The following is a 56368-nucleotide window of genomic DNA, read 5'->3' as shown; positions in this document are numbered from 1 at the left end:
CTAGCGTCGAAGAAATCGATACGCTGAACATCCTGCACGCCACCATGCTGGCGATGAAACGGGCGGTCGAAGGCCTCTCAGTCGTGCCGACACTCGTGAAAATCGACGGCAATCGCTGCCCGACGCTGAGCATTCGCAGCGAGGCGGTAATCGGCGGCGATGCCCTGGTCAAGAGCATTTCGGCGGCGTCGATTCTCGCCAAAGTCACGCGCGACCGGATGCTGCTCGAGTTGCATCAAACCTATCCGGTCTATGGTTTTAACGCGCATGCCGGCTACGGCACGCCACAGCATCTCGCGGCGCTGCGCGAACATGGACCCTGCGAGCATCATCGGCGCTCGTTCGCACCGGTGCGTGAAGCGTATCAGCGTTTTGGCACGGCTTCGAAGCAGCTGCCGACCGGCAACGTGATCATCGTGTCCGGCGCACTCACCGGAGCCATGCTCGACGACGACGCCTTCGGCGAGCGCAGCGGCGCCTGAGCGCCATGTGCGGCCCAGCGCATCGCCCACTCTTTCATCATTCTCACTGTCTTCGCTGCCTGTGAAAGCCATCACCTCGCGGGACAATCCGCTCTACAAGCGCCTCAAGGCGCTGGCCGGCTCGACGCATCAGCAACGTCGTAGCGGTCACGCATTGCTCGAAGGGTTCCATCTCGCGAGCGCGTATCTCGATGTCGCCGGGCAGCCGGAAATGTGCATTGTCACGGAGGGCGCGCTGCGTCACAACGAAGCGCAGGCCATTGTGTCGCGCATCGACGAGCACCGTATCGTTACGCTGCCTGATGCATTGTTCGGCCAATTGTCGAACGTCGTGCACGGTGTCGGGATTCTGCTGCTGGTCGAAAAGCTCGACACGCCGCTGCCGGAGAAGGTCGCGCAAACCTGCCTCGTGCTCGATGGCGTGCAGGACGCCGGCAACGTCGGCTCGATTCTGCGCAGCGCGGCGGCCGCCGGTATTCAGCAGGTGTTTTGCGCACCGGGCACCGCCTACGCATGGTCGTCGAAGGTGCTGCGCTCGGGCATGGGCGCGCATTTTCTGCTGCAGATCCACGAAGATGTCGAAGCGCAGGTATTGACCGAGCGCCTCGCGGTGCCGGTCGTCATTACGGATTCGCATGGTGCCGAGGCGATCTACGACTGCGACCTGAGCGGACCGCTCGCGTGGGTGTTCGGCAACGAAGGGGCGGGCGTATCGCAGACCTGGCGCGATGCGGTTTCCTTGCGGGTGACGATTCCTCAGCCGGGCGGCATGGAATCGCTAAATGTGGCGGCCGCGGCGGCGGTTTGTGTCTTCGAACAGTGCCGCCAGCAGCGGCGCGCGTGACCTTGCACTGACTTCAGGTCTGAGGCGGCCTCCACGGTTACCTCAGCGCCACGCGCGTAGGTAAGACAGGCCGCGCTCAGGGGCTACGCTCAATAAGCCGGCCGATCCAGCTTGATCTCCTGCAGAATCGTCGTCGCGATCTCTTCGATCGACTTATGCGTCGACGACAGCCACTTGACCCCTTCACGCCGCATCATCGCTTCGGCTTCGTTGATTTCGTAGCGGCAATTTTCCGGCGCGGCGTACTTGCTGCCTGGCCTGCGCTCGTTACGGATCTCCGACAGCCGCTGCGGATCGATCGACAAACCAAACATTTTCTGCCGATGCGCCAATAGCGGCGTAGGCAGCTTGCCGCGCTCGAAGTCTTCCGGAATCAGCGGATAGTTGGCCGCTTTCACCCCGTACTGCATGGCCAGATACAGGCTCGTCGGGGTCTTGCCGCTGCGCGACACGCCGACCAGAATCACGTCGGCATCGGCCAGATTGCGGTTCGATTGACCGTCGTCGTGGGCGAGCGAGAAGTTGATCGCCTCGATCCGGTTCTTGTATTCCTCGGTATCGGCGTTCTGGTGGCCACGGCCCATCGCGTGGCTCGACTTGAGCTCCAGTTCCTGTTCGAGCGGCTCGACGAAGGTCTGGAACATATCCAGCACGAGCGCATTCGAGCCTTTGACGATCTGATTCGAGGCGCTGTCCACCAGCGTCGTGAAGACGATTGGACGGCGGCCGTCTTGCTGGATCGCTTCGTTGATCTTTTCTAGCGTGGCGTAGGCTTTGTCTGTCGAGTCGACGAAGGGCACGCGAACCAGGCGGAATTTCTGGTCGAACTGGGAGAGGATCGAATGCGCGAAGGTTTCGGCAGTGATCCCGGTACCGTCGGAGACGATGAATACGGTGGGCGGCATCAGGGGGACTGGGGAACGTGAGCGGGAAAAAGCGCTCGAATGAAACATCGCTGCATTGACATCGCTGCACGGTGGCTAACCGTGAATGACAGCGGCGTCATGTCAGCGCACCGTGGGCACCGCAACTGCGCCCGGATGGCGGTGGGGCCTCGCAAAAGCCCGTCAGCCGGTCCGGGGCGCAATTCGAGGCGCAATTCTCGTCCGACTGTCACATTTTGAGAGTCGGCACGGTAGAATAGCGGCAACCTGTTGGATAAGCAATTGCAGGCGATTGGCGTCTAACTTACCGCGAACGGTCGGTCAACGCCGCGCTTTCAGCCGGCAACTTGCGGCGAATGGGTGGGATCGATCGGTAATTTCGTCCAACCGCTTTCTACGTCGCGCTTCTGGCGATTCTGGTGTTTCCGGCCATTTGCAGCGATTGCTTCTCCAACAGGTTGTGCAAGACGCGAGGTCACGCTTCCAATGGGCGTCTCGCGTCCAAGCCCACTTGCACAGCCGTGAATTTCTTTCACACTTAGGGGCTTGTATGACTAACGCAGTTACCGTCGCAAAGGAAGAGGCGTATGTAGTTCCGTTCGAGCAGTTGCGGATGACCGATGTGGAGATTGTCGGCGGCAAGAACGCGTCGCTTGGCGAGATGATCAGTCAGCTCGCCGAAGCCGGCGTGCGCGTGCCGACTGGCTTCGCTACCACGGCGCTGGCTTTCCGTGACTTCTTGCATCACAACGATCTGACTGAACGCATTGCCAAACGTCTCGAAACGCTTGATATCGACGACGTGAAGGCGCTCGCCGAAGCGGGCAAGGAGATCCGTCAATGGATCGTCGACGCCCCGATGCAGCCGCGTCTCGAAGCGGATATCCGCGCAGGTTTCGAGACCCTGCAAAACAGCTCGCCTGAAGAGTTGTCGTTTGCCGTGCGTTCATCGGCAACGGCAGAAGACCTGCCGGACGCATCGTTTGCCGGTCAGCAGGAAAGCTATCTCAACGTGGTCGGCATCGACGAGGTGCTCGATCGCATGAAGCACGTGTTCGCGTCGCTGTATAACGACCGGGCTATCTCCTATCGCGTCCACAAGGGCTTCACCCACGCTGAAGTCGCGTTGTCGGCAGGCGTGCAGCGCATGGTGCGCTCGGACGTCGGTGCGGCAGGCGTGATGTTCACGCTGGACACGGAATCGGGCTTCAAGGACGCCGTTTTCATCACGTCGAGCTACGGCCTGGGCGAAACGGTCGTGCAGGGCGCGGTGAATCCGGACGAGTTCTACGTCTTCAAGACCACGCTCGCACAAGGCAAGTACCCGATCATCCGCCGCTCGATCGGCTCGAAGCTGATCAAGATGGAATTCACCAAGGCCGGCGAGCAAGGCCGCGTGAAGACCGTCGACGTCGCGCACGAGCAGCGCAACCGCTTCTCGATCACCGACGAAGACGTGATCGAACTCGCGAAATACGCTGTCATCATTGAAAAGCACTACGAGCGTCCGATGGACATCGAGTGGGGCAAGGACGGCCGCGACGGCAAGATCTTCATTCTGCAGGCGCGTCCGGAAACGGTGAAGAGCCAGGCTGCAGGGAAGGCCGAGCAACGCTTCAAGCTGAAGGGCCAATCGAACGTGCTGACGACCGGCCGCGCAATCGGCCAGAAGATCGGTGCGGGTCCGGTGCGCGTGATCCACGATCCGTCGGAGATGGACCGTGTGCAGCCGGGCGACGTGCTGGTGGCCGACATGACCGACCCGAACTGGGAACCGGTGATGAAGCGCGCATCCGCCATTGTCACGAACCGTGGCGGCCGTACCTGCCACGCGGCGATCATCGCGCGTGAGTTGGGCGTGCCGGCGGTGGTCGGCTGCGGCGACGCGACCGACGTGCTGAAGGACGGCGCGCTGGTGACCGTGTCCTGCGCGGAAGGCGACGAAGGCAAGATCTACGACGGTCTGCTCGAAACCGAAATCACCGAAGTGCAGCGCGGCGAACTGCCGCCGATTCCGGTGAAGATCATGATGAACGTCGGCAACCCGCAGTTGGCCTTCGACTTCTCGCAACTGCCGAACGCAGGCGTGGGTCTGGCGCGGCTTGAATTCATCATCAACAACAACATCGGCGTTCACCCGAAGGCGATTCTCGAGTATCCGAACATCGATCAGGACCTGAAGAAGGCCGTGGAAAGCGTGGCGCGTGGCCATGCATCGCCGCGCGCGTTCTATGTCGACAAGCTGACCGAAGGTGTCGCCACGATCGCGGCGGCGTTTTATCCGAAGCCTGTGATCGTGCGTCTGTCGGACTTCAAGTCGAACGAGTACAAGAAGCTGATCGGCGGTTCGCGTTACGAGCCGGACGAAGAAAACCCGATGCTGGGCTTCCGTGGCGCATCGCGCTACATCGCTGACGACTTCGCCGAAGCGTTCCAGATGGAATGCATCGCGCTGAAGAAAGTGCGTGAAGATATGGGCCTCGATAACGTCGAGATCATGGTGCCGTTCGTGCGTACGCTGAAGCAGGCGGAGCGCGTGGTCGGGCTGCTGGAGAAGTTCGGCCTGAAGCGCGGTGAGAAGGGCTTGCGCCTGATCATGATGTGCGAAGTGCCGTCGAACGCGATTCTCGCCGAGGAATTCCTGCAATTCTTCGACGGCTTCTCGATCGGTTCGAACGACCTGACGCAACTCACGCTCGGCCTCGACCGCGACTCGGGCATGGAACTGCTGGCAGTCGATTTCGACGAGCGCGATCCGGCCGTCAAGTTCTTGTTGAAGCGCGCGATCGACACGTGTCTGCGACTGAACAAGTACGTCGGTATCTGCGGCCAGGGCCCGTCGGATCATCCTGACTTCGCACAATGGCTGACCGATGAAGGCATCAAGTCGATCTCGCTGAACCCGGACTCGATCATCGAGACGTGGCAGAAGTTGGCGAAGTCGTCGGCGCAGTAAGCGCAGTAAAAAAGCGCAATAAACAAGCCCCGGGCAGGTGCCCGATAGGCAGCTTGCATAAAGGGTGGTGCGCTACATCAAAAGCACGTAAAAGCGTGCTGCACCGCCCAATAAAATGCACGCGCTTCGTGCTATAAACACCCCGGTAGATCCGGGGTGTTTTGCTTTCTGGAGGTCGACGTGGCGCCAGGTGGATTGTTCTGGTGGATCGGGGCGGGTGTGCTAGTCGTGCTGGAGTTGATCAGCGGCACTTTCTATTTGCTGATGATCGCGGTGGGCTGCGTTGCGGCTGCCATTGCGCATCTGGCGGGCGCGACCGCCGACCTGCAGTTCGCGATTGCAGCTGTCGTGGCGCTGGCGGCGGTCCTGTTGCTGAGGCGTTCGCGCTTCGGCCGCAGAGCGCGCAAAGAAGCGTCGAAGAACCCGGACGTCAATCTGGACATTGGCCAGACCTTGAGCGTGCCGGCGTGGCACGAGCGCCGGGCGCGCGCCAATTACCGCGGCGCTGCGTGGGACGTCGAACTGGCCGCCGGCGAGCCCGAAGATGCGCAGTTCTATGAAATCGCCGAGATGCGTGGCAGTTGCCTCGTCGTCGTGGCCAGCCGGCAAGCGAAAGCCAAGGCAACCGTGGCTTGAGCGTGCACCAATGCGTGCACAGAACTACGCACAACTATTCGAACTACGGACCGGAGGGCAGTAATGGATTCAACCATCGTCGGGGCGGTGTTGCTGATTATCGTGATCGTGCTGGCGGCACAGACGCTCAAGATCGTGCCGCAGCAGCATGCGTGGGTGCTGGAGCGGCTCGGCCGCTATCACCGTACGCTGACACCGGGCTTGAGCTTCGCGTTTCCGTTCGTCGACCGGATCGCATACAAGCACATCCTCAAGGAAATCCCGCTCGAAGTGCCGAGCCAGGTGTGTATTACGCGCGACAACACGCAATTGCAGGTGGATGGCGTGCTGTATTTCCAGGTCACCGATCCCATGAAGGCGTCGTACGGCTCGAGCAACTTCGTGTTCGCTATTACGCAGCTATCGCAGACCACGCTGCGCTCGGTGATCGGTAAACTCGAACTCGACAAGACTTTCGAAGAACGTGACTTCATCAACCACAGCATCGTGTCGTCGCTCGATGAGGCGGCGTCGAACTGGGGCGTGAAGGTGCTGCGCTACGAGATCAAGGACCTGACGCCGCCCAAGGAAATTCTTCACGCGATGCAGGCGCAGATCACCGCCGAGCGCGAGAAGCGCGCGCTGATCGCGGCATCCGAAGGGCGTAAGCAGGAGCAGATCAATATCGCTTCCGGTGGCCGTGAGGCGGCAATCCAGAAGTCAGAAGGCGAGCGGCAGGCGGCCATCAACCAGGCGCAGGGGCAGGCGTCGGCGATTCTGGCGGTGGCTGAGGCTAACTCGCAGGCGATTCAGAAGATCGCTGCGGCAATCCAGTCGAACGGCGGGATGGAAGCAGTGAACCTGAAAGTGGCCGAGCAGTACGTGAACGCGTTCGGTAACCTGGCGAAGCAGGGTACCACGCTGATCGTGCCGGGCAACCTGGCGGATATGAGTTCGATGATCGCGTCGGCGCTGACGATCGTGAACAAGGGGAAGGGCGCGACTGAGGTGCGCTGATTGATTTTTGCTTTCTTGCCGAAAAAATGGCCCGCTGATTTTGCGGGCCATTTTTTGTTGAGTATTCGTTGAATCGCAGCTTTTGGCAGTAAGCCGGCTGGGCAGCAAAGCGCGGCAAATCCGCGCATCACGCGGCGCGAATCGGGCCAACTCGCAGGCCAACTCGCAGGCCAAACTCGCCGCTCAAGCCGGTGATTGCGATCACGACGGCGAACGCATCAGGCGCGCCTTCTCGCGTTCCCAGTCGCGCTTCTTTTCGGTCTCGCGCTTATCGTGCTGCTTCTTACCCTTGGCCAGCCCGATTTCGCATTTGACCCGGCCGCCCTTGTAGTGGAAGTTCAGCGGCACGAGCGTGTAGCCGCGCTGCTCGACTTTGCCGATCAGTTTGCTGATTTCCTCGCTATGCAGCAGCAGCTTGCGCGTGCGCACCGGGTCCGGGTGGATGTGGGTCGAGGCCTCGGGCAGCGGGCTGATGTGCGTGCCGATCAGGAACAGTTCGTTATTCTTGATGACCACGTAGCCTTCCTTGATCTGGCCGCGGCCGGCGCGCAGGGCTTTGACCTCCCATCCTTCGAGCACGAGCCCCGCTTCGTAGCGTTCTTCGACCGAGTAGTCGTAGAAGGCTTTTCTGTTGTCAATGATGCTCATGAATGGAAAGTGCCCAACTCGTTTAAAATCACGATTTTAGCAAAGCGGGGCAAGGAAAGCCCGCGGCGCTTGTCCACCCTTGCCACGCGCTGTTCAATTTATGGCAGATGTCCAGAAAACCGTGTTGATCCGCCATTCGGCGGAACAGATGTTCGACCTCGTGACCGACGTTGCCGATTACCCCAACTTCCTGCCTTGGTGCGGGGGAGTCGAAATCCGCCGCCAGGACGAAACCGGCATGGAGGCGAAGATCGATATCAACTTCAAGGGCATCAAACAGCACTTCGCCACGCATAACAGCATGGAGCGGCCCACGCGCATCGACATGGAATTCGCGGACGGCCCATTTCGCAAATTCACCGGCTTCTGGCGGTTCACGCCTTTGCGTGCGGATGCCTGCAAGATCGAATTTGCGTTGCACTACGAATTCACCAACATCATTCTCGAGAAGATCATTGGGCCGGTGTTCAGTCACATCGCCAACACCTTCGTCGAATCGTTCGTGAAGCGCGCCGACCAGCGCTACGGTAAGGCATGAGCGCGCGCTTGTCGATTGAAGTCTGCTACGCGCTTGCTGATGAGCAGACGCTGATCGTGGTCGATCTGCCGGAAGGCGCCACGCTGCAGCAGGCGCTCGAAGCGAGCGGCATCTTGCGGCGTTATCCGCAGATCGATCTGGGCGCGCAGAAGGTCGGCGTGTTCGGCAAGCTGAAGCCGTTGGATACGGTACTCGCCGACCATGATCGCGTCGAGATTTACCGGCCGCTGCTGGTGGATCCGAAGCTGTCGCGCCAACGGCGTGTTGAGAAGACCCGCAAAGCGGGCTCGATCGAAGGGCGCCGCTGGCAGAACAAGGATTCGCGCTAGGTCGTCTTGTGGCTCTGGCCGTGGCTCTGGCTCTGGCTCTGGCTCTGGCTCTGGCTCTGGCTGTGGCTGTAGCCGTGGCCGTGGCCGTGACCGTGGCAGCGCCAAGGGTGCCTCGTCTCAATGCACCGAAGGCTGCGCCTTTTCCTCGATCGACGCCGCGCCGGACGTATCGTCGTCCGCATGCTGGCGCACCGACCAGCACACCCCCGCCACCAGCAGCAGGATCGCCGCAGTTTCCAGCGGGCGCGGCAGGCGCTGGTCGTAGATGAACGCGTAGAGCAGCGCGAATAGCGTCTCGAACACGATCATCTGGCCGGACAGGGTGAGCGGCAGCCGCTTCGACGCGGCATTCCACAACCCGTTGCCGAGCCATGACGCGCCGACGGCGAGGCCCAGATTCAGCATCCAGAAGGTGTGCCAGCGCTCGTCGCTGAGTGGCCCCTGCAGGCTGCCGGACGGCATGACGGCGACTGCCAGCCACAACCCTGCGCCGAGCGCGCCGGTCACCACACCCCACAGCACCGACCACTCATTGCCGCTGAAATGCGTCTGACGCTGCAGATAGCGGGCGTTTTCGACCGCGAACCAGGTCCAGCAGGCGAGCGCGCCGACCGCGCAGGCGAGGCCGAGGAGCTTCGTCGCGATACTCACTGGCGTGCTGTCCGCTACCGTGAAGACGTCGATGTTGATGCAGGCGATGCCGGCCACCACCAGCGAAAGCGGCCATGCGAGGCGGGCGAGCGGCACGGCGCCATGATCGCGCCGGCCGAGCAGCGTCACCGTGACCGGCAGCACGCCGACGATCAGCGATGCCGGCGCGATGCCGATCATATGGACCGCTGCGGTCAGCAGCAGGTAGTACAGCAGGTTGCCGGCCAGCGCCAGTTTGACCAGTGCGCCGAGATCTTCGCGGGTCAGGCGTTTGACGAGCGAGCGCGCGATCGGCAGCGCGGCGGCCAGCGAAACGATGCCGTACATCGTGTAGCGGCCCGCGCTCAGCAGCAGCGGTGAAAAATCGGGCAGCACGCGCGGCACCAGAAACACCATGCCCCATAAAGCCCCGGCCATTACTCCATATGCCACACCGCGCTGCATCGACTGCCCCTGCAAGAAAAACTGGAATGGTCGGCAGAATAGCCGTTTGGCGGGCGGGGCGTCTTGTTTGATTCTGCATTCCTGCGGTTTTATCCGGTGTGTTCAGGCGCTTTTTAACTGCCGCGCGGTGGCTCGGCGGCGTGGAAGCCCTCCGAATTGCCCTCGCTCGAACCGGGCGGCGCCTCCATGCACCCGAACGCGCATACGAAACCGGATCGAACCCGAGGCGAACGTGAAAGCGAAATCGAAGGGCCTGAAGTCACGAAAAAAATCCCCCGAAATTCGCTAAGCTGCTGTTAGTGCAGTGAAAACCGGGGAGGTATCGCGTATAATTCGCTTTTGCGCCTATAGGATTTGCCATGCGTCTGATCCAAACAGCACTCACGTTCGATGACGTGCTCCTCGTCCCGGCTTTCTCCGATGTTCTGCCGCGCGACACCAGCCTCAAGACCCGGCTGACCCGCAACATCTCCCTGAATATGCCGCTCGTGTCCGCCGCCATGGACACCGTCACCGAAGCCCGTCTCGCGATCGCGATGGCGCAAATGGGTGGCGTGGGTATCATCCACAAGAATTTCACGCCGGCCGAACAGGCGCGTGAAGTTGCCAAGGTCAAGCGCTTCGAATCGGGCGTCGTGCGCGATCCGATCACCGTGCCGCCGCAAATGAAGGTGCGCGACGTCATCGCGCTGTCGCGCCAGCATGGCATTTCGGGCTTCCCGGTTGTCGAAGGCGCGCAACTGGTCGGCATCGTCACGAACCGTGACTTGCGCTTCGAAGAGCGTCTGGACGAGCCCGTGCGCAACATCATGACCCCGCGCGAGCGCCTCGTCACCGTCAAGGAAGGCACGCCGCTCGCCGAAGCCAAGGCGCTGATGCACAGTCACCGCCTCGAGCGCGTATTGGTGATCAACGACGCATTCGAACTGCGCGGCCTGATGACCGTCAAGGACATCACCAAGCAAACCGAACACCCGGACGCGTGTAAAGATGAACACGGCAAGCTGCGCGCAGGCGCGGCAGTCGGCGTGGGCGAAGACAACGAAGAGCGCGTTGAGCTGCTGGTGCAGGCGGGCGTGGACGTGATCGTCGTCGACACGGCGCATGGCCACAGCAAGGGTGTGCTCGAGCGCGTCAAGTGGGTCAAGCAGACGTTCCCGCATGTCGAAGTGATCGGCGGCAACATCGCTACCGCCGCGGCGGCCAAGGCGCTCGTCGAATACGGCGCGGATGCCGTGAAGGTCGGTATCGGCCCGGGCTCGATCTGTACGACGCGGATCGTCGCCGGCGTGGGCGTGCCGCAGGTCACTGCGATCTCGGACGTATCGGAAGCGCTGAAGGGCTCGGGCGTGCCGGTCATCTCCGACGGCGGCGTGCGTTTCTCGGGCGACGTCAGCAAGGCGCTGGCAGCCGGCGCGAACTCCGTGATGATGGGCAGCATGTTCGCCGGCACCGAAGAAGCGCCGGGCGACGTGTTCCTGTTCCAGGGCCGCCAGTACAAGTCGTACCGTGGCATGGGTTCGGTCGGCGCGATGAAGGACGGCGCGGCAGACCGCTACTTCCAGGACAACTCCGCGAACATCGACAAGCTGGTGCCGGAAGGGATCGAAGGCCGCGTCGCCTACAAGGGTTCGGTCAACGCGATCCTGTACCAGCTGATCGGCGGCGTGCGCGCCAGCATGGGCTACTGCGGTTGCCGCACGATCACGGAGATGAACGACAAGGCCGAGTTCGTGCAGATCACGGGCGCGGGCTTGCGCGAGTCGCATGTGCATGATGTGCAGATCACCAAGGAAGCGCCCAACTACCACGTGGACTAAATGCCAATGAAGCCATTGCTGCGCGCTGTACTCATCCTTGATGCGTTGTTGCTGCTTGCGTTCGGCCTGCTGTTTCTGCTGACGCCCTGGACTTCGCTGTACAACGCGCTGCTTTTGGTGCAAACCCAGCCGGCTCTGGTCGGCCAGGGGTTTGGCGTGGCGCTGATCGGGCTCGCGTGGCTTGCTTTGCACGCGTCGATCGACGGCGCGCTTACGTCGACGGTGGCCAAGGTCGTCGGCCATGTGAACTGGCTGACCGGCGTGCTGATGCTGGTCTGGCTGCTTGGGCTGCATACGCCGGCGCTGACCGGTTTCGGGCAGATCATCGCGGTGCTGGCCGGTGTCGTACTGCTGGTGGTTGGCCTCGGTGGTGTGCGGCTGTCGGGCGCGGTGCGGCGGCGTGAAAAGGTGCGGCTGGTTGAAGCCACTGCTGCCGAGCGTGCCGAAAAGCAGGCCGCCAAAGATGCCGCGAAAGATGCTGCCAACAAGCGCGATTCCGGTCGGGTGACGGCGGGCTTTCCGGCCTATCGCACCGAACCGGTCGTCGAGCCCGTTATGCCGGTCACACGGCCCGTGAGTCCTGTTTCGGCAGCGCCGCTTCATCCGGTGGTCGACGAACCGGGGCTGACCGCGTCTGAACGCGCCGCACGGGCTGAGACTGCGGCCGCGCGCGACGACGCACGCAACGCCGCCGCGGATGCGCCAGGTGCGCCGCGTCCGCCGTTTCATGGCTGACTCATGGCTGATTCATGGCTGACTCAGGGCGGACGCCTCGAGCGCCAGAACGTTTGCCGAAGCTACCGGATTCCGTTCGTGCGCGCAGCAGGTGAGTGCCTGCTGCGCCCGCTGGCCCAGCGCGCTTCATCGTCACGCTTCATGCTCGATCGTCCCCACGCGGACTGCTTTGAATTCAACGCCGCGCTTCATGCGCGGCATCCCATATCCGTTCACTTTTGACTCCGTCCGCTGCCATGCATGACAAGATCCTGATCCTCGACTTCGGTTCGCAAGTCACCCAACTGATTGCACGTCGCGTTCGCGAAGCCAACGTGTATTCGGAAATTCATCCGTACGACGTCGATGCGTCGTTCATTCGCGATTTCGCGCCGAAGGGCGTGATCCTGTCCGGCGGCCCGAGCTCGGTCACCGAAACGGATACGCCGCGCGTGCCGCAAGCGGTGTTCGAACTCGGCGTGCCCGTGCTGGGTATTTGCTACGGCATGCAGGCGATGGCCGAGCAGCTCGGCGGCAAGGTCGACATCGGCCACCTGCGCGAGTTCGGCTACGCCGAAGTGCGTGCGCGCAACCATACGAGCCTGCTCGAAGGCATCAACGACTTCACCACGCCGGAAGGTCACGGCATGCTGAAGGTGTGGATGAGCCACGGCGACAAGGTGCTGGAAATGCCGCCGGGCTTCCAGCTGATGGCCTCGACGGAATCGTGCCCGATTGCCGCGATGGCTGACGAGGCGCGTCATTTCTACGGTCTGCAATGGCACCCGGAAGTCACGCACACCGTGCAGGGCCGCGCGATGCTCGAACGTTTCGTGCTGCAGATTTGCGGCGCGAATCCCGATTGGGAAATGGGCCACTACATCGACGAAGCCGTCGCGAAGATCCGCGAGCAGGTCGGTAACGAGCATGTGATTCTGGGCTTGTCGGGCGGCGTGGATTCGTCGGTGGCGGCGGCGCTGCTGCATCGCGCGATCGGCGATCAGCTGACCTGCGTGTTCGTCGATCACGGCCTCCTGCGTTTGAACGAAGCCGAGCAGGTGATGGCGACGTTCGCTGAGAACCTCGGCGTCAAGGTGATTCACGTCGACGCGAGCGAAGTGTTCCTGTCGAAGCTGGCCGGTGTGACCGACCCGGAAGCGAAGCGCAAGATCATCGGCGCGGAATTCGTCGAAGTGTTCCAGACCGAAGCCAACAAGCTGACCGATGCGAAGTGGCTCGCGCAAGGCACGATCTATCCGGACGTGATCGAATCGGCCGGCAAGGGCAAGAAGGCGACGCAGACCATCAAGAGCCACCACAACGTGGGCGGCCTGCCGGAGACGCTGAATCTGAAGCTGCTCGAACCGCTGCGCGAACTGTTCAAGGATGAAGTGCGCGAACTCGGCGTGAAGCTCGGTTTGCCGCCGGCCATGGTGTATCGCCACCCGTTCCCGGGCCCGGGTCTCGGTGTGCGGATTCTCGGCGAAGTGCGTCGCGATTTCGCCGATCTGCTGCGCCGCGCGGATGCGATTTTCATCGAGACGCTGCGCACCTTCATTGACAAGGAGACCGGCAAGTCCTGGTACGACCTGACAAGCCAGGCGTTCGCGGTATTCCTGCCGGTGAAGAGCGTCGGCGTGATGGGCGACGGACGGACCTACGAGTATGTCGTCGCGCTGCGTGCTGTGCAGACGCTGGACTTTATGACTGCGCATTGGGCGCATCTGCCGCACGAATTGCTGGGGCATGTGTCGAACCGCATCATTAATGAAGTGCGCGGGATTAACCGGGTGGTGTACGACATCTCGGGGAAGCCGCCTGCGACCATCGAGTGGGAATGATTCAGACTGCTCCCAAGTCGTTCCGGGAGGACTGGTTTTTCATGTTTTTCGTTTAAAAACATGAGGTTATTGTCCGGTGTGTTCTGCTGTGATCCGGGCAATGCCTGGTGGAAATGTCGGTATCGGTGACGGTGCCGACATTTCTTCCTCGGACGGCCTTGTCCGATACCGTCAAATCAGTCTGACGGTATCGGTTGACGGTATACGTTCGAGGAGTCCCCTATGCTCACAGACATGCAGTTGCGAGCGCTGAAGCCGGCCAAGAAGATCTGCAAGGTTGCCGATCAACGGGGGCTATATGCGGCAGTGACGCCGTCAGGCGCGGTGAGCTTCCGGTACGACTACTCCAGTTTCGCGACGACGGCACGCTGGTCTTTGACCGGTACGATCGCGACTATCTGGGCAGTGACCGGGCCGACGTGTATTGCGTCGAACGCGACGCTGTTGCCGGGCTTTACGACGCCATGGCGCTTGCGACCGGCGAAAGGCCGACGACGCCGGAGACACTGCTCGCCGCCATCGGCCGGCATTATCCCGCATGGGATGATGCATACCGATGGATCTATGTCCGCGCGAGCCGTATCGTTTTTCTCAGTTGAAGCCGGCGAAATCACTCGCATCGTTGAATATTGGCCGGAATCATATGCTGCCCCTGCCAATCGAGCGCATCGAGTAGGTGACCGCGTATCGCCGGCGTTGTGCCGGCTAGACCACCGGCGCGAACTGGGCCAATTTGAGCCGCTCGTGGTGACTGCCTGAATCGGTGACAATTTCCGAAGCGCTATTGACAGCTTCGCTCTAGAACGGCAACCTCCGGTCATGGACCACGACGCGTGCAAATTCATGATGTGCACCATGACCGCCACTGGCGAGTCGTGGGAATCGTGACGTTCATACATCGCACATAGATTTCCTCAACGGCCCTGCCAGTCATGACGGGGCCGTGTCTTTTCAATCGCTCCGTTTTGTATTGGCACAAATAGGAGTGGTTGCATGCACGACAAAGTATGTGTTTCCGATCTTCTGAGTCCTATCGACGCTTGGACCTGGCAGATCGCGCTGAGGAGCGCGGCATGCTGACGATACGGAAAGCTAGCAGTGGCGATGTGCTCGATGCGTGGGATATCCGCAAGGCTTCGGTACTTGCTGCGTGCGCCGAATATTATCCAGAAGCATCCTTGTCAGCGTGGGTTGATGGCTCGCCGACCGACAAATGGGCCAGCGTTGTCGAACGCGACTTTTACGTAGCCATCGATGAAGGATTGGTCGTTGGTACAGGGATGTTTACCGTCGCAAGCGGGCAAGTGGACGCCATCTTCGTCCGGCCGTCTCACATGGGGCGCGGTATTGGGCGCAAGATGCTGCAGTTACTCGAAGCGTTGGCTCGCGATCACGGACTTGCCTCGATGCGGCTCGATGCCACGCTGAACGCGGCACCGTTTTATCGTTATTGTGGTTGGTCGGGGGATGCGATTTCGACGTACCGAACGTCGCGCGGACTGGAATTGGCTTGCGTGCCAATGACTAAGCGCGTTGCCCTAGCGTAGCTTGATCCCGTGCCGACTGCTGCCGCCCGCAGTCGGCAAAACGTTTGGCTGAATGGCCGCAATCGGGAAGCCCGTCAGTCCGCTTCGGGGCGCGTGCTGCCGATCGAAGCCTGGCAAGGTTCAAGCTGAACATGTCCATTCCATCTCGGCCAGTACCGGCCGCTCGACGGCAGGCGAGAGATCGCTGACAATTGGGTTGGTTGTCGCTACTTGATCGCAACTCGCGATGTCGACGTCGTCGAGCAGGCGGCACGTCGCGGCGCATCGCCGATCAACACTTCACCCATGGCTATGACCGAAGCACTTCAACTGACTCTCGTTGGCAAGACCATTGATCTTCGCGTTCTTGAACCTGCAGACGCGCCTTGTCTCCTCGACGCTGCGGCAGACGGCGAGCTTTGGAATTTAAAAGTGACTGTCGTGCCGGGGCCGTCGACTATCGACCCATACGTCGCTACGGCATTGCGGGGACATCAGGAAGGTCACGTCGTCCCGTTTGTGGTTATCGCTCGTGATACCGGCCGCATCATTGGGAGCACACGCTTTTGGAAGATCGACCGGACCAATAGGAAACTCGAAATCGGTCACACTTGGCTGAGCGAGTCTGTCCAACGAACGGCGGCAAACACGGAGGCGAAATACCTCCTCCTGAAATACGCATTTGAAGTAATGCAATGTGTCCGCGTGCAGTTCACGACCGATGAGCTAAACGAGAAGTCGAGGGCTGCAATATTGCGCATCGGTGCAAAACAGGAAGGTATCGTTCGCCATGAGCGGATCATGCCTGATGGCCGCAAGCGCAATTCGGTGCGATTCAGCATCATCGATACCGAATGGTCCGGCGTGAAAGCAACGCTGGAAGACAAGCTCATGCGCTCAGCGGAAGCACAAAATACGACTATCTAGGATCTTCCGGGCAGGCGGTCCCGCACCACGGCGAAACATCTCGATCGTCCATCTGTCAGCTTTCCGAGACCGGCCAACTCCAGCCGTTGGTCCGCGCTATGGCGAGGATGTCCGAACGGCGGCTCCGGCCCTTACAACGGCCCCTCGGGCGTGCACGCGATCATCATGATGGCTTTGTTCAAAGGCGAATGGCCTCTCGCGGCCACCCGCCCACGCTCGTGTCGACACAACCTGTCACTCATCAGACGCCCGCAGCCTCTGGCGCGCGGGAAGCTAAGGAAGCCAATTCGATTTCGCTGGTTTCAATCGCGGGCTTCTCAGCGCTAGTGTCAAGCGAACGCGTCATTAACAGGTAAGCCACCGCAGACACTACCAGGCCTACCGCCCACGCGATATCGACACCACCGATCTTTTGCGCGATCGCACCGGTATAGAAACCCGGCAACACGAAGAACGGGATCGTCGAAAAAAATCCGATCGCATAAGCCAGCAGCCCACGAACGCCCCACGCCCCATAAATCCCGCCCGGCGTGAACAAATCGGTAATCGCGTATTCGCCGCGACGCACAAAGAAATAGTCAACCAGGTTGATCGCCGTCCATGGCACCAGCAGATACAGCATGATCGTCAGCGCGGCAAACAGGATGTCGATTGCGTTGCCCGTCAACGCCAGTGAGATGATCATCCACAGCGCGGTCAGTCCTATTAGCGTGACGATACGGATCGAGCGCGTTGGTTTCACCGGCCAGAAGGAATCGAGTCCTGTGACAATGGTCAGCATGGCGCTGTACGCGTTCAGCCCCATCGTCGCGGCCATTGCGCCGATCGATGCCAGCGAGATCAACGCACCGAATCCGTGAAACACCGCATTGCCCGCGCCGTACAGCGCTACGAGGCCATCTGACGCGCCGAGCCGGGTTGCCAGCCACGCACCGAGCGCAATCAGCCAGATTGCCGACACCGACGCACCGATGAACACTGCCGCGATGATCGAACGCGGCCGGGTTTCGCGTGGCAGGTAGCGCGAATAGTCCGAGACATAGGGTGCATAGGTGATGTTGTAGCTCGCGCTTGCGGCGAACTGTGCGGCAAACGCGACGATACTGAACGCCCCCGGATGATCGACCTTGCCGCCCGCCGCGCCGGACATGATCGCCAGCGACAGCACGATATACAGCGGCAGGCTGGCGACGAGCATCCACTTGAACACCCGATGCAGCCAGTCGTGGCCGTACACGGCGAGCGCCAATGCGAGCAGCGCGGTTCCGATCGTGACGGCTACTGGCGACCATCCGAAGATACCCTTCAGTCCGCTCGACATCAGCACCGTATCGACAACATTAAAGCCGACGAACGTGAAGGCGGTAGCGAGCAACACCACGACGACACCCCGATAACCGAACTGCGCGCGCGACTGGATCATCTGCGGCAAACCGAGGTGTGCGCCCTGCGATGCGTGAAACGCCATGAACAGGGTCCCAAACAGAATGCCGAGCGTACCCGACAGCACCGTGTAGCCGAGCGAAAGTCCCATGCCCGGTCCGACGAACCCGATCGCGATGGTGAAAAACTGGAAGTTGCCGAGAAACCAGAATGGCCCCTGTCCGGCTACACGGCCGTGCCGTTCACGTTCCGGAACATAATCGATCGAGCGCGTCTCGATGCCACCCCGATGCGGCGGCACGGCGGCCGGTGCGGGATCCCAAGTCGTTGTGTTGTTGCTGTTCATATCCCTTTCTCGCTTTTGGCAAAGACTACTGGAAGCGGCGCTGACCCCGCGGCTATTACGTGATTGAATTTCCTGGAAGGCACCCTGGCCGTCGAGCAACTGCATCGCTCCGCATGGACACGTTCGTCTTCGCTGAGCTCATGCTGCCGAGTCCTCAAGCGTCTGATCCGATTCCGCATGGGCAGGCAGTGGCGACAGGTGCTCATGGACCGCCAGCCACCCTCCGCCAGTCCGCGCAAACACGATCGACTCGCGCTCATCAAGCGTGGTGCGGCCCGCGCGCGTCGATACGGTGGTGCGCACCGCATGCGTGAAAATCGCGCATTCGCCAACCAGCTGCACAGAGCGATCGCTCGACTCACAACCAAGCACTGCGAACTGCTGCTCCTGTTCCAGGCGGTGCCAGAGCGCTTCGTACGCCACACGCGAAGGCAAGGATTCGGTAACGTGATAGAACAGGAAAGTCGCATCCGGCGCGAAGGCCGCGAAATAGGCGTCGCGGTCATGCCGCGCAAATGCATCGATCAATATGTCGGCTGCGGCCAGTACCTGCTGTTCGGTCTCGCTCAAGGAGTCAGCTCCAATCGGTCGGTCAAAGGGGGTGGAGGGCAAGTCAATTGCCCGGAGCAACCGTTTCATTGGCATTGAATCGATGCCGCCGATCGATGCATGGCGCTACCGGGAATCAACCGGAACGGCGTGCTGCTGAGACAAGCTGGCCCGCTTAGGGACACTGGCCAGTTCGCGTGACTAACGCGGTCAATGGATTGATGCTAGAGCGTAAATATTCTGCAAAGAATTTGGCATTCATGAAGTCAACATTCATCGCGATCGATGTGACCCCTGCGGCTGGCCTGGCCTGACCACAATGATTGACGGTTGACTTCGCCGCCTCGTCCGATTTGCGTCGGCAAAGGGGCCGGCTTCGCCCGTGTCTGCATCTTCGCGCCCGACGATCCGGGTCACGCACGCTGAGACATGCACGACATCGGCGCGGGCGACTCCAGTTCTTCGGCGAGTATGCGCAGCTCGCTGACCGAGCGGCATTTGCACAGTGGCTCGCGCCGCTGCGCGCCTCCGAATGGTTTGTGAATACCAAGCGTCCGTTCGCGGGTCCCGAAGCAGTGCTCGCCTATCTCTCACGCTATACGCGTGTCAGCGATGAACTCTTGTTGAGCCATGCGAACATACGCTTGATCTTCCATCGGCGCCGGTATCAACTCAGCGCGCGACCATCCTGCAATGGCTGCTGCTGTACGGGGAGATCAGTTCGACGCCTCCCTGCGCAAGCTTTTCATCGAGCGGATCACTGTCATCGGCAAGATCCCCAATAATTCGTCAGGGCTCTCCCGGCGTGGCGTTTTCATCGAGTGTAGCTTCGACAAGGGTAACTTCATGTGGGCTAGCAGAGGACGTGTGCACGGCGAGTGAAAAATCATGAGCATCTGAAAAACCATGAGCTTCGTACCCTTGCTCTTCTACAAGTTTTTCTCGTCGTGCCATGCCAGGCAAGCTAACACGGCACGCGAGAAGTTAACACGGGGCGTTTATGAAACCACTTCTAGCGTAGCACGGTGGCGTGTGGCTCAAGAGCCGAAAAAAATATCGCAGAAGCTGACAGGTCCGACGCAGGTCGACGGAACTGAGGGGACCGTCTTTTGTTTGATGTGGCCGGCATCGCTAGTGCCTGTCGTTGCAACACCCATCCCACTGTCGCCGTTTTGCTGCTTGAGCCGCGCGACCTGCTGTTCAAAGATCGGCGCAACGTCGGGGTACGACGTATCACTCACGAAATTCAGACCGTTGCGTTCGGCTTCAATCAACTCCTGCCGCACCTGCGCCCGAGTCTTTTCTTGAGCCTGCGCGTTGATCGCAATGCCCGCTGCGGCGGCGAGAATCAGGGAGAAAACGATGGTTCGTTTGTTCACTTTGGACTCCAATATAAATGACTGGAAGTTTCTGGTTCTGCATCATGAAGCGCGCGGAAAACTCAACCGGGTTCCGTCGGACGAGGTGCGTCGTAGAGGCCTTACCGTCGGAGACAGGTTCGAAGCAAAGCCACCGTTCGCTGCTGTAAGGATTCCTTGATCCACGGCATAAACACATTCTCGTCGTATGCATCGCAACCGACCGGAATCCAGTGCTCCAGAACGTTGGATACCGCATTCCCCTTTTCTCTGCTCGCTTCAATGTGAGAGGATGGAACGCTGCAGTCTTAATCACGCGTGCTCACACTACGGTATACCGGGAGCGGGCGCCGCTTATTCCCAAAGCTGCCGGGGGGGTAGAAAAAAATGGCTGACGACAACGCCTCGCTGCTGCCATGGAACATGCCTACCCAACCCTCACGATAAAGCCGTCTCGCGAGGAACTCGATTATTAAACATGAGCCAACGAATCAACTTCCGTGCAGCGGTGACGGAGATCACAAGCGATTCGTCAGTCACTGTGAATTCGATGTCGCACCATTGCCTACGTTGACGGAAATCTCGAAGGATGCCGGGAGTGGGCGCGTCCCGCGAAGTTCCTGTAGATCAAATTCCCATGCGTCCAGCAACGCCGTCGCGGTCGATGAACTTGTGTTTCAACGCGACGGAGATGTGCGCAATCAGCAAGAGCGCATAGTTCGCTTATGTTCTTGCAACAGCATGCAACGGGACTTAGATCATTGAACCCGAATCAGACCGCAAGTACGCGCGATTTATTCCGGTCGGTTACCAACATGCCAGTCCTTCGGGAATAACCTTGCTCGAGTTGCGGTATGGACAAGACACCCATCCCGATGCTTCGGGACTGGTGAACTACCGTTCGGGAGAAGGACATGAGACGTATCTATTTGCTATTGCCGAATGTGCATAGTGCACAGATGACTATCAACGAACTTCTGTTATTGCGGGTCGAGTGGCGACATATCCACGTGATTGCCAATCACAATGTGGCGCTCGAGGATTTGCCAGAAGCGACCCTGGCGCAACGCAGCGATCTGTTGCCCGCCCTCGCGAGAGGGGTGGCGATGGGCGGCCTCACGGGGACGCTGGCCGGACTGGTCGCACTGGCGTTCCCGCCGGCTGGCCTGACGATTGCAGGCGGCGCGGTCGTGGCGATCACGCTCTGTGGCGCTGGCTTTGGTGCATGGACGGCGACGATGATTGGCGTCGATGTACCGAATACGCGGCTCAAGCGCTTTGAACAGGCTATAGAAAAAGGCCAACTACTGATGATGGTCGACGTGGTGAAAGATCGCGCCGAAGAAATCGAGGAGGTGATCAAGCTGCGTCGCGCCGAGGCCGACATCCAGGGAACGGACCCGACGATTCCGGCGTTTCCGTGACGCCGCGTAATGTCATCCATCGATGCAGAGCGTCATGCGGCCGGGTCAATCCCGCAGCCAATCTCAGACGCTCGTTTACTCAAGGAGTCTTGACTTAAAATCGAATTCGTTGAACCGACTTATCATGCTATCCATACCTGATTCGCTCATTGTGAACGCCGCGCTGTTGGCAGCATCGAACTGTGTACTCATAAATGCCGCTGGGGTTCGGCGCACTTCATATAACGCGTGCAGAGGTTACTTACGAACTCGAAAAGCTGAAGTGAGCGCGGATATCGCGCCTTCTCCAGGTGACGATCCATACCACCCCCGACATTCAGGCGGGCAACAACGGGTCGAAGCCAAACTTCAAGCGGAATAGAATGCGCTAATAGGCGGTAACGACGCGGCGCAGACCCGATCCATGCCTTGATCAAGATTGACGATACATCTATGAAAAACTCCTTCCTGAATGGCTCCACTGCACGCGGCGTCGTCGCCGCGTTGAGTCTCGCGATCGCGCAACTGGCGAACGCCCATGTCTATCCAAAACGTCAGGTGCCGCCCCCTGGAGCTAGCATGTCTGTTTCGCCCAGGGAGGTGTCGATCGATTTCGATGACGGACTCGAAGCGGCATTTAGCGCGATCACGGTGACGGATGCAAAGCGCAGGTCCGTGACGCTTGGCAAGGCGATGGTCGATTCGTCGAACCCGAAACACATGTCGGTGCTGCTGAACCAGCTAACGCCCGGTGTGTATACGGTCACGTGGGTTGCGGTCGCCGCCGACGGGCATCGTACGGAAGCCGAATACACCTTCACGGTCAAATAGCGGCGATCTTGCCTGGCGTTGTGTTTGCATTTGGAGTTCAGTGATTCTTTCTGCAATCTTCGGCGCTCAAATCCCTTGCGCAATTGGCCCGCGATGAAAGCGCCGACGATCGCGGATGCAGATGAGTGATGACATCGGTGCACCTATAAGAGGCCAGAAGCGGGCAAATAGTCGGCCCGTAACGCCCGAAAAGTCGGGGCTGAAGGGTGGGGTGAAGACTGCCCGATGAACTCCGGCATGCCGAGGACGCGCTCAAATTGCGCTGCCTGTTTCATGCGTGAATCCTGCTCCGTGAAGATCGGTTTAACGTCTGGGTAGGAGGTTTCGGTGACATTGTTCGGGCCGTTCAGCAGTACCTCGATCAGTTCATCTGGAAACCTCCGCGCGGGTCTTGACTTGCGCAAATGCACCTGACGAATCGAGAACAGCCAGAGAACGGACGACCACTGAAAATTCCTTCATTGCAGACCTCAGTCCGCTTTTCGATATGCAATGAGTAGACGCTGTTTCGTCGCTGGATATTCCCGCAACTTCAATAAAACACATTTGGCCGACAACAAAATCAGTTCGCAGTCGGCTCGTCAGCATCAGGCTGCCGATCGGTATTGGTCACCGATTCTGCTCACGTCGCGGTTACGTGCGTGGCAATGCGATCCTGGTGCGCGGCCACCGCAACCAACCAGGGCGCGAACCGGTTGCGCCGACCCCACGACCAAATTCGAAATGTGCAGCGGGCTGGAATAAAACGGATGACCCGGCAGTCTATGCATTGAATCCAGTCCGGAGGCCCGTCGGATAATCCGGCGGTCTACCTCCTGAACCTTAGTCGAGAGGGCACTATGTCGTCTGATCTTCCATCCGATCCGTCGCGCCGCGGCGCGTTGAAATGTCTTGCCTTCGGTGGCGTAGGCACCGTGTTTGTCCTGGCCGGCGGTATTCTCACGCCGGTGGAATTAGCCCTCGCCGCCACAGCGAAGGATTCGTCAGTTGCCTCGGGTGTTCCCCTGTTCCTTCAGATCAGCGATTCTCATATAGGCTTCAACAAGGAAGCCAATCCGGATGTCGCCGGTACGCTCAGGCAGACGATTGACTTTGTCAACGCCATGCCGGTCAAGCCGGCGCTGACGATTCACACAGGTGACATTACTCATCTGTCCAAGCCGGCAGAGTTCGACCTCGCGGCCCAATTATTGTCGGGCCTGAATATCACCGAGCTGCATACCGTGCCCGGCGAACATGATGTGACTGACGGGCCAGGGACGGAATACTTCAACCGCTTCGGTCAAGCCTCGGACAATAAAGGCTATTACAGCTTCGACCACAAGGGCGTGCACTTCATCGGGCTCGTCAACGTAATGCATTTCAAGCCGAATGGATTGGGCGGCTTGGGCGACGACCAGCTCGCCTGGCTGGAGAACGATCTGAAGGGGCGCTCGTCCAGCACGCCGATTGTCGTCTTTGCGCACATGCCGATGTGGACGATTTACGAGCCGTGGGGGGGGGGCACCGGCGATGCAGGCCAGGCGATGAGCTATCTGAAGCGCTTTGGTTCGGTCACCGTCCTGAACGGGCATATCCATCAGATCGTGTCGAAGGTGGAGGGCAACATCACCTTCCATACGGCGCGCTCGACGGCGTATCCCCAACCGGCGGCCGGCAATGGCTCCGGCCCCATGCCGCTGACGGTGGCGAGCGATCAGCTTCCGAGGATGCTTGGCGTGACCAGCATCAAGATCGCGCGCCACCCGCTGAAGGCGACACTTAGCGACACGACACTCGCCTGACTCCGGACACCACCCACCCACAAGGATCCTAATCATGCGAACCATTTTCTTTCGTCGCGCCTTCATCGTCTCACTCGCCGCCGGGATGCTGATGTCGGGATTCGCTTCCGAGTTCACCGTCGCGCAGGCGCAGGAGGCCAACGCAGTCGTGATAAAGAACTTCATGTTTTCGCCGATGTCCCTCACGGTCAAGGCTGGTTCGACCGTGACCTGGAAAAATCTCGATGGCGAACCGCATGCGGTTGTCAACGATGCCGGCCTGTTTCACTCCGGCGCGCTCGATCAGAACGACACCTTTCAGTTCAAGTTCGATAAACCCGGTGTCTACAAGATATTCTGCGGAATTCACCCGTATATGAAAGAGACGATTACCGTCAAGTAGGAGCACTCTCTCCCGGAATTCATGCCGCCAGAGGTTGAGCAACTGACCGGAAGGAGGCGCGAGGGGGAGCTCTGCGCTGCGCACTATCTATGCCGGTGCGCAGCACGGATTATCACGTTCCGAACTGTGACACTGCGCCGACTCAAGGTGTCGGCTTCGTCTGCCCGGTCTGCCCCAAGCCCATCACTGCGCTTCTTTCCGCTAGATGTTTGGCGGCAACCTTTGCTTCCGCGGCCTGAATGTCGGCGGGGTAGTCAACGTCGTCGCCCTGGGCCGGGTTATACCCGGCCGCCTCCAGCTCTTCGAGTTCATGTCGCACTTCCGCGCGAGTGAGCTGATGTGCGGCAGGGGCAGAGGAAGTTTGCGCATACACGCTGGCCGAAGTTGCCATCAGCACTGCGCCCGCAACAACCAGCGCACGTAGTGGCTGGTCAACAAACTGATTCATCGAATCCGATTTCATAGTAGTGCTCCTTGCTTCATGGAATGCTTATTCGCGCGAGGATCGGCCTGGGCTGCACATGATGCGAGCGGTGGTGAGAGGACGGGACGCATGCGTGCCGTCCTCCGCCATGAAAGTTCAGCCGGGACGAAATGCGTGTTCAATTGGTAGTGCTGTCCGTCATGGTTGCGCGCTGTTTCGCAATATGCTCCTGCTTCATGCGGGCGACCTGCGCCGCGAAAATCGGATTGACATCTGGGTACGAGGTATCGGTGACATAGTTCAGGCCGTTCTGCTGCGCTTCGATCAGTTCCTGATAGACCTCGGCGCGTGTCTTGCTCTGGGCAAATGCGCCCGATGACATGAGAACGGACAGCGACATGGCGGCAATAGCGAGCTTCTTCATTTCAGACTCCTGATAATAGTGTGCGGTATGCAATGAGTAGACGCGGCTTCGTCATCAGATATTCCCGAATCTTCGATAAAAGCATTGGCCTGACTGTCCGCGTCACCTTGCAATCGGCGACATATATCGGATGGCTGGTCGGGGGGATGTCGGCCGTCCGCGGGGGGCGCCGTTCCATGGGCAGGGTTACGTTCGCGGGGGAGGGAGTGCGTCGTTGTGACCTTCAGCGCGGATACAATGTCTTTGAAATCACTCATCCGTCTGCCCGCGCTCGAGGGCACCGCCAGCCGGCGGGGAGAATTAGACGAGGGGCGTCGTATCGTGCACCGGACCGGGCATGGGGAGGACTTGACTGGCGGCTCAAGCCGGAGATAATTCACGGCGGCGGGCTTGGTTAGCTTGATGCAATTGCATCAGGCGGGGCGTTTCCCGAAGGTTTCTCCGCGCACGTGTATCGATCAAACGACCTCCGCGTACTACGCCAGAGTAATACGGAGCGATTTTGACCGTCGGGGAATAAAAACGACGTGCTGGCGGTCTTATAACTGTCGGTCACGGATTGCGGTTACTGCAGGAATTTCACAATGACCGATCCAGTCAGCGCGCAGCGCTTCGAGAAGCTCGTGTTACCTCATATGAATTCAGCCTTCAATGTTGCGCGATGGCTGACGCATAACGACCAGGATGCCCAGGACGTGGTGCAGGAGGCGTATCTGCGCGCGTTCCGGTTTTTTGGCGGATTCCGCGGCGACGATGCCCGTGCCTGGTTGCTAAGCATCGTGCGCAACACCTTCTACTCCTGGTATCAGCAGAACCGGGGCCACGCACCGGATACGATGGAGTTTGAGGAAGACATGCATAGCCTTGAGACGAGTACCGCTGATCACGACGACAGTCCTGAAGCGATGCTCATGCGCAGCCAGAGCCAGAAGCGGGTGCACAAGGCGTTGCAGAGTCTGCGTCTGGAATACCGGGAGGTGATCGTGCTGCGGGAGCTGGAAGAATTGTCGTACAAGGAAATCGCCACGATTGTGGGCATCCCGATGGGGACGGTGATGTCGCGCCTCGGACGCGGCCGCCAGCAACTTGCGGCGTTGCTCGCCCCGACGGATCAGGAGGCATGATGGATCACGAACAGGCCTTCGAACTGCTGCCAGGCTATCTCGACCAGGAATTGAGCCTGTCCGAGGCGCTCGAATTCGAGCGCCATCTGGCAGGCTGCGAGCAGTGTCAGCAGGTCTACGCGCAGCACCGCCAGGTGAGTGCGCAACTCAGGCAGGCGGATTTGCGCGTCGAGGCGCCCGCGGAACTGGTGAAACGCATCAAGGCGGCGTTGCCGGGGCGGCCATCGCTCTGGCAACGGCTGGTTGAGCTGTTCGGTTGGCGGCGCGGCGGCGGGTCATTGGGCTGGGCACCGGTTGGCGCGATGGTGATGAGTGTGGTCGCGTTGACGTGGAGCGCGGGGTTGTACCTCTCGGTGCCGTCGAGCGAGACGCGCCTGAGTCAGGAACTCGTGGACAACCATATCCGCTCGTTGCAGTTCAATCACCTCTCGGATGTAATTTCAACCGACCGGCACACGGTCAAGCCGTGGTTTGACGGCAAGCTGGACTTTGCGCCGCCGGTGGTCGATCTGGCGCAGCAGGGATATCCGCTGGTCGGCGGGCGGCTGGATTACCTGAACGGGCGACCGGTCGCCGTGATGGTCTATCGGTACAAGCTGCACCCGATCAATCTTTATGTGTGGCCGGGCGACGACGCGGGCGCCACGCCTCATATCTACCAGCAGCAGGGCTATCATCTCGCGCACTGGAGTGCTGCCGGAATGAATTACTGGGCAATTACCGATGCCGGGGGCATGGAACTGAACGGCTTCATCTCGGACCTGCGAGCGCATCCGGCTTCCTAGCGGTCGCGACGCGGTAGGTTTGCGGCGGACTATCTGGGCGACGCGAAAGCGAGAATAAATTCGTGAGTGACGCGCAATGTCGCGAAGTGCTGTCAGGTCTGAGGCATCTGGGATGCCTTGGACAGCACACGGACATGAACCGGGTCATGGCGGCCTTTCAGGTGCGCATCAAGCTGCGGCAGGTCTGCCGCCGAAACGCCGGCATGCTGGAATACCTGTTCGGACACGATAGCGTCGCAAGCCATTTCTTTTGTCAGTTCCTCAAGTCTTGAGGCCACGTTCAGTGGGTCACCAATTGCGGTGAATGTCACATGCTCGCGAAAGCCAATCTCACCCATTACAGCCCGGCCGCAATGCAATCCGATGCCAAACCGGATAGGTGTTTTCAGTTGCTGCTCGAGCGCAGCGTTGAGTTGATCAATATTGGCTGCCACCAACGGCACCGCGCAGAGCGCCTGGCGACAAGCAATGGCTGGCTCGCTGTGTAAGCCAAAAATCGCGAGCACAGCGTCGCCGATGAACTGGTTTGGCATACCACCCGCCTCTACCACCGCGGCACAGACAGCGCTCAGGAAGCGACTAACTACGAATATGCTGTCGAACGGTAGTTGCGCCGCCGCAAGCTGTGTGGAACCCCGCATGTCCACGAACATGAACGCCGCGAATCGCTCCTGCGGCATGACGTCCCGCTGACGCGGTTGCAGAAAGGCCGTGAATGCGGCCGGCGGCACCAGTGGCCACACGGAGAGATCATGGATCGGCCGCAACTGGCACGCAAGACGCACTGTCTGCGAGTCAGCTCCCAGTCGCTCGAGGACACGCCGCTCCGCCTCGGCTGGCCTGGGCAGCGGCACATCGCTGAGCACGCGCACCCTGCACAATGTGCATCGGGCCCGGCCACCGCACGTGCTTGCATGGGGAACTCCGGCCATCCGGCTGGCTTCCAGCACCGAAAACCCGAGCGGCGCGAATACCTTGCGCCCGTCGGGATATAAGATGCAGAGCCGTCCGTGCCGGCGCTCCCGGACCGTGCGCAGCAGCCGCGCTCCAAGTACCAGCAGCAGCGCGCCACCATCGAAGAGCAAAAAGTCGTTGCGCAGATCGGCGAGCCAGAGATTTTGCAATCCCGTCCCGACGACCGTCGGCCGAGTCGCCGCGGCGCGCCAGACGGGATCCTGGGCAAGCGCGATCACTTCCCGTCCGCCTTGCAGGAAACCTAGAAGAGCGAGCACGGGGAGCAGCACGGCGACGCTCAGCAGCACGCTTCGCCACGCCCCAAACCATGGCTTCAACCGCAACCAGAACCAGACGCCACAACAGCCATGCGACCAGGCGACCACCAACAGCATCAGTTGCGCCCGGCCGAAGAATGGCGAAGCGATCCAGAACGAGTACAACAACTGCGCGTAACCCTTGTTCAGGCCGAAGGCGGCGAATGCGACCCGCGTATTGGCGAGATGATTGGCTAGCAGCGGCGGAATGCACAAACCGAGGACGAGCTGCGCCGCCTCACCCCGATTCCAATGCACCGAGCGCCGCTCATAGAGAGCCCACAGACCCAGGAAGAAATGCGTCACGAGCGCGCTGTACAGCACACCTGTTCCAAGCCATCCCTGCCAGATAAACTTCTGTACAAGCAGACCACGCTCCAGCCACGCGAGCGAGATATTCCCCAGCGAGTGATTCAGGAGGTGTGCCCCTACATAGGTGAACAGCACCAGCCCGGTGGTTAGCCGAACCGATCGCACTCCTGCCGGCCGCCATCTTTGAAAACTGGGAAAGCGCAACATGCTCTGCTCTCCACCCTCTTGATCAGAGGCATTTCGTTGGGAGATCGACCGGCGGGGCGCGGTTCGATGTGGTTGCAATGCGTGTTTAGTCACGCATCCATCGTCTTGTCGCCAAGGTCGTGGAGTTTCTTGAGAAACGCCAGCTCGCACCTGGTTTGTGTGCTTGCGACGCCAAGCTGGGCGACCACGTGCCTTGACACATTACTGCGGAACTGGCTCTTTCGAAGCGTGCCTTCAGGAATATTACTATTGTCGATCAAGCGATTGACGAAACTGAGCGCACGCGACTCACGCATCAGCGATGAGTTGAACGACATCTAGTTTATACGGTTCAGGATTTCGGCCGAAGCTCGCACCGATCCACGGCGCTACTCGTTGAACTGGCCGGGAATGGCCAGCGCCTGAGCGACGTCGCGTTAAGTGGAACGTCGCGGGTAGACGCGATCAGACAAACACGCTGTACATGTCGTCGTACATTTTGGATGCCTAATCATGATCTGAGAACTTGCCGATCTTTTCACTCGTAGCCAGCTACCCGGATCATCGTCGACGCCCCCTTCAACGCCTGCGTCGCGGTGTACGACAAGCCCTACGAGGCAAAACGGTCGCGAATGAGACCCCGCACAAAATATGCGCGTACTCTTTCATTCGACAACGCGATACCATCAGGTAAATTCCCTCACGCAGCGAACCATCTCAAGTAACGATCCGTATATAGAATGCAAGGCTACCTACCCAGTGTCGTACTGACCGGAGCTGCTGCTCTGCTTGAGGGACTTGGCGTTCAACCTGAGCTGGTTGCGGCAGGAGCCGATCTGCCGGATCTTGCGCTCCGTTCAGCCGATGTGCCGATCCGGGGCGCGCAAGTGCTTCGATTCCTTTCGCTGGCTGCTGAAGTTACGCAATGCCGGAACTTTGGATTGAGGCTTGCCGAATATCAGGGCCTGGCGGTCCTGGGGCCGATTCTTGTCATGATGCATGGCGCGCGTACCATCGGGGAGGCAATGGATACGCTTGCCGAGTTCTACGTACTACATACATCGATGTCTTCTATTCGGGCTGCGCGGGACGATCAGGGGATGGTGCTGACTTACGACCTTGAAAGCGCTTCCGGTCCCGGCGAGGTTCAGGCAGTTGAACTGGGTCTCGCTAACGGTATGCAGTATTTGCGTACCCTCTGCGGTACCGGCTGGCAGCCGGCCGTTGTGCAATTCCGTCATTCGGCGCCTGCGGACTGCGCAATGCACAGGCGCACGTTTGGACCATCCCTGGAATTCGATCAGGACAGAAACGCGATTGTCCTCGATCGCGGTACGGTGACGCGTCCAGTGACACAACTTCGCCGTAACGCGCATCGTGTGCTCGAGGCGCATTTGCGGCGGGAAAGAGCCCAGGTGGAGGCACTATGGGCGGTACGCACGCAAACGATGATTCGCGCGCTGTTGCCGTTCACGGACAGTTCGCTCAACGCCATAGCGCGAGCGCTTGCTATGTCCCCGCGGTCCCTGCAACGTCGGCTCTCAGAGGCCCGCACGACGTTCGATGAACTGCGGGAACAGGTTCGTGAAGATCTCGCACTGAAGTATGTGCAGCAGTCAAACCTGCGTCTCGCTGAGATATCCGAACTGCTCGGTTATTCGCAGCAAAGCGCGTTTAGCCGTGCGTTCAAGCGACTGCGGGGCGTCACGCCCCGGCAGTTTCGAGCAATGCGTCACGAGGCTGACCCCGGACGCTTTGCTGAGTAGCAATAGGCCGCCTTGGGTTTCACGCGGCGACGAACGTTGGATTCAGGAATTCCGGATCGGGATATTGATAGAAGCCGCGTCCCGCCAGTTCACCGAGATACCCTGTATCGATGAAATGAGTTTTCACGTATTCCGCCATGCGCCGATACGTCGAATCACCCGACCGTTCAGCAAGCGCGCGGGTCACGTTATAGACGGTCGTCATGCCGATTCTGTCGAGAACGCCGAAAGGGCCAATGCGATCCTCTTTGGCAATCATCCACACCTTGTCGATCGTCTGAACATCTGCGACCTCGTTGACCAGCAGACCTAGAGCGGCGACCAGCATCGGGATAAGCACGGTGTTCAGCAAGCAGCCGGGCTGCTCCTTGCGCAGCGGTATAGGCACCATGCCGATACGATGCGCAAACTGCACCATGTGTGCGAATACGGCGGGGTGGGTGCCCGGATGTCCCATGATTTCCGCGATATTATGCTTCCATATCTCGTTCGCGAAATGCAGGCTCAGCACGCGCTCGGGCCGGTCGGTGAACATGGCGAACTGGCTCGGCACCAGCGTCGACGAGTTGCTCGCAAAGATGGTACCGGCCGGCGCTACAGCCGACAGGGACCGGTAGAAAGATTGCTTGATGGCCAGATCCTCGGGGATGGCTTCGATGACGAGGTTCGTGCCGGCGACGGCCGAACCGAGGTCGGTACTGCCCTCGAGGCGTGCCAACGTGGCTTCGATCTGCTCGCGAGACGCGCCGAGGTCCGCAGCGTAGACGCGCCCTAGGGCATCAAAGCGGGCGTTCGCGCGCTCCAGGCAGGCGGTATCGACGTCGTAGGCGACGACGTCGATACCGGAAAACGCGCACTGAAAAGCGATCTGCGCGCCCAGCACACCGGTGCCGGCCACCATGACGCGTGCAATCGGCTGATTGTCGTTTAGGGAGTGAGTAGACATGAGTAACGGGTAGGGTGCGTATCGTAGATCGGATGGGGCGGATTTTTTGCCGGCACGAGGATTCACACCAACGGCGAGATGGCGAGATGGTCGAGCAGCAATGGGATGATCCGGTCCGGCGCTTCTTCAGGGAGCCAGTGACTGGCCCCCTCTAGTATTTCGAAACGATAGGGCCCGTCGACAAAGCCGCCCGTAAGCATGGCAGCTTCGCGGCCGAGAGCACGGTCTTCGGATCCCCAAACGTAGAGTGTCGGGACGGCAATGCGGCCTGCGGGATACGACAGGTTATCCGGGAGCGCGCGATACCAGTTCAACGTCGCGGTAAGCGCACCAGGCTCGCTGAGGCGCCGCACGTTTTCGTCCACGAGCGAAGCGGGAACGCGTCCCGCGTAGGCGGCTCGCAGCGCCGCTGCTCCGTCCGCAAGCAGGCGTCGCTCTGCGACACCCCCTGGTTGACGAAAAACACGAACATAATCCAGGCGCCGGTATTGGTCTTCTTGATGCAGTGCCGCTTGCAGCGCTAACGGATGGGGTGTCGCCAGCACGGAGAGCGAACTCACGCGGTGTGCATGCGTCGAGGCGAGCCCCCACGCAACCAACCCGCCCCAGTCGTGGGCAATCAGATGAAAGCGTCCCGCGCCCAGCTGATCAGCGAAAGCGAGGGCGTCCGCCTGGAGATGCCCAGCTGCGTAAGACGCAATGTCTTGCGGCCGGGCATTCTCAGCGTAACCACGCTGATCCACGGCGACTGCCCGGTAGCCTGCTGCGCCGAGCGCGACCAGAATCCCGTGCCAGCAATCGGCGAATTCCGGCCACCCATGCAGCAGGAGGACGCACTCTCCGCTCCGCGGCCCTGTGGCCAGAGCTGTGTGGGTATGCGGCCCGCAGGCCAGTGTCAGCTCTTCCAGGGAGGGAAGCGGTGCGGAGGGTACAAGGTGGGTCATCGACGTGATCTCCGTGAAGCAGTTGCGAGGCTTATGTCCGCCGACGTCGCTTAGCGGCCGCCCTGGCAGCCGATCAGGTCGATCTCAGGAAAATTGTGGGCTTTGCAGTAGTCCTGATAACGGCTTAAAGCCGTGCGCCACGTCTCGACGAACGTGACCTTGCCGTCTTCGTCGAGGAAGTGGAGCTCACCGGTCGACACCACGAGCGCCATACCATTATCGTCGTCGGAGAGATTCGTGAACGAGTGTGACGACTCCGACGGCTCAAACACGAAATCGCCGGCTTGCGCGATCCAGTCGTGCTGGTCGTATTTCCAGCGACCGCTCAGCGTGTAGACCATCACCGTGCCGGTATGGCGATGAATATGCGCGCCTTCGCCTTTGGCCGCCTTCATGAGCAAGACCACTTCGCCCGTGACGGGATTGATCTTGAAGTATTTGAGAAGAATCTTGTCGTTGATCGGCGCGAAGGGAATCCACGGCGTGGCGTTTCCAGCGATATGGACCGTGTCGATGGCGGAAACATCGTTGAGGGCGAGCGTAGCTTCTGCGTTCATGGAATGAGTCTCCGATTGTGTTGAGGGCTGGGCGTGCGCCGCGTGAACCGTGCGCAATCTCCAGTGCCTATTCAATCGCAAGTCGTCCGTGGGAACTTGACCTGTGCCGCCCGATTTTGTACTTTACGCGCCAAGTTTTTCTTCTCTGGACCGGAAGGAAAGTGCGGTCCTGTAAAAGCCAATCGGCAGGCGCTCCAGGGAAGTGGCGCTATCTGTCAATGTGAAGCTGGCGACATATGTAAGCGCCTGGCTCGAGTGCCATCCTCCTCAATATCGCGCAAAAATCCATGGTAATAATGCAGAGGATTACTAGCGAGGCGCAATGCGGCGTCAAACGACGCCGTCAGACTTCAACCGTGAGAGCCGTTCGTCCGACAGGCCGAGCAGCGACTGCAGAACATCCTTCGTGCCTTCCCCGAGGTCTTCGAAAAATGAGCGATTTTCGCCCGCCTGCCGAATTTGCACCACAGCCCCGCATCCCGTCGAGTCAGGGAATAACCGGCGCATGCTTGCGGTATTACAGGCATGGCACCCGAAATGGGAGATCAAAATGGACATCATCGACATGGCCCGCGCGTCGGGATTGACCGTTATCCTCGATGGCAGGATTGGCCGCGAGGAATACCAGAGCGTATGCGGTTCGGTATCGGCGTTACAGCGATTTGCCGCGTCGCTACGACTATGCGCGGCGCATCAGCGTAACAGCGCCCCGCATCGGTCATCGGCGGCCAGCGTGTTTGGCCGGTTACGCCGGCGCATCAGCAGACTTGCGAGAATAGCGGGCGCCGTGACAACGCCCTCCCGACGCATGTCGCGCCCCGTTCATCGGAAACAGAAGTGAGAGGCTTTGGCGGGACGTCCGCCCCCCAGGAGAGGTGAGGATCAGGATGCAAGCCGTTCTACGCCGTCTTCAACTTGCCTCGGGCCTGGTGATGCTGACCTATCTCTTTCTGCATCTGGTCAATCACGCGCTCGGGATCTGGTCGCTCGACCTTGCCGGACGCGGCCTCGTACTCGCGCTGCGGCTGTGGCGCAGCACGCCGGGAACGATCGCGCTGTACGGTGCCGCGTCCCTGCATTTTGCGCTGGCATTGCACACGCTATACGGGCGGCGTCACTGGGCGCTGCCGCCCGCCGAATGGATCCGCCTCTGGGCCGGGCTCAGCCTGCCGATGCTGCTGATCCGCCATGCGGTGACGACCCGGCTTGCGTCTACGCTCTATGGCTTCGAACCCGACTACGAGCGCGTCATCGTCGTGCTGCTCACGAGCGGCACACAGGGTCTGCAGCTTGCGCTGCTTGCACCGGGCTGGATACACGGATGCCTCGGACTGTGGTTCCGGCTGCGCCACTATGTGTGGGCGCGCCGCATGAAGCCCGCGCTGCTGGCGTTCATGGTTCTGTTACCGCTGCTGTCCGCGGCGGGCTTTATCCGGATGATGCGGGCCGTCGAGGGGACGCGCCTCGGACTTCCGCGCGCCGATCCGACGCTCGTCGCCCATCAGGCAGCACTAGGTGCCTGGCGCCACAATCTTCTCACCCTGTATCTCGCCCTAGTTGCCAGTGCATTGATCCTGGGCCAGTGGCGCAACGGCCTTGAACGTCGAAGGCTACGAAAGAGCTCACTGAGTTCCTGACGGGTTGGGACTGCATGCGAGATCCCCCACGCCCGCATATTCGTCAAAGATCGGGCCCATCTGGCGAAGGCTGCGCCGGATGGTTTCGTTCAGAAGTTCGGATTCATGTTTCGGGACGTAAAGCGTGCTCTGAAAGGGTACCCAGCGTCTTCCCAGCAGATTTCGTGCAAATCGAAAGATTGCCTTACGCTAACAAACGCGTATAATTGAGTGACTACTCACTCTATATATACGCAGAAAGTCCATGGCGCGCCCTTTGAGTCCGGAAAAATACAACGCCCTGTTAATGTCGGCAACGCAGGCCGTGGCTGAGCAGGGCGTGCAGGCCACCACGGCGAGCATTGCCCGGGGCGCCAACGTGGCTGAGGGTACCTTGTTCACGTACTTCGAGAACAAGGAAGTGCTGTTTCAGGAGGTCTATCTGCATCTCAAGCGGAGCCTCGCGGAAACCGTGATGCCGGACTATCCTGATGAGGCGGACTACCGGCAACGCATGGAGCACGTTTTCCAGCGCTATGTGAGCTGGGGGCTCTCCAATGCCGCCGGGCGGTTTGCCGTCGCGCGGCTCTCGGCTTCGGGGCATATACTGGACGAGACCAGGGCGCGGGGTATGGAAGCGTTTCTGGCGGTGTCCCGGATGATGGAGGCCGGAGTGCGTGACGGTGTGCTGGTGGATGCGCCAATCGCCTTTCTTTCATCCGTGATCGAGCACATTGCCGATACCACAATTGAGTATGTGAACAGGTATCCAGAGGATGCCGAACGTCACCGCGCGCTGGGATTTCGGGTCCTATGGCGGGCGATCACGGAGTAAAAATTTTCGACTTTAATTGAGCGCGTACTCGCTCATTTATTTGCAAGGAGAACAGAATCATGTCCAGTCAAAAGTGGTTCATAACCGGCGCGTCCAGTGGTCTGGGGCTTGCCCTCACTGAGAAGGTGCTCGCAGAGGGGCACCGTGTAGTTGCGGCGGTGCGCCGTGTCGACGCGATGCAGGAGTTGAAACAGAAATACCCGGCGCTGCTCGAGGTGGAGTCGCTCGATTTGACCAATCGCGAACAGGTGCAGGCTGTCGTTGCGCGCCACGCAGATGTCGACGTCGTCGCCAACAATGCGGGTGGCGCAGTTATCGGCGCAATGGAGGAAATGACTGAAGCAGATATCCAGCAGCAGCTCGCTCTGAACCTGCTCGCGCCCATTCATGTTACGCGTGCGTTCCTCCCAGCGATGCGTGCGAAGAACAGCGGCACGTTCCTCTATGTCAGTAGCGTCGGTGGGCGTGCAGCCTTCCCGAGCGGTTCCATGTATCACGCCGCGAAGTTCGGTCTGGAAGGCTTTGCTGAATCGGTGAGCCAGGAAGTCGCCGAGTTTGGCATCAAGACGATCATCATCGAGCCGGGCTCGATCAAGACGGGTTTTGTGACCAATATCCGCTGGACCCAGGAACTCGACGCCTACAAGGACGGCATAGTTGGAAAGCTTCGCCGTCAGATTGTGGAGGTTGGTGAGGAACAAGCCTCGGGTGACCCCGTGAAAATGGCCGACGCCATCTATACGGTCAGCCAGATGCATGAGCCGCCGCTGCGTACTGTCCTTGGCGGGGATGCCTATGCGGTGCTGGACGCTGGTTACTCGCGAAGCGTCACGGCGTTGCAGGCGCAAAAGGAGCTTGCCGAATCCGTGATGTTCGCGGGTAAGGCTGGATTCAATCCGCAGTAAGCATTGTGACCGCTGCATCGCATGCCGCCGTGAAGCAATGTGTTTTGCCGACGGCGGCAGCCAGGAGCGTGCTCGAAGGACTGCCGCATGGCAGAAACGAAAGGCGCGTCGGGTTTGCAGCGGCCTGTATCTGCGGGCGATGTCGATTAGATTTGGGATCGCCCGCAGCTCTGTCAAAAACGCACCGGGATCGGTGCATCTCAAAGGTCGAACGATCATGTCCAAAGTCTGGTTGATTACAGGTGCATCCCGAGGTTTGGGCCGCTCCATTCTCGAAGCCGCGTTGCAGGATGGCGGCAAGGTACTGGCGAGCGCGCGCGACACGTCGCGATTCACCGATTTGCAGGCGCGGTACGGCGATCTCCTGGCAACGTTTGAACTGGACGTCACGAATGAACAGCAGGCGAAGGAGGCCGTGTCCGAAGCGGTGCGCCTCTTCGGACGGCTGGATGTGCTGGTCAACAATGCCGGCTATGGCCACATTGAGCCGTTTGAGTACACGTCCGCCGAGGATTTCCGCGCGCAGATTGAGACCAATCTCTTTGGGGTGGTGAACCTCACGCGTGCGGCCATTCCGGTCATGCGAGCACAGGGCGGCGGCCACATTTTTCAGGTCTCGTCGGCAGGTGGCCGCATCAGCACCCCGGGACTCTCGGCTTATCAGGCGGCCAAATGGGCGGTGGGCGGATTCAGCGACGTAGTCGGCAAGGAAGTCGCTCCCTTCGGGATCCACATCTGCACGCTGGAGCCCGGCGGCATGCGCACCGAATGGGGTCATGAGGCTCGCGCGACACTGCAGGATCTGCCGCAGGACTACCAGGCATCGCTGGGAGACTTCAAGGCGCTCATTGATGCCTACGTCGGCCATGAAGTGGGGGATCCTGAGCGCATCGCAAAGCTGATCGTGGCGCTAGCATCGCGTGCAATGGTTCCAGCGCGCCTTGTGCTGGGCTCGGACGCCTGGCAGGTCGTCGAAACCGAGGAACAGGCACGCCGCGAGACGATGCAGCGCTGGAAGCCCGTCACCCTCGCTGCCGATTTCGGAGCGGTATCGCTCGAGTGGCCGTCGGAGTGACACCATGCGCGTTGTCCTGATCGGCGCGCACGCGCCGATCGCACCAAAGACTGCGGATATCCGCAGCACATCCCGACGACGCAATGTTCCGGTCGCGTTCATCGTTGTGCCGCTCGCCATGGTCGTGCTGTCGCCCGGCTCGAGTCCTGACTTTTTCCCAGGTTGTGACCCTCGCTCTAATTGTTGACGTCGTCTCCCGGGACGCTGTGCGGCGCGCACCGTACCGCTGTGCATTTGCTCACTGCCCGCCGTAGAGCGCGTTCAAGCGATCCAGCGTGCCGTCCTGCTGGGCGCGCTGCAATTCCTGTTTGACCTCCGCGCGAGTCTTGCCGTGCAAGGCACCGCTATTGCTGGTGCCCACGGACGTACCGCCGACTGCGTCCGACGTCATAGCTGCGTTGCTGTCCGTGGCCGTCCTGGGTGTGTCGGTGTTGTCACCCGCATAGGCGAGCGTGGTGCACAACGTCAATGCGGCAATAGGGATCAAAGTCAGAGCTTTCATCATATTCTCCAGCATGGTGCATGACATGCCCGACGCCAATCGAATTACGCAGTTTGCGCCGGGATTTCGTGCCGCTTGGAAAAGCATCAAAGGTTCTTGCCAATGACTCGGCACGCTCTTGCAATACTGGAGCAGAATCTCCTTTATTCCCGAGTTATATCCCTTTTTGTATCGCGACCGCTCCAGGACGGTGTGTCGCACATGGTGCCCAAAACCGGCGGTAGCCTATCCTGCCATCCCTCGTTTTTATGTTCTTGAATTTTCCGTTCGCAAATCCCGTGAGCGAGGTTGACCATTGCAGGCAATACACGCACCGAATCACGAAGGAAGAGGGAGGGGTGAATAACCAGGACGGAATCCACGCCGGTAAAGGGCTTCCTCGGATTTCCGGTCAGGCCGGATACCGAAATCCAGTACGCACACGCCAATCTCGACGCTTTTCTCAGCTGCCAACTAATTCAGGCGGATCGCGGCCGACAGGCTAGCCGGGCCGCCGCCGACGATCACGACGTCGTATTCCATCGACTCGCGTGGACTGGACTGTTCGATCAGTGCGTTGCTTGCCATAGGGTCCTCCTAGCGGTCCGCCAGCGGTTCGATCGCGATCGACAGCAGTTTCGCCCCCGGTCCGAGCGGACTGAGATCCAGCGCTTCGTGCCGTTTTTGGAGCCATATTCCATTCATCGGTGCCAGCGAGACGTTGCGAAGCAGAGAACTGGAGAGCGTCCATTGACCGTCGACTGATAACAGCAGCTGACTGGCAGCAGGTGTCACGCGCAACGAATGCGTGTGGATGCTGACGGTCGCGCGGCAAGCATCGCGCCGTGTCATGACATTGAGCACGTGAACCGGCCTGGCGGCCAACGTGACCCACACATGCAGATCGCCGGAAAACTGTACCGGTTGCCCGGCGCGCGCGATTAACTGGCCATCCTGCGAATGCAGATCGACTGAGCCGTCATCGAGCAGTACCAGTGTTCGATCGAATCCGGGAAACTGCGAAAACCTGGCCGCGCCACTCAGCGTTGCCAGGCTGACGCGCCAGTGGACGCTCGTGTCATCCTCGGGTCCGCGTGCGATGGTCCGTGTAACGCCACCGCCGTTCGCCCACGGTTCGGGCACCAGACTGGCGCAATTGAAAAAACGCACCGCAGGCTGTGATCCCGTAACCGGATGCGACGATGCCTTACCATTAGTCGATGAGGTTGACGCGCCAGACAGATGAAGTGTCATCGGCTCATGCCTCCCGCGCCGACATGCGCCTCGATCTCGCCCACCACGTCGAACAGATCGCCCACAAGCCCAATGTCCGCGACCGAAAAGATCGGTGCGTCCGGATCCTTGTTGATCGCGACGATGATCTTCGAGTCCTTCATCCCGGCCAGATGCTGGATCGCGCCGGAGATGCCGAACGCGAGATAGGCGTCGGGCGCGACCATCTTGCCAGTTTGCCCGACCTGCGCGGTATTCGGCGCATAGCCGGCGTCCACGGCAGCGCGCGACGCGCCGAGCGCCGCGCCCATTTTTTGCGCGAGCTCGCCAAGCCGGTCCATGTTGTCCTTCGACGCGAGTCCGCGTCCGCCCGCAACGACGATCCGCGCGTCGGGCAGATCGCGGCCGGTCCGGGCGGATGCCTGTCGCTCGACAAGCGTCGTCCTGGTGAATCTTGCCACCGGTTCGAGCGTGACACGCGTGGCGGTGCCGCCGCTATGCGCAGCAGGCGCAAATGACGATGCCCGGAAACTCGCGAACGTCACGGCACTGCTTGTACGCACATTCGCTACGACGCTCCCCGCATAGAGACTGCGCACGAAGCCGCTATCGCCCTCAACCGCGACCACGTCCGGAATGAATGCGCCGCCGGCCAGCGCGGCGGCGCGCGGCAATGCACTGCGGCCGAGCGTGCGATGACTCGCCGCGATCAGCGCATACGACCCATGGATTGCGTGCAATTGCGCGGCGAGTGTTTCAGGCACGACATGCTCATTCGCTTCATCGGTCATCACGAGCACACGTTCAATGCCGGCGATCTTTTCGGCAGAGGCTGCAAGCGCGGCATCAGGCAATAGCACGTCAACCGGCCGGCCGTGCTGCATGACAGCGCTGATGACCCGAAGCGTCGCATCGGCAAGCCGTCCGCCTTCCGTTTCCACTATGACAAGGCTTCTCATGCCGACAGTCCTGTTTGATCGAATACGTGCCGCCCGGCCAGCTCTGCGATAAGCGCGGAGGTATCGGCGACTTTGATCCCCGCCTGGCGAACCGGAGGATCGCTGAGTTTCACGATGTGGGCCTGCGGCGCGAGTTCGACGGCCAGCGTGGCGGCGTCGACGCTCGCGAGCGGCTTCTGCTTCGCTTTGACGATACTCGGCAAGGTCACGCGGCGCGGGTCGGCGAGACGAAGGTCGGCACTCACGACAGCCGCGCCTTCGAGCCGCCACGTCGCCGTACCCGTGTCGTCGCCGCACGTTACGGCCCAGCCGTTGCCGTCGGCTGTGAGTTCGCTCGCGTTCAACGCCTGCGGCCAGTCGAGCAGGGCGGCGAGCATGGCGGCCACTCCGCCGATATCGCCGTCGATGGCCTGCTTGCCGCATAGCACGAGGCCGTAGTCGCGACTCGTCATGTGAGCGTGCAGCAGACGCGCCACGGCCAGCGAATCCAGCGTGGCGGTTGCCGCCGATGTGTCGATCAGCACGGCATCGTCGGCGCCCATCGCGAGCGCTGTGCGCAGCACGTCCTGGCTGGCTGGCGTGCCGCATGTGATTGCCGTCACCTTCGCTGCGGAGCCGGTTTCCCTGAGTTGCAAGGCTTTTTCGACGGCACATTCGTCGAATGGGTTGAGCGACATCTTGAGGCCGGTGGTGTCGATCGAACCATTCGCCGCAACCCTCACGCGCACGTTGGCATCGACCACGCGTTTGACTGGAACCAGAATGTTGATTGTCATGACGGGAGCATCCTTCGATCAGGAGACCGCGCCCGAGCCGTACTTGCCCACCAGCAGTGCGCCGCTGGCGAACCGGTCGAGCGCGTAGGGCGCGAGGGAAACCTCGGTGGGCAGGCCGAGTGCATGCTGGGCGAGGATCTTGCCGATGCCGGGCGAGAGCTTGAAGCCGTGCCCCGAAAAACCGAAACCGACTACGAGACCCTCGATATCGCCGACCTTGCCCAGTACCGGGTTCCAGTCGGGCGTCACGTCGTAGACACCGGTCCATGACGAAGCCAGACCTGCGGCCTCATAGGCCGGGAAGCGTTCGGCCACCTGGGCGCCGACTTCGGCGACGTAGTCGAGCGAGATATCGCCCTGTTCCGTTTCCGGCGAATTCAGCGTTTCGCCCACCACACCTTCCGACACCAGCATCTGGCTGCCACCATAACTGCGGTAATAGAGCATGCCGGCCGAGCCGAGGTCCTTGAACGCGGGCATCCTGAACGAATACGCGGCGCCGTCGCATTCGAGTGCGAGCACCGTGTGACGCTCCGGCTTGACCGGCAGAGGCACGCCGATCCAGCCGGCGAGTTCCGGTGTCCAGATGTTCTGCGTGCTGATCAGTGTGCCGCAGCTGAAGTTGCCCGCGCTGGTTGCGACACCGGTGATCTGGCGTCCTTCGCGGACGATGCCTTTGACCGTCACGCCTTCCAGGATCTTGACACCGCGCCGGCGCGCCGACCGGGCAAAGCCGGTCGCCACCAGATAGGCATCCGCAAAACCCGCCTCCGGTTCATAGCCGATCAGTGCGGCGTCGTCGAAGCTCGCGATCGGCAGGCGCTCGTGCGCCTGCGCCTTGTCGAGCAGTTGCACTTCGATGCCCATATCCTGCTGGGCGGCGAGCGAGGCGCGCAGCGGCTCCAGCTTGTCGCCATCGGGCGCGCAAATCAGATAGCCGCATTTGACGAGACCACAGGACGCTTCGTCGTCGCCGAGATACTCGGCGAAGTTATTGAATGCCCACCACGAAGAGCGCGCGAGTTCCACGTTCTGGCGCACCGAATAGTGCGTGCGCAACAGGCCGGACGACTGTGACGTGGTGCCCGCGCCGATCGTGCCCTGTTCAATAACCAGCACGCTAGGCGCGCCCAGTGCGGCGAGATGATGGGCGACCGATGCGCCGATGACACCAGCGCCGATCACGATGAAATCGTAGTGGCTCATGTGGACCTCTGTGTGGGCAATGAGGCGAATTCTAGGAAAACGTTGGCCGCGCCAATTTTGTATTAGGCAAACTTATGGAGAGCCAGTGCAATTTCTCATCCTGCACACTAACCCTGCGAACCTCGGCACCATGCTGTCGTACCGCGCAGGATGACCAGCATGTCACCCACGCGAGCGGAGCATTTCATGAGACGAACCCCGACCCCGATCGATCTGCGCGCGTTGCAGGCTTTTGTGGCTGTCTGCGACAGCGGCTCGATGACGGGCGCCGCAAAGCAGCTCGGCGTGAGCCAGAGCGCGATCAGCCAGTCGATCGCCGCGTTGGAGCGCGACCAGGGCCTGACATTGTTCGACCGCGAGAGCCGCCCGCCGCGTCCGAACGTGGTGGGGCGCGCGCTGCTCGAACTGGCGGGCCCGTTGATCGAGCACGCGCAGATGGTGAGCGCCCGCATCGGCGATGCGTCACATACGGGCAAGATGCCGGTGCGCCTCGGCTGCGTCGATTCGTTTGCGGCGACCGTCGGGCCTGAACTGATCCGCGCGGTGTCGAATTCCGAGCGGCAGATTTCCATGTGGTCTGGTCTCACGCCGGGCCTGAGCAAGCAGTTGCACGACCGCGAACTGGATATCGCGATCTGCACGCAAACCACGCTGAACGACGCACGGATCGTCGAAGTGCCGCTGTTTTCCGAGGCATTCGTGGTGGTGGTTGCGCGTAGCCACTTGAGCGGACGCCGCAATATCGACTGGCGCACGCTCGCGCTCGAACTGCCGCTGATCCGCTATACGGCGCGCTCGGTGATCGGCCAGCAGATCGAGCGTTTCGCGCGCCATCTCGGCATCAACAGCCCGCGGCGTTACGAGTTCGACGCGACCGACCCTTTGCTGAGTCTGGTGGCCGCGCGGGTGGGCTTTGCGATTTCGACGCCCTTGTGTCTGTGGCAGGCACGGCACTATCTGGACGATATCGCGGTGATGCCGTTGCCGCCGAGCCGTCTCGGGCGGCGCGATTTTTTTCTGCTGCATCGGCAGGGCGAGTGGGATCAGTTCGCCGGCGACATCGTCATGCTGACGCGCGGCGTGCTGGACAACGCGATTCAACCGTCGCTCGCGCGGGCACTGCCCGATCTGCCGGACGATGCATTGCGCTGATTCAGGCGCTATAGCGCCGGTTTGTATAAGCGTTGCTTTTAACGCTGCTTAACCGCACACCTCGTTTTTGTGCAAAGTCGCACCAGTCACAACAACGATGTGCACCGCAGTCAGGCTGACGAGCCTTTCAGCATAGATGTCAGGAACGGCGTGTGGCGCCCAAAGCGTTTATCGGTGGGAATCTTTGATTCACTCAGATAAACATGGCACAAACGTTGCATTGATAGAGGCGTCGGTTGCAATGGAGACGGCGAGCGATCAGTCAGCCGCACTCGATTGCGGATACACGAAGATCGACAGGAATTGAATGGGTGTCTTGATCAGGCGTTCCGGACCGTGCGGTATCTCGCCCTGGAAGGTGAGGGTGTCGCCGGGATGCAGGATGTAGGTGTGCTGGCCGTGGCGGTATTCGAGCACACCCTTGAGCATGTGAATGAACTCGGTGCCCGGATGCTCGAACACCGGAAAGCGTTCAGCCTCGTCCTCCATCGTGATCAGAAAGGGTTCGAAGAGTTTGCGCGGACCCTGGTCGTAGGCAAGCAGGTGATAGGTGTGGCCGCTTTTGGTGCCCTTGCGAACCACTTCCATGCCGCCGCCTTTTTTGACGAGTTGTGCGCCGCCTTGTGGCACGTCGAAATTGCGGAACAGCATGGAGAGCGAAACGCCGAGCGCCTGGGCGATGCGGTTGAGGACCTCGAGACCTGCGGAAGTCTGCGCGTTCTCGATCTTTGAGAGCATGCCGCGGCTGATGCCGGCCTGAGCGGAAACCTGAGCAATGGTCAGGCCGTGGCGCTGGCGTAGTTCGCGGATGGTGTTACCAAGGTAGCGTTCGAGCGGCGTTTTGTTGTCTTCACCGGGTTGCATGTAGGCCTCACGGAAAAGGAAAGCGTAGCAGATTACAGCGCCGGGTCGCGCGCAAAGAGTTTCACCTGGGGAATCTTTGTTGCTCGTCAATAAAGTACCCGGCTGATTGAAGACAGGCTTGAAGCGCGCCGCAACCGGCGTTCGAGAGCGTGTTGCATAACCCGGTCACACGCACCGCGTGTGGCTTTCCAAACCACGAAAGATGCAGTTGCAAGGAGTGGCGATGAACCTGAACGATGCGAGCAAGCTGCCGGTCAACGAGCTCGGATGCGTGCCCCGCTTCGGCTCGGCGGAAGAGGCGCAAGCGTATCTGACGCAGCAGGGCGTGAAGTACGTGCTGGCGCAGTTTGTGGATATTCACGGGGTAGCCAAGGCGAAGTCGGTGCCGGTCAGTCATCTGAAGAGCGTGCTGAAAGCCGGCGCCGGCTTCGCGGGGTTTGCGATCTGGGGCGTCGGCATCGCGCCGAATGGTCCCGACTACATGGCCGTGGGCGATCTGACGACGCTCACGCCAGTGCCCTGGCAGCCGGGCCTCGCGCGGATCGTCTGCGACGGTCACGTGGATGGAGAGGCCTGGCAATACGATTCCCGGGTGACACTGAAGAAGCAGGTCGCTCGCATGAGCGAGCGCAACTGGACGCTCTTCACAGGCCTCGAACCAGAATTCTCGCTGCTGCGACGTTCGGCGTCGGGCACGCTGGAGCCGTGCGATCCAAGCGATACGCTCGCCAAACCGTGCTACGACTACAAAGGCTTGTCGCGCACGCGCGTCTTTCTGGAAAAGCTCACCGAATCGATGCGCGCGGTCGGCATCGACGTCTATCAGATCGATCACGAAGACGCGAACGGTCAGTTCGAAATCAACTACACGTACACCGATTGCCTGACCTCGTGCGATCACTACGTGTTCTTCAAGATGGCGGCCTCCGAGATCGCCAATGAACTCGGCATGATCTGCTCGTTCATGCCGAAGCCGTTCGCGAACCGTCCCGGCAACGGCATGCATATGCATATGTCGATTGGCGATGGTGAGCGCAATCTGTTCGCGGATCCGTCGGACCAGCTCGGCATGGGTCTCTCCAAGCTCGGCTACCAGTTCACGGCCGGCCTGCTCGCGCACGCACCGGCTCTGACCGCGCTGTGCAATCCGACCGTGAACTCGTACAAGCGGCTGGTGGTCGGCCGCTCGCTGACGGGCGCAACGTGGGCGCCGGCGTACATCAGCTACGGCGACAACAACCGCTCGACGATGGTGCGTATGCCCGGCGAGCGCATCGAACTGCGACTGCCCGACGGCGCTTGCAATCCGTATCTGGCAACGGCAGCAGTGATCGCTGCGGGGCTCGACGGCATCGACCGCGCTCTGTCGCCGGGCGAACCGGCTAACGAGAACCTCTACGAATGGTCGCCCATGAAACTCTCCGAACACGGCATCGGCGTGCTGCCGCAGAACCTCGAGCAGGCGCTCGATGCGCTCGAAAGCGACCGCGTGATCTGCGACGCGCTCGGCCCGGTTGCCGATGAATTTCTCAAGCTCAAACGGATGGAGTGGCTCGAATACATGCGCCACGTATCGGACTGGGAACTGAAGACCTACCTCGAGTTTTTCTAAGGAGAAGCACTATGTGCGGAATTGTAGGCTTGCTGGTCAAAACGCCGGCACTGCGCGAACGGCTCGGCGAACTGATGGTGCCGATGCTGATCGGCATGACCGAGCGCGGACCGGATTCGGCGGGCCTCGCGGTGTTCGGCAAACCGGTCGATGCGAGTCAGCGCAAGCTGAGCATCTACGCGGGTTTCACCGACGAAGGCGCGGACTTCGCATGGCAACCGCTGCTGGACGCATTGAACGCGGCGATGGACGTGACCGCCCGCGTCGATGCGAAGGGCAATCATGCGGTGCTGACGGTGCAAGGCAACGTCGAGCGCGTGAAGACGTGGCTGCGCGAACGCTATCCGAAGCTGTATCTGCTCTCGAGCGGACGGTCGATCGATCTGTACAAGGATATCGGCTCGCCGTCGCAAGTCGCCAGGCGTTATGACTTTGCGAACCTGAAGGGCTCGCATCTGGTCGGTCATACGCGCATGGCGACCGAATCCGCCGTGACGCCCGACCGCGCCCATCCGTTCACGGCCGGCGACGATTTCTGCCTGGTTCACAACGGTTCGCTGTCGAACGCGCACGGCGTGCGCCGCAAGCTCGAACCGCAAGGCATTCACTTCGATACCGACAACGACACCGAAGCCGCCTGCCGCTTTCTCGAATGGCGGCTGCGCGAAGGCGACACGCTGCCGGTCGCATTGCAGAAGGGTTTCGAAGAACTCGACGGCTTCTACACGTTCCTGATGGGCACCTCGACCGAACTCGCGCTGATTCGTGACCCGTTCGCGTGCAAGCCGGCGGTGGTCGCGGAAAACGACGACTACGTCGCGATCGCTTCCGAGTTCCGTTCGCTCGCGCATCTGCCCGATATCAAGAACGCCAGGGTCTTCGAACCCGCACCTGAGGAGATGTATGTATGGAAAGCCTGACTTTCGATCTGGAGCGCACGACGGTCCGTGAGTTGAACCAGTTCTTGCACAAACCAGCGAGCGAACTGGAAGGCCAGGCGGTGATGGTCGTCGCGCCGAACGGCGCGCATAACCTCGCGGTCGGTGTGGATGCGCCGATGCGGGTGACGATCGCCGGTCACGCCGGCTATTACGCGGGCGGCATGAACAAACACGCGACGATCGAGATCGACGGCAGCGCGGGCACCGGCGTCGCGGAAAACATGATGAGCGGCAAGGTGCACGTGAAGGGGTTTGCCTCGAACGGCGCGGGCGCTTCCGCGCATGGCGGTCTGCTGGTGATCGACGGCGATGCGGGCCTGCGTTGCGGTATTTCGCTGAAGGGCGGCGACATCGTGGTGGGCGGCTCGGTCGGCAGCTTCTCGGCGTTCATGGCTCAGGCCGGGCGCATGGTGATCTGCGGCGATGCGGGCGATGCGCTCGGCGACTCGCTTTACGAAGCGGTGCTGTACGTGCGCGGCGAAGTGAAATCGCTCGGCGCGGACGCGCAGTACGAGCCGATGACGCAGGCGGATATCGACGCGGTGCGCGCACTGCTCACCGCCGCCGGCATGGACCACGACCCGGCGTCGTTCAAACGGATCGCCTCCGCTCGCACGCTCTATCACTGGAACGCCGACGCGAACCAGGAATATTGAATACACGCTCTCGAAGAAGGTCTCCATGGAAGCCAAACCCGTTCACTTCGCCCGTTTGCAGCAGGAAGAGTCGCAAGGCTACGACCGCAAGACGATCGACTATATCCACTCGGCCGCGCAGCGCGGCCTCTATGAAATTCGCGGTCTGGGCGCGAAACGCCGCGTGCCGCATTTCGACGATCTCCTGTTTCTCGGCGCATCGCTGTCGCGTTATCCGCTCGAAGGGTACCGCGAGAAATGCGCAACGCAGACAGTGCTCGGTACCCGCTTTGCCAGGAAACCGGTCGTGCTCGACATTCCGATCACGATTGCCGGCATGAGCTTCGGCGCGCTGTCCGCGAACGTGAAGGAAGCGCTCGGCCAGGCCGCGACCGCGATGGGCACCTCGACCACCACCGGCGACGGCGGCATGACGCAGGAAGAACGCCGCTCGTCGAAGACGCTGGTCTATCAGTGCCTGCCGTCGCGCTATGGCTTCAACCCGGACGACGTGCGCCGCGCCGATGCGATCGAAATCGTGATCGGCCAGGGCGCGAAACCGGGCGGCGGTGGCATGCTGCTCGGGCAGAAGGTCAATCCACGCGTCGCGTCGATGCGCACCTTGCCGGCCGGCGTCGACCAGCGTTCGGCGAGCCGTCACCCTGACTGGACCGGCCCGGACGATCTGGCGATCAAGATTCAGGAACTGCGCGAAATCACCGATTGGGAAAAACCGATCTACGTGAAGGTCGGCGCAACCCGCACGTTCAACGACGTCAAGCTTGCGGTGCATGCGGGCGCGGACGTGGTTGTGATCGACGGGATGCAGGGTGGCACGGCGGCGACGCAGACCTGCTTCATCGAGAACGTCGGCATTCCGACGCTGGCCGCGGTTCGCCAGGCCGTCGATGCGCTCGAGGATCTGAATATGAAAGGCCAGGTACAACTGATCGTATCGGGCGGCATCCGCACCGGTGCTGACGTGGCGAAGGCATTGGCGCTCGGCGCGGACGCGGTGGCGATCGGGCAGGGCATGCTGATGGCGCTCGGCTGCAACAGCGATACGTATTTTCAGAACGGCGCACTGCATCCGGCAGCGGCGGATTACGCGGCGTTGAACACGTCGCCGGGTTTCTGCCATCACTGCCACACGGGCAAGTGCCCGGTCGGCGTAACCACGCAGGACGCGGTGCTCGAACAACGTGTCCAGCCGGATGAAGGGTCGCGCCGCGTACGCAACTACCTGAAGACGCTGAATATGGAACTGACGACGATCGCGCGTGCGTGCGGCAAGCAGAACGTCCATCACCTCGAACCTGAGGATCTGGTCGCGCTGACGGTCGAGGCGGCGGCAATGGCGCGCATTCCGCTCGCGGGTACTTCGTGGATTCCCGGGTGGACAAAATGAATTAAGTTGTTTCGATTTTTTTGACTGTGGAAGAGTTGAGCGTATTCAACCTTGATTCACCAATCCATCAGGAGCCCCATATGAGCACTCCGCAAAGCAGCACGCAAGCAGCGCCAGTAGCGCCCGCATCGTCAGGCGGCTTGCGTGCCGGTACTTTAGGTTTTTCCGAGGTGATCGGCCAATCCATCGCGAACCTTTCTCCGACCTTCACGCCGTCGATCAATGTGACCGCGATCGCGGCGCTGGCCGGCGCGGGGACCTGGTTCATTTATGGTCTTTCGACGCTCGGGCTGCTGCTGGTGAGCATGAGCATCATCGCGCTCTCGAGCCGGATCGCGACGGCGGGTTCGTTCTTTATCTATATCTCGCGCGCGCTTGGACCGATGGCGGGCGGCATTGCCGGCTGGGGGATGATCGCGGCATACGTGGGTACTGCGATGGGGGTTGGCGCCGCAGGCGTGGTGTTCGTGCAGAACGCTTTTTCCGCCTGGGGCATCAATATCCCGTCGTGGGCGGTCTACACGATCTTTGTCGGCCTGGCCTGGTTCTTCTCGGCACGTGACGTGAAGCTCTCCTCGCGTCTGTCGCTGGCGATCGAAGCCGCTTCGGTGGTGATCGTGGGCGGTGTGCTGATCTATGTGCTCGCACTGCATCCGGACCATATCATCGACCATGCGCAGCTGGGGTTGCAGGGCGTGAGCGGCAAGGGCATGGCGCAGGGCATGGTGCTCGGCATCTTCTCGTACGTGGGTTTCGAAAGCGCGGCCTCGCTCGGCCAGGAAACCAGGAACCCGCTGCGCGTGATTCCGCGTGCGGTGGTCTGGAGCCTGATCCTGTCGGGCCTGTTCTTTATGTTTGTGGCCTATTCGATGACGATCGCCTATCACGACGACGCAGCCAAGCTCGGCGGCGACTCGGCCGTGCTCAACACCTTGCTCACGAGCGTCGGCGCCTCGCCGCTCGGCCCGGTGTTTTATCTGATCGCCTCGGTCAGCGCGTTCTCGTGCGTGCTTGCGTGCATCAACTCGTCCAGCCGCCTGCTGTATTCGATGGGCCGCTACCAGTTCGTGCACCGCTCGATGGGTATGGTGCACCGCACGCACCAGACACCGTACCTGGCCGTGGCGTTTTCCTCGATCGTGACCTTCGTCGTGTGTATTGCGATGCTCGGCACGGGTCCGCTCAACACCTTCGGCTATACCAGCACGTTCGCGACCTTCGGCTTCCTGGTCACGTATTTTCTGGTTGCGATCTCGGCGCCGATCTACCTGAAGAAGCAGGGCGAGCTCAAGTCGATCAACGTGCTGTGGGGCGTGCTCGGCGCACTGGCGATGGTCGGCGCGGTGATCGGCAGCGTGTATCCGGTGCCCGATTATCCGTATAACATCCTGCCGTATCTGTTCGTTGCGTATATGCTGGTTGGCGCAGTCTGGTTGTTGATGCTCAAGAAGCGCTCGCCGCAGGTGCTCGAGAAGATCGAGCACGATCTGGAAACAAGCGACGTGATGACCCACGGCAAAAAGTAAATGAGTGAACCCTTCTCTCCGGATAGCTTGCCCGCACCGAACACGGGCCGGATGCCAGACGATCCAGAGGGAAGGCCTGCTAGCCGTCGCGGCATGGGCGGCCAGGAAATCGACTTGCAGTTGCGGCCGGAGCGCGGCGAGTGCGCCGCCCTCGAGATCGGCTGTGTCTCTTGCCCTGCCCGCGCCCGCGGGCAGGATCACATCAACGAAGACTACGTCGGCGTGATGCTCGGCGATCTGGCGGGGCGCGCCGCGCGTGGCAGCGTGATCGCGCTGGCCGATGGCGTGAGCGGCAGCAAGGGCGGCCGGGTCGCGGCCGAACTCTCGGTGCGGACCTTTATCGATGCCTATTACGGGCTCCCCGACACCTTGCAGCCCGGCGTGGCCGCTGCACGCGCGCTCGAGGCAATACACGGCTGGCTGCATCAGATCGGCCGCGTCGATCCCGCATTGGCGCAGATGGCGGCGTCCTTTGCGGCGCTGATCGTGCGTCGCGCTACCGCGTATCTGGTGGCGGCCGGCGATGTGCGGCTGTATCTGCTGCGCGATGGCCAATTGACCCAGCTTGGCGATGACGACGTGGTGCCAGTCGCCTTCGGTTCTTATGTGGCGCATGCGGTCGGCATGCTTCCGACGCTGGTGACGCGCATCGAAACCCTTGAGCTGCGCGAGGGCGACCGCCTGCTGATGTGCTCCGATGGGCTCTATCGCCGCGTGCCGATGCGCGAGTTGCAGACGGTGCTGGCGGCGCGCAGCGGTGCGCTCGAAACTGCACGCCGGCTCGGCGCGCTGGCGGTGACGCGCGGCTCGCATGACGACGTGACGAGCGCGGTGCTCGATGTGGGCGAGCTGCCTTTGCTCGATGTCGGTTACCTTGAGCGGGTGGTCGGCGCCTTGCCGATTCCGGCCGTGCCCGACGCCGGCGACGTGGTCGATGGATATCTGCTCAAGAGCGTGTTGAGCGATGGCTTCTATTCGCGGATTTTCGCCGGCTACGATCTGGCCGATCCGAGCACGCCGCTGGCGCTCAAGTTTCCCAAGCCGCGTGTCGAGCAGGACGAGAACGTGCGCCAGTCGATCGTGCGCGAGCGCTGGCTGGCCGGCAAGATCGGCGACGATGGCGTGCTCGCGCCGATGCCGGTCGATGCCGACCGGCAAACCCGGCTCTATGTGGTGATGCCGCTCGGCGCAGGCATCACGCTCGAAAAACTGCTGGCGGCGCCTCAGCCCATGGCGCTGCCGCGTGCGCTCGAGATCGCGCGGCAGCTGGGCCGTTCGATCGACGTGCTGAATCGCCGCAATATCTTCCATCGCGATATCAAACCCGAGAACGTGCTGGTGATGTGGGGCAATAGCACGCGCCTGCTCGATCTCGGTTTCGGTTATATGCCCGGCATGCAGTTGCCGGGCCCCGACGTCGCACCGGGCTCGCCCGCTTATATGGCGCCTGAATTGATGAAGGGCGCACAGGGCGATGCGCGCTCCGAGGTGTTCGCGTATGGCGTGACCCTGTACCGGCTGTTTAGCGGCGGCAAGCTGCCCTATGGTTTTAATGGCCGCGTGCCGCTCTATCAGTACCGGCCGGACGCGCCGCAATGGCTCGACCTGGTGCTTGAGAAAGCCCTGCAGCCCGATCCGGCGCGCAGGTATCAGGACGTGCTCGAAGTCTGCGCTGACCTCGAACGTTTCTCGAGCGGTGGGGACGCGATGGCGCCGATTCGGCGCAAGCCCTTGCTCGAGAGCGATCCGGTGCTGTTCTGGCAGATGGTCGTAGTGCTGTTGGTGGCGCTGCTATTGTGGTCCTTGATGCGGCATTGAGCGGGGTTGGTGGCGCCGCCCCGCCGCGCCACCTGGCGCAAGCCGCGCGCCTTTGCGCACGCCGGGGCCCGTGCTGCTGCCGTTCAGGCGCGGACGCGGCTCTTGTCCGGATCGTAAAAGATCGGCGCCACGACTCGCGCATCGATGCGTTTCTGATGTCCGTCGATCTTGCCAATCTGCACATGCGTGCCCGGTTCGGCATGGGTGATGTCGATCCGGCACAGCGCAATGTTCTTGCCGAGTATCGGCGAACGCACGCCGCTCGTGACCACGCCGATCTGCGCCCGCGCGTTGTGTTGCCCATGCACGCAGTCTCCGTGATGCGCTGGCTCATTGCCGTCGAGTTCCAGCCCGACCAGCTTGTGCCGCGGATGCGCACTGCGGGCAAGCAACGCGTCACGACCGATGAAGTCGTCGGCTTTGCTCTTCAGCGGCACCGAAAAGCCGATGCCTGCTTCGAACGGATCGGTCTCGTCGGTGAACTCGTACCCGGCGAAGATCAGGCCGGCTTCGACGCGCAGCATATCGAGCGCGTTCAGTCCGAGCGGGACCATGCCTAGTGGTTGCCCAGTCGACCACAGGCGGTCCCACACGCGTTCGGCGTCCTGCGGATGACACCAGACTTCATAGCCGAGTTCACCGGTATAGCCAGTGCGCGAGACCATGATTGGACAGCCCTCGTAGTTGTCGAGCCGGCCGACCAGAAAGCGGAACCAGCCGAGGTTCTCGAGCGCCGGCTGGGTGGGCGGCGTCCACACCATCTGCTTGAGCAACTCGCGGCTCAGCGGTCCCTGAATCGACAGATTGTGAATCTGATCCGAGGCCGATTTGATCCACACTTTCATGCCGAGCGCTGCGGCCTGTTCGCGTAGCCAGACACCGGCGTAGTCTTCGCCGCAAATCCAGCGGAAATTGTCCGGACCAAGGCGCAACAGCGTGCCGTCGTCGAGCATGCCGCCGTGCGGATAACACATCGCCGAATACACGACCTGACCGACAGCGAGGCGCGGGACGTCGCGCGTCAGGCAGAATTGCAACAGGGCTTCCGCGTCGGGACCGATGATCTCGAACTTGCGAAGCGCGGACAGATCCATCATGGCGACGCGCTCCCGGCAGCCGAAGTATTCTTCGACGGTGCCGAAACCCTCGTAGTGCGTGGGCAGCCACCAGCCGCGATAGTCGGTGAAATGGCGGGTGAGCGCCGACGTCTTTGCATGAAAGCCTGACTCGCGGGTCAGGACCGGTTCGGCATCGGGCGTGGTTCGGGTAGCCATGGCAATGGAGAAACGTTCCTTGTTCGGATAGACGCGGATCTGGATATCGGTCGGATTCCAGCCGTTCGCGGGATCGATGTCGTCGGGGCAGGACGAGCTCACGCAGACGAGATCGGTCAGCGCGCGCATCAGCACGTAGTCGCCGGGGCGCGACCACGGTTCATCGAGCGTCATCTGCTGATGTGCGTTGATGCCGGTGTTGAAGAAGAAATTGATCGCGGGCCAGCCGGGGCGCGGCGCCACGTTGAAAGCGGTGAGGGCGCGGCTCATGTTGTCGCTGCAGTTGCTATGGCCGAAGTAGCCCTGGCTTTCGTAATAGCGAGCCGCGCACGCCAGTGCAAATGAGTCGTGACGTCCCACCGTGTCGCGTACGACTTCGAGCATGGGCTGCATGCGTCGATTGAAGAACTTCGAGAACAGGCCGGGTGCGGGATACGCATTGCCGTTCAGCGTTCTCGTCACGGTCTGGTCGAGGTCGAGTTCTTCGTTTCGATCCAGCGCGGCGAGATCGAAGGCGACGAAATCCGAACATTGCCGGCCCGCGACGTCCAGCACCTGAATGTATTCCCCCGCGCGCACCGTGTACGCGGTGGCCATGCCGGGCCGGATCGTGAAGTCGTTCAGTACGTCGGCCAGCGGAGCGGGAAGCGGCGGCGCGGCGAGCAGCGCGGGATTCGCGCGATCGATCGTGAGACGCAAACCGGTGGGCGGATTCTGCGAATCGATTGCGCTTGCGATGCCCGGCGCGGCGACGATGACGAGCAGTGCTCCGGCGGCCACGAGCTCGCGGGTAAAACCCGCCGGCGTATCGCCGCTCCAGATGGTCGCCGCGGGCTGCCGTGCGCTCGCATCGACGCCACGCTTGAGTAGACCGGTCAGCACAGTCGTGGGCGGGCCGTCATGCAAATGACTCGCAATGAATGATGCGTCGGCCGAGGCTCGCAGTTCGAGCGCGCCCAGCGCGGCTTTGCCTTGCGCATCGAACGCCATCAGTTCGCAGGGCTGCCGGCCTTCGATATCGACGATCTGCAAGGTATCGCCGGGCGTGAGCGCGACGACCGTGAGGCCGCCGCCCGCCACGCGATATCGTTCGCGTCCGGCCTCGCGCGCAAACAGCGCAGGCTCCGCGGGGCGCGAGCTCATGGGGGTGCGTATCAGCATGTTCTTCCCTGGTTCGCGTCGCTTAGCTGGCGGCTTTCAGCGCCGGGGCGGCTTCGCCCAGATACGCCTCCATCGAGTCGTCGAGCGCCGACAGCCACGGCGTGTGATGAGGCGGCGATTGCGTGCCGGTCATCAGCGAGCGATAGGACTTGTTGCGATAGCCCATGATGTCGTGATGCTTGTCGTGTTTCCATTCGAGGAACGTGCGGTTCACGCCTTCGATGTCGAAACTCGGATAGTCGGTGGCGTCGAGCAGCTCCTGGATGTAGCTGCCCTGAAACTCGAACATTTCCTGATTGGTGACGAGCTTTTCTTCTTTCGCGCGCCATGCGAGGCTGTGCACGATCATTTCCGTTTTTGGCGGCAATGTGATGCGTCCGAGGATCACATCGCGCGCATACCAGGCTTGAGCGTCGAACATGTTGAACGAATACCAGAGGTCCTGCATGCCGAGGTAGATCAGGCCGGGATTGTCTTCCCAGAAAATGCCTTTGTAGAGGTTCAATGGCCACAGGCGATTACCGGTCTTCAGGCGCAGGTCGTCCGGCAGGAACGGAAAGTGATGCTGATACCCGGTGCACAGGATAATCGCGTCGATGCGCTTGTGCGTGTCGTCGGCGAAGTAGGCGATGTTGCCGCGCACGCGCTGCAGGAGCGGTTTCTCTTCCCAGTTGTCGGGCCAGTGATAACCCATTGGTGCCGTGCGATAGCAACTCGTGATGCTCTTCGCGCCGTACTTGTAGCACTGGGAGCCGATGTCCTCTGCCGAATAGCTGCTGCCGACCAGCAGTACGTCCTTGTCCTTGAACTCCAGCGCGTCGCGGAAATCGTGTGCGTGCAGGATGCGGCCGCCAAAACTCTCGAACCCGGGGAAGGTTGGCGCATTCGGTGTCGAGAAGTGGCCGCACGCGTTGACGACGTAATCGAAATCTTCGGACACCGTCGTGCCGGCGGAAAAGTCTTGCGCGGTGACGGTGAATTTTTTGGTTGCGGCGTCGAAGCTCACCTGACGGACAGTCGTATTGAAGCGGATATAAGGCCGCACGCCGGCTTTCTCGACGCGTCCGCGAATATAGTCCCACAGCACCTCGCGCGGCGGATACGAGGCGATCGGTTTGCCGAAATGCTCCTCGAAGGTGTAGTCCGCGAACTCCAGACATTCCTTTGGCCCGTTGGACCACAGGTAGCGATACATGCTGCCGTGCACCGGCTCGCCATTCTCGTCGGTGCCGGTGCGCCACGTGTAGTTCCACATGCCGCCCCATTCCTTCTGCTTCTCGAAACAGACGATGTCGGGAATGTCCGCACCTTTTTCTCCCGCGGACTGGAAAGCGCGCAATTGCGCCATTCCAGAAGGGCCTGCACCTATGATTGCGACGCGCTTGTTCATGGTCTTTCACTCACTAGATGTCTTGTACGACAACACAGGATTTCCCGCTGGGAAGCGATGGTGATACGCCAGTCGGGCACGTGGATTCCTCGATACACGGCAGCGTCATTGCCTATTGCCGCGACTGACGCCTTGCAGCCAGAACGGTGTTCTTCATCAGAAAGCCGATCGTCATCGGACCCACACCGCCGGGAACGGGCGTAATGGCGCCGGCCACACGTGAGACGCTATCGAACCCCGTGTCGCCGACGAGACGCGTTCTATCGCCGATTTCGATGCGATTGATGCCGACGTCGATAACCGTCGCACCCGGTTTGATCCAGCTTGCGTCGATCATCTGCGCTCGCCCGACAGCGGCGACGACGATATCGGGGCCTTGTTCATCGGAAGATCACGGTGCGGTCGCGGTTGAGGAAGACGCGATGTTCGGTGTGGAATTTCACCGCTCGCGACAGCGCCACCGTTTCCGTATCGCGCCCGATCGCCACGA

At 61.0% G+C, this 56368-nt stretch carries 53 protein-coding genes and 4 pseudogenes (2 of these 57 only partly in view); 34 read left to right on the top strand and 23 right to left on the bottom strand.

Translation table 11 applies throughout. The features are described 5' to 3' along the window. On the top strand, positions 1 to 482 hold the 3' portion of the coding sequence (gene rnhB, locus P3T22_RS20030; RefSeq protein WP_429325911.1) for a ribonuclease HII. 283 nt of this gene lie to the left of the window's left edge; 482 of the gene's 765 nt are visible here — the last part of the coding sequence; its start codon lies beyond the left edge, outside the window; its stop codon occupies positions 480 to 482. Positions 483 to 543: 61 nt separating this feature from the next. Next, positions 544 to 1326 carry a TrmH family RNA methyltransferase gene (locus P3T22_RS20025; protein ID WP_429325910.1) on the top strand — a complete coding sequence of 261 codons (783 nt, stop codon included), beginning with the start codon at positions 544 to 546 and terminating at the stop codon, positions 1324 to 1326. A gap of 89 nt (positions 1327 to 1415) precedes the next feature. Here the strand turns inward: P3T22_RS20025 and ppsR are convergent, their stop codons facing one another. Next, a complete protein-coding gene (ppsR, locus tag P3T22_RS20020) occupies positions 1416 to 2231 on the bottom strand; it encodes a posphoenolpyruvate synthetase regulatory kinase/phosphorylase PpsR (RefSeq protein WP_063496521.1) in 816 nt (271 codons plus the stop codon). Positions 2232 to 2760: 529 nt separating this feature from the next. Between ppsR and ppsA the strand changes: the two genes are divergently transcribed. From ppsA to P3T22_RS20005, 3 genes are all read left to right on the top strand, one after another. Continuing rightward, positions 2761 to 5166, top strand: coding sequence for a phosphoenolpyruvate synthase (ppsA, locus tag P3T22_RS20015; RefSeq protein WP_429325909.1), 2406 nt, complete (start codon positions 2761 to 2763; stop codon positions 5164 to 5166). Positions 5167 to 5346: 180 nt separating this feature from the next. Next, a complete protein-coding gene (locus P3T22_RS20010; protein WP_063496519.1) occupies positions 5347 to 5802 on the top strand; it encodes an NfeD family protein in 456 nt (151 codons plus the stop codon). Positions 5803 to 5865: 63 nt separating this feature from the next. After that, positions 5866 to 6798 (top strand): SPFH domain-containing protein, encoded by a 933-nt coding sequence (locus tag P3T22_RS20005; protein WP_429325908.1) that lies wholly within the window; start codon positions 5866 to 5868, stop codon positions 6796 to 6798. 201 nt (positions 6799 to 6999) lie between these two features. On the opposite strand, the gene smpB is transcribed toward P3T22_RS20005, so the two are convergent. Next, on the bottom strand, positions 7000 to 7446 hold the full coding sequence (smpB, locus tag P3T22_RS20000) for an SsrA-binding protein SmpB (RefSeq protein ID WP_063496517.1): 447 nt from the start codon (positions 7444 to 7446) through the stop codon (positions 7000 to 7002). 100 nt (positions 7447 to 7546) lie between these two features. Here smpB and P3T22_RS19995 point away from each other — a divergent pair, with 100 nt between their 5' ends. Continuing rightward, positions 7547 to 7984 (top strand): type II toxin-antitoxin system RatA family toxin, encoded by a 438-nt coding sequence (locus tag P3T22_RS19995; protein WP_063496516.1) that lies wholly within the window; start codon positions 7547 to 7549, stop codon positions 7982 to 7984. Beyond that, positions 7981 to 8313, top strand: coding sequence for an RnfH family protein (locus P3T22_RS19990; protein ID WP_063496515.1), 333 nt, complete (start codon positions 7981 to 7983; stop codon positions 8311 to 8313). Before P3T22_RS19995 ends, P3T22_RS19990 begins: the two co-directional genes overlap by 4 nt. Before the next feature lie 117 nt (positions 8314 to 8430). On the opposite strand, the gene P3T22_RS19985 is transcribed toward P3T22_RS19990, so the two are convergent. Further along, positions 8431 to 9408, bottom strand: coding sequence for a DMT family transporter (locus tag P3T22_RS19985; protein WP_429325907.1), 978 nt, complete (start codon positions 9406 to 9408; stop codon positions 8431 to 8433). Positions 9409 to 9767: 359 nt separating this feature from the next. Here P3T22_RS19985 and guaB point away from each other — a divergent pair, with 359 nt between their 5' ends. From guaB to P3T22_RS19950, 7 genes and pseudogenes are all read left to right on the top strand, one after another. Further along, positions 9768 to 11228: an IMP dehydrogenase gene (guaB, locus tag P3T22_RS19980; protein ID WP_429325906.1), complete on the top strand. Its 1461-nt coding sequence runs from the start codon at positions 9768 to 9770 to the stop codon at positions 11226 to 11228. A 6-nt stretch (positions 11229 to 11234) separates the two neighbouring features. Further along, entirely contained in the window at positions 11235 to 11963 is a 729-nt protein-coding gene (locus P3T22_RS19975) for a hypothetical protein (protein WP_429325905.1), read from the top strand. 236 nt (positions 11964 to 12199) lie between these two features. Then, positions 12200 to 13783, top strand: coding sequence for a glutamine-hydrolyzing GMP synthase (gene guaA, locus P3T22_RS19970; RefSeq protein WP_063496510.1), 1584 nt, complete (start codon positions 12200 to 12202; stop codon positions 13781 to 13783). Positions 13784 to 14005: 222 nt separating this feature from the next. Beyond that, positions 14006 to 14128 (top strand): annotated as a pseudogene (locus tag P3T22_RS19965) (Arm DNA-binding domain-containing protein); the annotation flags it as partial. A 207-nt stretch (positions 14129 to 14335) separates the two neighbouring features. Next, a pseudogene (locus P3T22_RS19960) lies at positions 14336 to 14458 on the top strand (nuclear transport factor 2 family protein); the annotation flags it as partial. A gap of 398 nt (positions 14459 to 14856) precedes the next feature. Continuing rightward, entirely contained in the window at positions 14857 to 15330 is a 474-nt protein-coding gene (locus tag P3T22_RS19955; protein WP_429325904.1) for a GNAT family N-acetyltransferase, read from the top strand. Between the two features lie 285 nt (positions 15331 to 15615). After that, the gene (locus tag P3T22_RS19950; protein ID WP_420488477.1) at positions 15616 to 16236 is read left to right on the top strand and encodes a GNAT family N-acetyltransferase; all 621 of its coding nucleotides are present in this window, start codon (positions 15616 to 15618) and stop codon (positions 16234 to 16236) included. A gap of 241 nt (positions 16237 to 16477) precedes the next feature. On the opposite strand, the gene P3T22_RS19945 is transcribed toward P3T22_RS19950, so the two are convergent. Both P3T22_RS19945 and P3T22_RS19940 read right to left on the bottom strand, forming a co-directional pair. Beyond that, positions 16478 to 17965, bottom strand: a complete 1488-nt coding sequence (locus P3T22_RS19945) for a purine-cytosine permease family protein (RefSeq protein WP_063496507.1) — start codon at positions 17963 to 17965, stop codon at positions 16478 to 16480. Positions 17966 to 18103: 138 nt separating this feature from the next. Next, the gene (locus P3T22_RS19940; protein ID WP_429325903.1) at positions 18104 to 18535 is read right to left on the bottom strand and encodes a nuclear transport factor 2 family protein; all 432 of its coding nucleotides are present in this window, start codon (positions 18533 to 18535) and stop codon (positions 18104 to 18106) included. Between the two features lie 410 nt (positions 18536 to 18945). On the opposite strand from P3T22_RS19940, the pseudogene P3T22_RS19935 reads away from it, so the two are divergent. Beyond that, positions 18946 to 19299, top strand: a pseudogene (locus P3T22_RS19935) (transposase); the annotation flags it as partial. 252 nt (positions 19300 to 19551) lie between these two features. Here P3T22_RS19935 and P3T22_RS19930 read toward each other — a convergent pair. Next, complete coding sequence (locus P3T22_RS19930; RefSeq protein WP_429325902.1) at positions 19552 to 19893, bottom strand: DUF4148 domain-containing protein; 342 nt, start codon at positions 19891 to 19893, stop codon at positions 19552 to 19554. A gap of 893 nt (positions 19894 to 20786) precedes the next feature. On the opposite strand from P3T22_RS19930, the gene P3T22_RS19925 reads away from it, so the two are divergent. The 4 genes from P3T22_RS19925 (at position 20787) to P3T22_RS19910 (ending at position 24272) form a co-directional block, all read left to right on the top strand. After that, positions 20787 to 21296, top strand: coding sequence for a DUF1269 domain-containing protein (locus P3T22_RS19925; protein WP_429325901.1), 510 nt, complete (start codon positions 20787 to 20789; stop codon positions 21294 to 21296). 432 nt (positions 21297 to 21728) lie between these two features. Then, positions 21729 to 22106, top strand: coding sequence for a copper resistance CopC family protein (locus P3T22_RS19920; protein ID WP_063496501.1), 378 nt, complete (start codon positions 21729 to 21731; stop codon positions 22104 to 22106). 839 nt (positions 22107 to 22945) lie between these two features. After that, positions 22946 to 23890, top strand: coding sequence for a metallophosphoesterase family protein (locus tag P3T22_RS19915; RefSeq protein WP_429325900.1), 945 nt, complete (start codon positions 22946 to 22948; stop codon positions 23888 to 23890). An 85-nt stretch (positions 23891 to 23975) separates the two neighbouring features. Further along, positions 23976 to 24272, top strand: coding sequence for a cupredoxin domain-containing protein (locus P3T22_RS19910; RefSeq protein WP_420488476.1), 297 nt, complete (start codon positions 23976 to 23978; stop codon positions 24270 to 24272). 142 nt (positions 24273 to 24414) lie between these two features. On the opposite strand, the gene P3T22_RS19905 is transcribed toward P3T22_RS19910, so the two are convergent. Next, positions 24415 to 24735, bottom strand: coding sequence for a DUF4148 domain-containing protein (locus tag P3T22_RS19905; RefSeq protein WP_429325899.1), 321 nt, complete (start codon positions 24733 to 24735; stop codon positions 24415 to 24417). A 139-nt stretch (positions 24736 to 24874) separates the two neighbouring features. Next, on the bottom strand, positions 24875 to 25120 hold the full coding sequence (locus P3T22_RS19900; RefSeq protein ID WP_429325898.1) for a DUF4148 domain-containing protein: 246 nt from the start codon (positions 25118 to 25120) through the stop codon (positions 24875 to 24877). A 584-nt stretch (positions 25121 to 25704) separates the two neighbouring features. Here P3T22_RS19900 and P3T22_RS19895 point away from each other — a divergent pair. Next, positions 25705 to 26244, top strand: a complete 540-nt coding sequence (locus P3T22_RS19895; protein WP_063496496.1) for a sigma-70 family RNA polymerase sigma factor — start codon at positions 25705 to 25707, stop codon at positions 26242 to 26244. Continuing rightward, positions 26244 to 27029 (top strand): anti-sigma factor family protein, encoded by a 786-nt coding sequence (locus P3T22_RS19890; protein ID WP_063496495.1) that lies wholly within the window; start codon positions 26244 to 26246, stop codon positions 27027 to 27029. Before P3T22_RS19895 ends, P3T22_RS19890 begins: the two co-directional genes overlap by 1 nt. Positions 27030 to 27121: 92 nt before the next feature. On the opposite strand, the gene P3T22_RS19885 is transcribed toward P3T22_RS19890, so the two are convergent. After that, a complete protein-coding gene (locus tag P3T22_RS19885) occupies positions 27122 to 28819 on the bottom strand; it encodes an adenylate/guanylate cyclase domain-containing protein (RefSeq protein WP_429325897.1) in 1698 nt (565 codons plus the stop codon). Between the two features lie 89 nt (positions 28820 to 28908). Next, positions 28909 to 29136, bottom strand: coding sequence for a hypothetical protein (locus P3T22_RS19880; protein WP_063496493.1), 228 nt, complete (start codon positions 29134 to 29136; stop codon positions 28909 to 28911). Between the two features lie 402 nt (positions 29137 to 29538). Between P3T22_RS19880 and P3T22_RS19875 the strand changes: the two genes are divergently transcribed. Continuing rightward, the gene (locus P3T22_RS19875; RefSeq protein ID WP_063496492.1) at positions 29539 to 30564 is read left to right on the top strand and encodes an AraC family transcriptional regulator; all 1026 of its coding nucleotides are present in this window, start codon (positions 29539 to 29541) and stop codon (positions 30562 to 30564) included. A gap of 19 nt (positions 30565 to 30583) precedes the next feature. On the opposite strand, the gene P3T22_RS19870 is transcribed toward P3T22_RS19875, so the two are convergent. The 3 genes from P3T22_RS19870 to P3T22_RS19860 all read right to left on the bottom strand — a co-directional run bounded on the left by P3T22_RS19870 (position 30584) and on the right by P3T22_RS19860 (position 33011). Next, positions 30584 to 31465 (bottom strand): 3-hydroxyacyl-CoA dehydrogenase, encoded by an 882-nt coding sequence (locus tag P3T22_RS19870; protein ID WP_236720839.1) that lies wholly within the window; start codon positions 31463 to 31465, stop codon positions 30584 to 30586. A 107-nt stretch (positions 31466 to 31572) separates the two neighbouring features. Beyond that, positions 31573 to 32454 (bottom strand): alpha/beta fold hydrolase, encoded by an 882-nt coding sequence (locus tag P3T22_RS19865; protein ID WP_429325896.1) that lies wholly within the window; start codon positions 32452 to 32454, stop codon positions 31573 to 31575. A 50-nt stretch (positions 32455 to 32504) separates the two neighbouring features. Further along, positions 32505 to 33011 (bottom strand): 2,4'-dihydroxyacetophenone dioxygenase family protein, encoded by a 507-nt coding sequence (locus P3T22_RS19860; RefSeq protein ID WP_063496489.1) that lies wholly within the window; start codon positions 33009 to 33011, stop codon positions 32505 to 32507. A 550-nt stretch (positions 33012 to 33561) separates the two neighbouring features. On the opposite strand from P3T22_RS19860, the gene P3T22_RS19855 reads away from it, so the two are divergent. The 5 genes from P3T22_RS19855 (at position 33562) to P3T22_RS19835 (ending at position 37442) form a co-directional block, all read left to right on the top strand. Further along, the gene (locus tag P3T22_RS19855; protein WP_148662168.1) at positions 33562 to 33852 is read left to right on the top strand and encodes a hypothetical protein; all 291 of its coding nucleotides are present in this window, start codon (positions 33562 to 33564) and stop codon (positions 33850 to 33852) included. A gap of 46 nt (positions 33853 to 33898) precedes the next feature. Beyond that, on the top strand, positions 33899 to 34648 hold the full coding sequence (locus P3T22_RS19850) for a hypothetical protein (protein WP_181448370.1): 750 nt from the start codon (positions 33899 to 33901) through the stop codon (positions 34646 to 34648). A gap of 244 nt (positions 34649 to 34892) precedes the next feature. After that, on the top strand, positions 34893 to 35462 hold the full coding sequence (locus tag P3T22_RS19845; RefSeq protein ID WP_429325895.1) for a TetR/AcrR family transcriptional regulator: 570 nt from the start codon (positions 34893 to 34895) through the stop codon (positions 35460 to 35462). Positions 35463 to 35521: 59 nt separating this feature from the next. Beyond that, positions 35522 to 36367 carry an SDR family NAD(P)-dependent oxidoreductase gene (locus P3T22_RS19840; RefSeq protein ID WP_429325894.1) on the top strand — a complete coding sequence of 282 codons (846 nt, stop codon included), beginning with the start codon at positions 35522 to 35524 and terminating at the stop codon, positions 36365 to 36367. 217 nt (positions 36368 to 36584) lie between these two features. After that, complete coding sequence (locus tag P3T22_RS19835; RefSeq protein WP_063497985.1) at positions 36585 to 37442, top strand: SDR family NAD(P)-dependent oxidoreductase; 858 nt, start codon at positions 36585 to 36587, stop codon at positions 37440 to 37442. A gap of 238 nt (positions 37443 to 37680) precedes the next feature. On the opposite strand, the gene P3T22_RS19830 is transcribed toward P3T22_RS19835, so the two are convergent. From P3T22_RS19830 to P3T22_RS19810, 5 genes are all read right to left on the bottom strand, one after another. Next, the gene (locus tag P3T22_RS19830; protein WP_063497984.1) at positions 37681 to 37944 is read right to left on the bottom strand and encodes a DUF4148 domain-containing protein; all 264 of its coding nucleotides are present in this window, start codon (positions 37942 to 37944) and stop codon (positions 37681 to 37683) included. A 576-nt stretch (positions 37945 to 38520) separates the two neighbouring features. Then, positions 38521 to 39093 (bottom strand): HutD/Ves family protein, encoded by a 573-nt coding sequence (locus tag P3T22_RS19825; RefSeq protein ID WP_236720838.1) that lies wholly within the window; start codon positions 39091 to 39093, stop codon positions 38521 to 38523. Between the two features lie 80 nt (positions 39094 to 39173). Continuing rightward, positions 39174 to 40115 (bottom strand): electron transfer flavoprotein subunit alpha/FixB family protein, encoded by a 942-nt coding sequence (locus tag P3T22_RS19820; RefSeq protein ID WP_063496484.1) that lies wholly within the window; start codon positions 40113 to 40115, stop codon positions 39174 to 39176. Beyond that, positions 40112 to 40885 (bottom strand): electron transfer flavoprotein subunit beta/FixA family protein, encoded by a 774-nt coding sequence (locus P3T22_RS19815; RefSeq protein WP_063497983.1) that lies wholly within the window; start codon positions 40883 to 40885, stop codon positions 40112 to 40114. Before P3T22_RS19815 ends, P3T22_RS19820 begins: the two co-directional genes overlap by 4 nt. 24 nt (positions 40886 to 40909) lie before the next feature. Next, positions 40910 to 42097, bottom strand: coding sequence for an NAD(P)/FAD-dependent oxidoreductase (locus P3T22_RS19810; RefSeq protein ID WP_063496483.1), 1188 nt, complete (start codon positions 42095 to 42097; stop codon positions 40910 to 40912). 186 nt (positions 42098 to 42283) lie between these two features. Between P3T22_RS19810 and P3T22_RS19805 the strand changes: the two genes are divergently transcribed. Next, entirely contained in the window at positions 42284 to 43249 is a 966-nt protein-coding gene (locus P3T22_RS19805) for a LysR family transcriptional regulator (RefSeq protein ID WP_429325893.1), read from the top strand. Positions 43250 to 43507: 258 nt separating this feature from the next. On the opposite strand, the gene P3T22_RS19800 is transcribed toward P3T22_RS19805, so the two are convergent. Continuing rightward, positions 43508 to 44113: a helix-turn-helix domain-containing protein gene (locus tag P3T22_RS19800; protein ID WP_063496481.1), complete on the bottom strand. Its 606-nt coding sequence runs from the start codon at positions 44111 to 44113 to the stop codon at positions 43508 to 43510. Between the two features lie 223 nt (positions 44114 to 44336). Between P3T22_RS19800 and glnT the strand changes: the two genes are divergently transcribed. From glnT to P3T22_RS19770, 6 genes are all read left to right on the top strand, one after another. Next, positions 44337 to 45725, top strand: a complete 1389-nt coding sequence (gene glnT / locus P3T22_RS19795) for a type III glutamate--ammonia ligase (protein ID WP_429325892.1) — start codon at positions 44337 to 44339, stop codon at positions 45723 to 45725. Between the two features lie 11 nt (positions 45726 to 45736). Continuing rightward, the gene (locus tag P3T22_RS19790; RefSeq protein WP_429325891.1) at positions 45737 to 46645 is read left to right on the top strand and encodes a class II glutamine amidotransferase; all 909 of its coding nucleotides are present in this window, start codon (positions 45737 to 45739) and stop codon (positions 46643 to 46645) included. Next, on the top strand, positions 46633 to 47322 hold the full coding sequence (locus P3T22_RS19785; protein ID WP_063496479.1) for a protein glxC: 690 nt from the start codon (positions 46633 to 46635) through the stop codon (positions 47320 to 47322). The genes P3T22_RS19790 and P3T22_RS19785 overlap by 13 nt, the downstream gene beginning before the upstream one ends. Positions 47323 to 47347: 25 nt before the next feature. Then, positions 47348 to 48709, top strand: coding sequence for an FMN-binding glutamate synthase family protein (locus tag P3T22_RS19780; protein ID WP_063496478.1), 1362 nt, complete (start codon positions 47348 to 47350; stop codon positions 48707 to 48709). Between the two features lie 80 nt (positions 48710 to 48789). Beyond that, on the top strand, positions 48790 to 50235 hold the full coding sequence (locus P3T22_RS19775) for an APC family permease (RefSeq protein ID WP_063496477.1): 1446 nt from the start codon (positions 48790 to 48792) through the stop codon (positions 50233 to 50235). After that, positions 50236 to 52053, top strand: a complete 1818-nt coding sequence (locus tag P3T22_RS19770; RefSeq protein WP_429325890.1) for a bifunctional protein-serine/threonine kinase/phosphatase — start codon at positions 50236 to 50238, stop codon at positions 52051 to 52053. 83 nt (positions 52054 to 52136) lie between these two features. Here the strand turns inward: P3T22_RS19770 and P3T22_RS19765 are convergent, their stop codons facing one another. From P3T22_RS19765 to purU, 4 genes and pseudogenes are all read right to left on the bottom strand, one after another. Continuing rightward, positions 52137 to 54470 (bottom strand): DUF1989 domain-containing protein, encoded by a 2334-nt coding sequence (locus tag P3T22_RS19765; protein ID WP_429325889.1) that lies wholly within the window; start codon positions 54468 to 54470, stop codon positions 52137 to 52139. Between the two features lie 40 nt (positions 54471 to 54510). After that, positions 54511 to 55878, bottom strand: a complete 1368-nt coding sequence (locus P3T22_RS19760; RefSeq protein ID WP_429325888.1) for a flavin-containing monooxygenase — start codon at positions 55876 to 55878, stop codon at positions 54511 to 54513. Between the two features lie 112 nt (positions 55879 to 55990). Beyond that, positions 55991 to 56248 (bottom strand): annotated as a pseudogene (locus P3T22_RS19755) (bifunctional methylenetetrahydrofolate dehydrogenase/methenyltetrahydrofolate cyclohydrolase); the annotation flags it as partial. Positions 56249 to 56258: 10 nt separating this feature from the next. After that, positions 56259 to 56368, bottom strand: the end of a protein-coding gene (purU, locus tag P3T22_RS19750) for a formyltetrahydrofolate deformylase (RefSeq protein ID WP_429325887.1). 748 nt of this gene lie beyond the right edge of the window; 110 of the gene's 858 nt are visible here — the last part of the coding sequence; the start codon falls outside the window, past its right edge; it ends in the stop codon at positions 56259 to 56261.

It is taken from the genome of Paraburkholderia sp. GAS348 (genome assembly GCF_050434205.1).
Classification (GTDB): domain Bacteria; phylum Pseudomonadota; class Gammaproteobacteria; order Burkholderiales; family Burkholderiaceae; genus Paraburkholderia.
This window is presented reverse-complemented; position numbering and strand designations above follow the sequence as displayed.

What these genes read in the sequence shown, in the direction of transcription:
- ppsR (WP_063496521.1), bottom strand. Translation starts at nt 2,231, where the DNA reads ATGCCGCCCACCGTATTCATCGTCTCCGACGGTACCGGGATCACTGCC.
- ppsA (WP_429325909.1), top strand. Translation starts at nt 2,761, where the DNA reads ATGACTAACGCAGTTACCGTCGCAAAGGAAGAGGCGTATGTAGTTCCG.
- P3T22_RS20005 (WP_429325908.1), top strand. Translation starts at nt 5,866, where the DNA reads ATGGATTCAACCATCGTCGGGGCGGTGTTGCTGATTATCGTGATCGTG.
- smpB (WP_063496517.1), bottom strand. Translation starts at nt 7,446, where the DNA reads ATGAGCATCATTGACAACAGAAAAGCCTTCTACGACTACTCGGTCGAA.
- P3T22_RS19995 (WP_063496516.1), top strand. Translation starts at nt 7,547, where the DNA reads ATGGCAGATGTCCAGAAAACCGTGTTGATCCGCCATTCGGCGGAACAG.
- P3T22_RS19990 (WP_063496515.1), top strand. Translation starts at nt 7,981, where the DNA reads ATGAGCGCGCGCTTGTCGATTGAAGTCTGCTACGCGCTTGCTGATGAG.
- P3T22_RS19985 (WP_429325907.1), bottom strand. Translation starts at nt 9,408, where the DNA reads ATGCAGCGCGGTGTGGCATATGGAGTAATGGCCGGGGCTTTATGGGGC.
- guaB (WP_429325906.1), top strand. Translation starts at nt 9,768, where the DNA reads ATGCGTCTGATCCAAACAGCACTCACGTTCGATGACGTGCTCCTCGTC.
- P3T22_RS19975 (WP_429325905.1), top strand. Translation starts at nt 11,235, where the DNA reads ATGAAGCCATTGCTGCGCGCTGTACTCATCCTTGATGCGTTGTTGCTG.
- guaA (WP_063496510.1), top strand. Translation starts at nt 12,200, where the DNA reads ATGCATGACAAGATCCTGATCCTCGACTTCGGTTCGCAAGTCACCCAA.
- P3T22_RS19955 (WP_429325904.1), top strand. Translation starts at nt 14,857, where the DNA reads ATGCTGACGATACGGAAAGCTAGCAGTGGCGATGTGCTCGATGCGTGG.
- P3T22_RS19950 (WP_420488477.1), top strand. Translation starts at nt 15,616, where the DNA reads ATGGCTATGACCGAAGCACTTCAACTGACTCTCGTTGGCAAGACCATT.
- P3T22_RS19945 (WP_063496507.1), bottom strand. Translation starts at nt 17,965, where the DNA reads ATGAACAGCAACAACACAACGACTTGGGATCCCGCACCGGCCGCCGTG.
- P3T22_RS19925 (WP_429325901.1), top strand. Translation starts at nt 20,787, where the DNA reads ATGAGACGTATCTATTTGCTATTGCCGAATGTGCATAGTGCACAGATG.
- P3T22_RS19920 (WP_063496501.1), top strand. Translation starts at nt 21,729, where the DNA reads ATGAAAAACTCCTTCCTGAATGGCTCCACTGCACGCGGCGTCGTCGCC.
- P3T22_RS19915 (WP_429325900.1), top strand. Translation starts at nt 22,946, where the DNA reads ATGTCGTCTGATCTTCCATCCGATCCGTCGCGCCGCGGCGCGTTGAAA.
- P3T22_RS19910 (WP_420488476.1), top strand. Translation starts at nt 23,976, where the DNA reads ATGCTGATGTCGGGATTCGCTTCCGAGTTCACCGTCGCGCAGGCGCAG.
- P3T22_RS19905 (WP_429325899.1), bottom strand. Translation starts at nt 24,735, where the DNA reads ATGAAATCGGATTCGATGAATCAGTTTGTTGACCAGCCACTACGTGCG.
- P3T22_RS19900 (WP_429325898.1), bottom strand. Translation starts at nt 25,120, where the DNA reads ATGAAGAAGCTCGCTATTGCCGCCATGTCGCTGTCCGTTCTCATGTCA.
- P3T22_RS19895 (WP_063496496.1), top strand. Translation starts at nt 25,705, where the DNA reads ATGACCGATCCAGTCAGCGCGCAGCGCTTCGAGAAGCTCGTGTTACCT.
- P3T22_RS19890 (WP_063496495.1), top strand. Translation starts at nt 26,244, where the DNA reads ATGGATCACGAACAGGCCTTCGAACTGCTGCCAGGCTATCTCGACCAG.
- P3T22_RS19885 (WP_429325897.1), bottom strand. Translation starts at nt 28,819, where the DNA reads ATGTTGCGCTTTCCCAGTTTTCAAAGATGGCGGCCGGCAGGAGTGCGA.
- P3T22_RS19880 (WP_063496493.1), bottom strand. Translation starts at nt 29,136, where the DNA reads ATGTCGTTCAACTCATCGCTGATGCGTGAGTCGCGTGCGCTCAGTTTC.
- P3T22_RS19875 (WP_063496492.1), top strand. Translation starts at nt 29,539, where the DNA reads ATGCAAGGCTACCTACCCAGTGTCGTACTGACCGGAGCTGCTGCTCTG.
- P3T22_RS19870 (WP_236720839.1), bottom strand. Translation starts at nt 31,465, where the DNA reads ATGGTGGCCGGCACCGGTGTGCTGGGCGCGCAGATCGCTTTTCAGTGC.
- P3T22_RS19865 (WP_429325896.1), bottom strand. Translation starts at nt 32,454, where the DNA reads ATGACCCACCTTGTACCCTCCGCACCGCTTCCCTCCCTGGAAGAGCTG.
- P3T22_RS19860 (WP_063496489.1), bottom strand. Translation starts at nt 33,011, where the DNA reads ATGAACGCAGAAGCTACGCTCGCCCTCAACGATGTTTCCGCCATCGAC.
- P3T22_RS19855 (WP_148662168.1), top strand. Translation starts at nt 33,562, where the DNA reads ATGGACATCATCGACATGGCCCGCGCGTCGGGATTGACCGTTATCCTC.
- P3T22_RS19850 (WP_181448370.1), top strand. Translation starts at nt 33,899, where the DNA reads ATGCAAGCCGTTCTACGCCGTCTTCAACTTGCCTCGGGCCTGGTGATG.
- P3T22_RS19845 (WP_429325895.1), top strand. Translation starts at nt 34,893, where the DNA reads ATGGCGCGCCCTTTGAGTCCGGAAAAATACAACGCCCTGTTAATGTCG.
- P3T22_RS19840 (WP_429325894.1), top strand. Translation starts at nt 35,522, where the DNA reads ATGTCCAGTCAAAAGTGGTTCATAACCGGCGCGTCCAGTGGTCTGGGG.
- P3T22_RS19835 (WP_063497985.1), top strand. Translation starts at nt 36,585, where the DNA reads ATGTCCAAAGTCTGGTTGATTACAGGTGCATCCCGAGGTTTGGGCCGC.
- P3T22_RS19830 (WP_063497984.1), bottom strand. Translation starts at nt 37,944, where the DNA reads ATGAAAGCTCTGACTTTGATCCCTATTGCCGCATTGACGTTGTGCACC.
- P3T22_RS19820 (WP_063496484.1), bottom strand. Translation starts at nt 40,115, where the DNA reads ATGAGAAGCCTTGTCATAGTGGAAACGGAAGGCGGACGGCTTGCCGAT.
- P3T22_RS19810 (WP_063496483.1), bottom strand. Translation starts at nt 42,097, where the DNA reads ATGAGCCACTACGATTTCATCGTGATCGGCGCTGGTGTCATCGGCGCA.
- P3T22_RS19805 (WP_429325893.1), top strand. Translation starts at nt 42,284, where the DNA reads ATGAGACGAACCCCGACCCCGATCGATCTGCGCGCGTTGCAGGCTTTT.
- P3T22_RS19800 (WP_063496481.1), bottom strand. Translation starts at nt 44,113, where the DNA reads ATGCAACCCGGTGAAGACAACAAAACGCCGCTCGAACGCTACCTTGGT.
- glnT (WP_429325892.1), top strand. Translation starts at nt 44,337, where the DNA reads ATGAACCTGAACGATGCGAGCAAGCTGCCGGTCAACGAGCTCGGATGC.
- P3T22_RS19790 (WP_429325891.1), top strand. Translation starts at nt 45,737, where the DNA reads ATGTGCGGAATTGTAGGCTTGCTGGTCAAAACGCCGGCACTGCGCGAA.
- P3T22_RS19785 (WP_063496479.1), top strand. Translation starts at nt 46,633, where the DNA reads ATGGAAAGCCTGACTTTCGATCTGGAGCGCACGACGGTCCGTGAGTTG.
- P3T22_RS19780 (WP_063496478.1), top strand. Translation starts at nt 47,348, where the DNA reads ATGGAAGCCAAACCCGTTCACTTCGCCCGTTTGCAGCAGGAAGAGTCG.
- P3T22_RS19775 (WP_063496477.1), top strand. Translation starts at nt 48,790, where the DNA reads ATGAGCACTCCGCAAAGCAGCACGCAAGCAGCGCCAGTAGCGCCCGCA.
- P3T22_RS19770 (WP_429325890.1), top strand. Translation starts at nt 50,236, where the DNA reads ATGAGTGAACCCTTCTCTCCGGATAGCTTGCCCGCACCGAACACGGGC.
- P3T22_RS19765 (WP_429325889.1), bottom strand. Translation starts at nt 54,470, where the DNA reads ATGAGCTCGCGCCCCGCGGAGCCTGCGCTGTTTGCGCGCGAGGCCGGA.
- P3T22_RS19760 (WP_429325888.1), bottom strand. Translation starts at nt 55,878, where the DNA reads ATGAACAAGCGCGTCGCAATCATAGGTGCAGGCCCTTCTGGAATGGCG.